Source organism: Ralstonia psammae, from assembly GCF_958405935.1.
GTDB classification, from domain to species: Bacteria; Pseudomonadota; Gammaproteobacteria; order Burkholderiales; family Burkholderiaceae; genus Ralstonia; species Ralstonia psammae.
In genome coordinates this window covers 167,696-223,907 of sequence record NZ_CATZBU010000001.1, presented here as the reverse complement: position 1 = coordinate 223,907, position 56,212 = coordinate 167,696, and the positions used below count along the sequence as shown (strand labels likewise).

The 56,212-nt window shown below is 65.3% G+C and carries 52 protein-coding genes (2 of these 52 cut by a window edge); 27 read left to right on the top strand and 25 right to left on the bottom strand.

What is annotated here, in order from left to right; translation table 11 throughout:
• The 5 genes from R2N16_RS01085 to R2N16_RS01065 form a co-directional block, all read left to right on the top strand.
• Positions 1-491: the 3' portion of a phosphoribosylaminoimidazolesuccinocarboxamide synthase gene (locus R2N16_RS01085; RefSeq protein ID WP_004636116.1), read on the top strand. The gene continues 433 nt to the left of window position 1, outside the view; only the last 491 of its 924 coding nucleotides appear in the window; its start codon lies off the left edge, out of view; its stop codon occupies positions 489-491.
• A 15-nt stretch (positions 492-506) separates the two neighbouring features.
• A complete protein-coding gene (gene purE, locus R2N16_RS01080) occupies positions 507-1,016 on the top strand; it encodes a 5-(carboxyamino)imidazole ribonucleotide mutase (RefSeq protein ID WP_316663665.1) in 510 nt (169 codons plus the stop codon).
• Between the two features lie 19 nt (positions 1,017-1,035).
• A complete protein-coding gene (locus R2N16_RS01075) occupies positions 1,036-2,271 on the top strand; it encodes a 5-(carboxyamino)imidazole ribonucleotide synthase (RefSeq protein ID WP_316663664.1) in 1,236 nt (411 codons plus the stop codon).
• Between the two features lie 13 nt (positions 2,272-2,284).
• Positions 2,285-3,298 carry an L-threonylcarbamoyladenylate synthase gene (locus R2N16_RS01070; RefSeq protein ID WP_316663662.1) on the top strand — a complete coding sequence of 338 codons (1,014 nt, stop codon included), beginning with the start codon at positions 2,285-2,287 and terminating at the stop codon, positions 3,296-3,298.
• Positions 3,299-3,443: 145 nt separating this feature from the next.
• Positions 3,444-4,490, top strand: a complete 1,047-nt coding sequence (locus tag R2N16_RS01065) for an SGNH/GDSL hydrolase family protein (protein WP_316663661.1) — start codon at positions 3,444-3,446, stop codon at positions 4,488-4,490.
• 61 nt (positions 4,491-4,551) lie between these two features.
• Here the strand turns inward: R2N16_RS01065 and R2N16_RS01060 are convergent, their stop codons facing one another.
• The 5 genes from R2N16_RS01060 to ku form a co-directional block, all read right to left on the bottom strand.
• Complete coding sequence (locus R2N16_RS01060; RefSeq protein WP_316663660.1) at positions 4,552-5,670, bottom strand: tetratricopeptide repeat protein; 1,119 nt, start codon at positions 5,668-5,670, stop codon at positions 4,552-4,554.
• 133 nt (positions 5,671-5,803) lie between these two features.
• Entirely contained in the window at positions 5,804-6,331 is a 528-nt protein-coding gene (gene mobB / locus R2N16_RS01055; RefSeq protein WP_316663659.1) for a molybdopterin-guanine dinucleotide biosynthesis protein B, read from the bottom strand.
• The gene (gene dacB, locus R2N16_RS01050; protein ID WP_316663658.1) at positions 6,328-7,866 is read right to left on the bottom strand and encodes a D-alanyl-D-alanine carboxypeptidase/D-alanyl-D-alanine endopeptidase; all 1,539 of its coding nucleotides are present in this window, start codon (positions 7,864-7,866) and stop codon (positions 6,328-6,330) included. Before dacB ends, mobB begins: the two co-directional genes overlap by 4 nt.
• A gap of 139 nt (positions 7,867-8,005) precedes the next feature.
• Complete coding sequence (ligD, locus tag R2N16_RS01045) at positions 8,006-10,597, bottom strand: DNA ligase D (RefSeq protein WP_316663657.1); 2,592 nt, start codon at positions 10,595-10,597, stop codon at positions 8,006-8,008.
• Positions 10,598-10,615: 18 nt separating this feature from the next.
• On the bottom strand, positions 10,616-11,530 hold the full coding sequence (ku, locus tag R2N16_RS01040) for a non-homologous end joining protein Ku (RefSeq protein WP_316663656.1): 915 nt from the start codon (positions 11,528-11,530) through the stop codon (positions 10,616-10,618).
• A 157-nt stretch (positions 11,531-11,687) separates the two neighbouring features.
• Here ku and R2N16_RS01035 point away from each other — a divergent pair, with 157 nt between their 5' ends.
• The 3 genes from R2N16_RS01035 (at position 11,688) to R2N16_RS01025 (ending at position 14,309) form a co-directional block, all read left to right on the top strand.
• The gene (locus tag R2N16_RS01035) at positions 11,688-12,872 is read left to right on the top strand and encodes an MFS transporter (protein ID WP_316663655.1); all 1,185 of its coding nucleotides are present in this window, start codon (positions 11,688-11,690) and stop codon (positions 12,870-12,872) included.
• 212 nt (positions 12,873-13,084) lie between these two features.
• The gene (locus R2N16_RS01030) at positions 13,085-13,474 is read left to right on the top strand and encodes a hypothetical protein (RefSeq protein ID WP_316663654.1); all 390 of its coding nucleotides are present in this window, start codon (positions 13,085-13,087) and stop codon (positions 13,472-13,474) included.
• 19 nt (positions 13,475-13,493) lie between these two features.
• Positions 13,494-14,309: a hypothetical protein gene (locus tag R2N16_RS01025; protein ID WP_316663653.1), complete on the top strand. Its 816-nt coding sequence runs from the start codon at positions 13,494-13,496 to the stop codon at positions 14,307-14,309.
• On the opposite strand, the gene R2N16_RS01020 is transcribed toward R2N16_RS01025, so the two are convergent.
• Complete coding sequence (locus R2N16_RS01020) at positions 14,306-15,088, bottom strand: DUF1045 domain-containing protein (RefSeq protein ID WP_316663652.1); 783 nt, start codon at positions 15,086-15,088, stop codon at positions 14,306-14,308. The two genes, R2N16_RS01025 and R2N16_RS01020, sit on opposite strands and share 4 nt — an antisense overlap.
• A gap of 9 nt (positions 15,089-15,097) precedes the next feature.
• Positions 15,098-16,273, bottom strand: a complete 1,176-nt coding sequence (locus R2N16_RS01015) for an alpha-D-ribose 1-methylphosphonate 5-triphosphate diphosphatase (RefSeq protein ID WP_316663651.1) — start codon at positions 16,271-16,273, stop codon at positions 15,098-15,100.
• A 170-nt stretch (positions 16,274-16,443) separates the two neighbouring features.
• Between R2N16_RS01015 and R2N16_RS01010 the strand changes: the two genes are divergently transcribed.
• Both R2N16_RS01010 and R2N16_RS01005 read left to right on the top strand, forming a co-directional pair.
• On the top strand, positions 16,444-19,167 hold the full coding sequence (locus R2N16_RS01010; RefSeq protein WP_316663650.1) for a sensor domain-containing protein: 2,724 nt from the start codon (positions 16,444-16,446) through the stop codon (positions 19,165-19,167).
• Between the two features lie 147 nt (positions 19,168-19,314).
• Positions 19,315-20,727 (top strand): methyl-accepting chemotaxis protein, encoded by a 1,413-nt coding sequence (locus R2N16_RS01005; protein ID WP_316663649.1) that lies wholly within the window; start codon positions 19,315-19,317, stop codon positions 20,725-20,727.
• A gap of 495 nt (positions 20,728-21,222) precedes the next feature.
• Here R2N16_RS01005 and R2N16_RS01000 read toward each other — a convergent pair whose 3' ends face one another.
• From R2N16_RS01000 to R2N16_RS00985, 4 genes are all read right to left on the bottom strand, one after another.
• Positions 21,223-22,545 carry an MFS transporter gene (locus tag R2N16_RS01000; RefSeq protein ID WP_316663648.1) on the bottom strand — a complete coding sequence of 441 codons (1,323 nt, stop codon included), beginning with the start codon at positions 22,543-22,545 and terminating at the stop codon, positions 21,223-21,225.
• A gap of 163 nt (positions 22,546-22,708) precedes the next feature.
• Entirely contained in the window at positions 22,709-24,070 is a 1,362-nt protein-coding gene (locus R2N16_RS00995; RefSeq protein ID WP_316663647.1) for an amidase, read from the bottom strand.
• A 27-nt stretch (positions 24,071-24,097) separates the two neighbouring features.
• On the bottom strand, positions 24,098-24,775 hold the full coding sequence (locus R2N16_RS00990; RefSeq protein WP_316663646.1) for a DUF2848 domain-containing protein: 678 nt from the start codon (positions 24,773-24,775) through the stop codon (positions 24,098-24,100).
• 55 nt (positions 24,776-24,830) lie between these two features.
• Positions 24,831-25,553, bottom strand: a complete 723-nt coding sequence (locus R2N16_RS00985; protein ID WP_316663645.1) for a GntR family transcriptional regulator — start codon at positions 25,551-25,553, stop codon at positions 24,831-24,833.
• 177 nt (positions 25,554-25,730) lie between these two features.
• On the opposite strand from R2N16_RS00985, the gene R2N16_RS00980 reads away from it, so the two are divergent.
• From R2N16_RS00980 to R2N16_RS00970, 3 genes are all read left to right on the top strand, one after another.
• Positions 25,731-26,996, top strand: coding sequence for a flavin-dependent oxidoreductase (locus tag R2N16_RS00980; RefSeq protein WP_316663644.1), 1,266 nt, complete (start codon positions 25,731-25,733; stop codon positions 26,994-26,996).
• A 40-nt stretch (positions 26,997-27,036) separates the two neighbouring features.
• Positions 27,037-28,170: an ABC transporter substrate-binding protein gene (locus R2N16_RS00975; RefSeq protein WP_316663643.1), complete on the top strand. Its 1,134-nt coding sequence runs from the start codon at positions 27,037-27,039 to the stop codon at positions 28,168-28,170.
• 73 nt (positions 28,171-28,243) lie between these two features.
• Positions 28,244-28,759 carry a MarR family winged helix-turn-helix transcriptional regulator gene (locus R2N16_RS00970; RefSeq protein ID WP_316663642.1) on the top strand — a complete coding sequence of 172 codons (516 nt, stop codon included), beginning with the start codon at positions 28,244-28,246 and terminating at the stop codon, positions 28,757-28,759.
• Between the two features lie 67 nt (positions 28,760-28,826).
• Here the strand turns inward: R2N16_RS00970 and R2N16_RS00965 are convergent, their stop codons facing one another.
• Entirely contained in the window at positions 28,827-29,168 is a 342-nt protein-coding gene (locus R2N16_RS00965; protein ID WP_316663641.1) for a hypothetical protein, read from the bottom strand.
• 343 nt (positions 29,169-29,511) lie between these two features.
• Between R2N16_RS00965 and R2N16_RS00960 the strand changes: the two genes are divergently transcribed.
• Positions 29,512-30,726, top strand: a complete 1,215-nt coding sequence (locus R2N16_RS00960; RefSeq protein WP_316663640.1) for a cyclic di-GMP phosphodiesterase — start codon at positions 29,512-29,514, stop codon at positions 30,724-30,726.
• A 17-nt stretch (positions 30,727-30,743) separates the two neighbouring features.
• On the opposite strand, the gene R2N16_RS00955 is transcribed toward R2N16_RS00960, so the two are convergent.
• Entirely contained in the window at positions 30,744-30,917 is a 174-nt protein-coding gene (locus R2N16_RS00955; protein WP_316663639.1) for a hypothetical protein, read from the bottom strand.
• A gap of 230 nt (positions 30,918-31,147) precedes the next feature.
• Between R2N16_RS00955 and R2N16_RS00950 the strand changes: the two genes are divergently transcribed.
• The 3 genes from R2N16_RS00950 to R2N16_RS00940 all read left to right on the top strand — a co-directional run bounded on the left by R2N16_RS00950 (position 31,148) and on the right by R2N16_RS00940 (position 34,961).
• Entirely contained in the window at positions 31,148-32,134 is a 987-nt protein-coding gene (locus R2N16_RS00950) for a DUF6685 family protein (protein WP_316663638.1), read from the top strand.
• A gap of 155 nt (positions 32,135-32,289) precedes the next feature.
• A complete protein-coding gene (locus tag R2N16_RS00945; protein WP_316663636.1) occupies positions 32,290-32,667 on the top strand; it encodes a hypothetical protein in 378 nt (125 codons plus the stop codon).
• Between the two features lie 86 nt (positions 32,668-32,753).
• The gene (locus R2N16_RS00940) at positions 32,754-34,961 is read left to right on the top strand and encodes a TonB-dependent receptor (protein WP_316663634.1); all 2,208 of its coding nucleotides are present in this window, start codon (positions 32,754-32,756) and stop codon (positions 34,959-34,961) included.
• A 50-nt stretch (positions 34,962-35,011) separates the two neighbouring features.
• On the opposite strand, the gene R2N16_RS00935 is transcribed toward R2N16_RS00940, so the two are convergent.
• Positions 35,012-35,644: a hypothetical protein gene (locus R2N16_RS00935; RefSeq protein ID WP_316663632.1), complete on the bottom strand. Its 633-nt coding sequence runs from the start codon at positions 35,642-35,644 to the stop codon at positions 35,012-35,014.
• 466 nt (positions 35,645-36,110) lie between these two features.
• On the opposite strand from R2N16_RS00935, the gene R2N16_RS00930 reads away from it, so the two are divergent.
• Both R2N16_RS00930 and R2N16_RS00925 read left to right on the top strand, forming a co-directional pair.
• Positions 36,111-36,482: a hypothetical protein gene (locus R2N16_RS00930; RefSeq protein WP_316663630.1), complete on the top strand. Its 372-nt coding sequence runs from the start codon at positions 36,111-36,113 to the stop codon at positions 36,480-36,482.
• Positions 36,479-36,682, top strand: a complete 204-nt coding sequence (locus tag R2N16_RS00925; RefSeq protein WP_316663629.1) for a hypothetical protein — start codon at positions 36,479-36,481, stop codon at positions 36,680-36,682. The genes R2N16_RS00930 and R2N16_RS00925 overlap by 4 nt, the downstream gene beginning before the upstream one ends.
• A 16-nt stretch (positions 36,683-36,698) precedes the next feature.
• On the opposite strand, the gene R2N16_RS00920 is transcribed toward R2N16_RS00925, so the two are convergent.
• Positions 36,699-37,040 (bottom strand): hypothetical protein, encoded by a 342-nt coding sequence (locus tag R2N16_RS00920; protein ID WP_316663628.1) that lies wholly within the window; start codon positions 37,038-37,040, stop codon positions 36,699-36,701.
• Positions 37,041-37,248: 208 nt separating this feature from the next.
• Between R2N16_RS00920 and R2N16_RS00915 the strand changes: the two genes are divergently transcribed.
• Entirely contained in the window at positions 37,249-38,712 is a 1,464-nt protein-coding gene (locus tag R2N16_RS00915) for an aminotransferase-like domain-containing protein (protein ID WP_316663627.1), read from the top strand.
• A gap of 9 nt (positions 38,713-38,721) precedes the next feature.
• On the opposite strand, the gene R2N16_RS00910 is transcribed toward R2N16_RS00915, so the two are convergent.
• The 4 genes from R2N16_RS00910 to R2N16_RS00895 are packed head-to-tail and all read right to left on the bottom strand — an operon-like array spanning position 38,722 to position 42,630.
• Complete coding sequence (locus tag R2N16_RS00910) at positions 38,722-39,390, bottom strand: PqiC family protein (protein ID WP_316663626.1); 669 nt, start codon at positions 39,388-39,390, stop codon at positions 38,722-38,724.
• Entirely contained in the window at positions 39,387-41,030 is a 1,644-nt protein-coding gene (locus R2N16_RS00905; protein ID WP_316663625.1) for a PqiB family protein, read from the bottom strand. Before R2N16_RS00905 ends, R2N16_RS00910 begins: the two co-directional genes overlap by 4 nt.
• Positions 41,027-41,782 (bottom strand): paraquat-inducible protein A, encoded by a 756-nt coding sequence (locus R2N16_RS00900; RefSeq protein WP_316663624.1) that lies wholly within the window; start codon positions 41,780-41,782, stop codon positions 41,027-41,029. The genes R2N16_RS00905 and R2N16_RS00900 overlap by 4 nt, the downstream gene beginning before the upstream one ends.
• Positions 41,779-42,630, bottom strand: coding sequence for a paraquat-inducible protein A (locus R2N16_RS00895; RefSeq protein ID WP_428984080.1), 852 nt, complete (start codon positions 42,628-42,630; stop codon positions 41,779-41,781). The genes R2N16_RS00900 and R2N16_RS00895 overlap by 4 nt, the downstream gene beginning before the upstream one ends.
• 101 nt (positions 42,631-42,731) lie before the next feature.
• On the opposite strand from R2N16_RS00895, the gene R2N16_RS00890 reads away from it, so the two are divergent.
• The gene (locus R2N16_RS00890; protein WP_316663623.1) at positions 42,732-42,986 is read left to right on the top strand and encodes a hypothetical protein; all 255 of its coding nucleotides are present in this window, start codon (positions 42,732-42,734) and stop codon (positions 42,984-42,986) included.
• 18 nt (positions 42,987-43,004) lie between these two features.
• Here the strand turns inward: R2N16_RS00890 and fghA are convergent, their stop codons facing one another.
• Together fghA and R2N16_RS00880 are read right to left on the bottom strand one after the other, a co-directional pair.
• Positions 43,005-43,868, bottom strand: a complete 864-nt coding sequence (fghA, locus tag R2N16_RS00885) for an S-formylglutathione hydrolase (RefSeq protein ID WP_316663622.1) — start codon at positions 43,866-43,868, stop codon at positions 43,005-43,007.
• 22 nt (positions 43,869-43,890) lie between these two features.
• Complete coding sequence (locus tag R2N16_RS00880) at positions 43,891-44,997, bottom strand: S-(hydroxymethyl)glutathione dehydrogenase/class III alcohol dehydrogenase (RefSeq protein WP_316663621.1); 1,107 nt, start codon at positions 44,995-44,997, stop codon at positions 43,891-43,893.
• 228 nt (positions 44,998-45,225) lie between these two features.
• Between R2N16_RS00880 and R2N16_RS00875 the strand changes: the two genes are divergently transcribed.
• The gene (locus tag R2N16_RS00875) at positions 45,226-47,028 is read left to right on the top strand and encodes a methyl-accepting chemotaxis protein (RefSeq protein ID WP_316663619.1); all 1,803 of its coding nucleotides are present in this window, start codon (positions 45,226-45,228) and stop codon (positions 47,026-47,028) included.
• A gap of 7 nt (positions 47,029-47,035) precedes the next feature.
• On the opposite strand, the gene R2N16_RS00870 is transcribed toward R2N16_RS00875, so the two are convergent.
• Positions 47,036-47,701, bottom strand: coding sequence for a glutathione S-transferase family protein (locus R2N16_RS00870; protein WP_316663618.1), 666 nt, complete (start codon positions 47,699-47,701; stop codon positions 47,036-47,038).
• A 131-nt stretch (positions 47,702-47,832) separates the two neighbouring features.
• Here R2N16_RS00870 and R2N16_RS00865 point away from each other — a divergent pair, with 131 nt between their 5' ends.
• On the top strand, positions 47,833-48,645 hold the full coding sequence (locus tag R2N16_RS00865; protein ID WP_316663617.1) for a DUF6597 domain-containing transcriptional factor: 813 nt from the start codon (positions 47,833-47,835) through the stop codon (positions 48,643-48,645).
• A gap of 13 nt (positions 48,646-48,658) precedes the next feature.
• Here R2N16_RS00865 and R2N16_RS00860 read toward each other — a convergent pair whose 3' ends face one another.
• Together R2N16_RS00860 and R2N16_RS00855 are read right to left on the bottom strand one after the other, a co-directional pair.
• The gene (locus R2N16_RS00860) at positions 48,659-50,416 is read right to left on the bottom strand and encodes a GGDEF domain-containing protein (protein ID WP_316664206.1); all 1,758 of its coding nucleotides are present in this window, start codon (positions 50,414-50,416) and stop codon (positions 48,659-48,661) included.
• 357 nt (positions 50,417-50,773) lie between these two features.
• A complete protein-coding gene (locus tag R2N16_RS00855; RefSeq protein WP_316663616.1) occupies positions 50,774-51,055 on the bottom strand; it encodes an antibiotic biosynthesis monooxygenase family protein in 282 nt (93 codons plus the stop codon).
• 252 nt (positions 51,056-51,307) lie between these two features.
• On the opposite strand from R2N16_RS00855, the gene R2N16_RS00850 reads away from it, so the two are divergent.
• Positions 51,308-52,357 carry an AI-2E family transporter gene (locus tag R2N16_RS00850; RefSeq protein ID WP_316663615.1) on the top strand — a complete coding sequence of 350 codons (1,050 nt, stop codon included), beginning with the start codon at positions 51,308-51,310 and terminating at the stop codon, positions 52,355-52,357.
• Positions 52,358-52,387: 30 nt separating this feature from the next.
• On the opposite strand, the gene R2N16_RS00845 is transcribed toward R2N16_RS00850, so the two are convergent.
• Positions 52,388-53,632, bottom strand: a complete 1,245-nt coding sequence (locus R2N16_RS00845) for a saccharopine dehydrogenase family protein (protein ID WP_316663614.1) — start codon at positions 53,630-53,632, stop codon at positions 52,388-52,390.
• A gap of 24 nt (positions 53,633-53,656) precedes the next feature.
• Between R2N16_RS00845 and R2N16_RS00840 the strand changes: the two genes are divergently transcribed.
• The 3 genes from R2N16_RS00840 to tcuC form a co-directional block, all read left to right on the top strand.
• Positions 53,657-53,917, top strand: coding sequence for a hypothetical protein (locus tag R2N16_RS00840; protein WP_316663613.1), 261 nt, complete (start codon positions 53,657-53,659; stop codon positions 53,915-53,917).
• A 147-nt stretch (positions 53,918-54,064) separates the two neighbouring features.
• Positions 54,065-55,651 carry an isocitrate lyase gene (locus R2N16_RS00835; RefSeq protein ID WP_316663612.1) on the top strand — a complete coding sequence of 529 codons (1,587 nt, stop codon included), beginning with the start codon at positions 54,065-54,067 and terminating at the stop codon, positions 55,649-55,651.
• 337 nt (positions 55,652-55,988) lie between these two features.
• On the top strand, positions 55,989-56,212 hold the 5' portion of the coding sequence (tcuC, locus tag R2N16_RS00830) for an MFS transporter (protein ID WP_316663611.1). Its footprint extends 1,072 nt past the window's final position; 224 of the gene's 1,296 nt are visible here — the first part of the coding sequence; the start codon lies at positions 55,989-55,991; its stop codon lies beyond the right edge, outside the window.

Sequence of the window (56,212 nt, the reverse complement as noted above, 5' to 3'; positions counted from 1 at the left end):
TGCAGAACGCGCAGAAGTTGCCCGAGCCGATCTTCACCCCCGCCGCCAAGGCCGAGATGGGTGAGCACGACGAGAACATCTCCTTCGATGAAGTCGAGCGCCGCATCGGCCCGGACCTCGCCGCGCAGATCCGCGACGTGAGCATCCGCCTGTACAAGGAAGCCTCCGACTTTGCCGCCACGCGCGGCATCATCATCGCCGACACCAAGTTCGAGTTTGGTCTGGACGAGAACGGCACGCTCACGCTGATGGACGAGGCGCTCACGGCCGATTCGTCGCGCTTCTGGCCGGCCGATTCGTACCAGGTCGGCACCAACCCGCCGTCCTTCGACAAACAGTTCGTGCGCGACTGGCTTGAAGCTGTGCGCATCGACGGCAAGCCGTGGCCGAAGACCGCACCGGCGCCGCAACTGCCCGCCGACGTGATCGAAAAGACCGCCGACAAGTACCGCGAAGCACTGACCCGCCTGACCGGTGAGTCCCTGCGTTAAACCGGAGCGATGACAATGACTGCACAGCAAACCGCTCCGCTCGTTGGCGTGGTAATGGGCTCCAGTTCCGACTGGGAAGTGATGCGCCACGCCGTCGACATGCTCACGCAGTTCGGCATTCCGTTCGAGGCGCAGGTTGTCTCGGCGCACCGCATGCCGGACGACATGTTCCGCTACGCCGAAGCCGCACGCAGCCGTGGTTTGCGCGCCATCATCGCCGGTGCCGGCGGGGCAGCGCACCTGCCGGGCATGCTTGCCGCCAAGACGATCGTGCCGGTGTTCGGCGTGCCGGTGCCGTCCAAGTACCTGCGCGGCGAAGACTCGCTGCTCTCCATCGTGCAGATGCCCAAGGGCATTCCGGTGTCGACGTTCGCCATCGGCGAAGCGGGTGCGGCCAACGCAGCGCTGGCTGCCATTGCCACCCTCGCCACCACCGATTCGGCCCTCGCTGACAAGCTCGAAGCCTTCCGCGCGCAGCAGACCGAAGTCGCGCGCGGCATGACGCTCCCTGTGCACGGCGCTTAAGTAACCTACGACCTGATTCATGGCCGACGACCTGAACCCGCGCCTGGCGCAAGCTCACACCGCGGAATCCCGCGCGCTGAACGTTCCCAACGCGATCCTGCCCGATGCCTGGCTTGGCATGCTCGGCGGCGGCCAGCTCGGCCGCATGTTCACGCACGCCGCGCAGGCAATGGGCTACAAGGTCTGCGTGCTCGACCCGGATCCGAACAGCCCCGCTGGCACCATCGCCGAGCGCCATCTGTGTGCTGGCTATACCGACGAAGCCGCATTGGCCGAGATGGCTGCGCTGTGCCCGGCCGTCACCACCGAATTCGAGAACGTGCCGGCCATGGCGCTCGACCGCCTGGAGCAACTCGGCGCGTTCGTCGCGCCGCGCGCCAACTGCGTGTCGATCGCGCAGAACCGCATCGCCGAGAAAAAATTTTTCGCGCTGTGCGCCGCACGCACCGGCATCCACCCCGCACCGAGCTGGGTGATCGAACACGATGCCGACATCGAACAACTGCCCGCCGACCTGTTGCCCGGCATCCTGAAGATTGCCCGCATGGGCTACGACGGCAAGGGTCAGGCGCGCGTCTCGACGGTTGAAGAGCTGCGTGCCGCCTGGGGAGCGATGCAGCACGTGCCGTGCGTGCTGGAGAAGATGCTGCCGCTGGCGTACGAGGTGTCCGTGCTGGCAGCCCGCGGCGCCGATGGCACGACCGCCACCTGGCCGCTTGCCGAGAACGCGCACCGTGACGGCATCCTGTTTTCAACGACCATGCCGTCGCGCAGCGTGTCGGACGACATTGCCACGCGCACACGTGCCGCCGCCGCGATGATTGCCGAAGAAATGGGCTACGTCGGCGTGCTGTGCATCGAGTTCTTTGTGTTGCAGGACGGCTCTCTGGTTGCCAACGAAATGGCGCCGCGTCCGCACAACTCCGGCCACATCACCATGGATGTGTGCGAAACCAGCCAGTTCGAGCAGCAGGTGCGCGCCATGGCCCGCCTGCCGCTGGGCAGCACCAGGCAGCACTCGCCGGGGCGCATGCTGAATGTGCTGGGTGACGTGTGGTTCGAATACGGCCTGGAACGCACGCCAGCGTGGCACGAAGTGATGGGCCACAGCGGTGCCAAGGTCCACCTGTACGGCAAGGCAGATGCGCGTCCGGGTCGCAAGATGGGCCACGTGAATTGCGTCGGCACCTCGCCGGAAGTGGTGGACGAGGCTTTCCGCCATGCCGCGCACGTGCTTGGCCTGCGGCCCGACTAAGAACGAGTTGCCCATGCCGCACCGGACCAAAACGCCCTACGCCATGCCTGCGGCCGAACGCCTTGATGAGGCCGCGCGCAGGCTGGAGGCGGGCGAGCTGGTCGCCTTCCCGACCGAGACCGTGTACGGCCTCGGCGCCGATGCCGAAAACCCGCAGGCCATCGCCAAGATCTACGCGGCCAAGGGTCGTCCGTCCAATCACCCCGTGATCGTGCACGTGGTGGATGGCGCCGATATTTCATATTGGTCCGACGATGTGCCCGGCATCGCGCTGCAACTGATCGAAGCCTTCTGGCCGGGGCCGCTCACGCTGATCCTGAAACGCGCTCCGCACATTCCGTCCGCCGTGGCAGGCGGGCAGGACAGCATCGGGCTGCGTTGCCCGTCGCACCCGGTGGCGCAGGCGTTGCTCTCGCGCTTCAAGCGCGGGCGCGGTGGCATTGCAGCGCCGTCGGCCAACAAGTTCGGGCAGGTCAGCCCGACCACCGCGCAGCATGTGCGCGACGAATTCGGCGATGCCGTGTTCGTGCTCGAGGGCGACGGCGTCGATGTGGGCATCGAATCGACCATCATCGATCTGTCTCGGCTGGATCAGGGCATCGGCCCGGTGCTCCTGCGCCCGGGCGCCATCACGCCAGAAGACATCGAGCGCGTGACCGGCGAGCTGCCGGCGCTCCCCGATGCGGCAGCACCGCGTGCTTCCGGCACGTTGAAGGCGCACTACGCGCCGCGCACGCCGTTGTATCTGCTGCCGGCGGCCGATGTGCCCGCGCGCCTGGCCGCGCTGCCCGCGGACAAGCGCATCGTGTGGCTGGGCGCCCCCGTGGCACTGCGGGAGGGTTGCGACCAGCGCGCCGCCCCCGCCACACCCGCCGCCTATGCCAACGCGCTCTACGCGCTCCTGCGCGAACTCGACCGCGGTGGTTATGACGCCATCTGGGTGGAAACCCTAGCCGACACCCCCGCCTGGGCGGCCGTCAACGACCGCCTGCGTCGCGCGGCCGCCGCGTTCGAGACAGGCCTCTAATTCTTACGGGGCACGCCTTCGCCGTGCGCCCGGCAACCTCGCTACACTTGGGCGTTGTGTCGTTCCGCGTGCTTCAAACGCGCACGGCGAGGTTACGCACCGCGGCACCACAGACCATAAAAATTCCACACGGGAGACAGACATCATGAAGTTGCGTCAATGGATGCGTGTCGTCGCATCGGCGACCCTGGCCTTGGGCCTGGCCGCTTGCGGCGGAGGGGAGAGCGATCAGAGCGGTAACAGCAACGTCGCCAAGGTTCAGCGCATGGTGGTGTTCGGCGACAGCCTGAGCGACGCCGGCACCTACACGCCGGCTGCCGCTGCCGTGGGCGGCGGCAAGTTCACCACCAACCCTGGCCCGATCTGGGCGGAAACCGTGGCTGCGCAACTCGGTGTGGCGCTCACGCCGGCCGTGATGGGTTACGCCACCTCGGTGCAGACCTGCCCGAAACCCGGTTGCTTCGACTACGCGCAAGGCGGCTCGCGCGTGACCGACCCGAACGGTATCGGCCACAACGGTGGGGCCGGCGCGCTCACGTATCCGGTCAAACAGCAGCTCGCCAACTTCTACACGGCCAGCAACAACACGTTCAATGGCGACAACGACGTCGTGTTCGTGTTTGGCGGCAACAACGACATCTTCTACTGGGCTGCCGCTGTGGCGACCCCCAACTCGGGTGTGACGCCCGCCATCGCCACCGCACAAGTGCAGCAGGCGGCGACCGATCTGGTTGGGTACATCAAGGACATGATCAGCAAGAACGCGACCCAGGTCTACGTGTTCAACCTGCCCGACAGCAGCCTGACACCGCAGGGTGTGGCGGGCGGCGCGGCAGGCCAGGCACTGCTGCATGCGCTGGTGGGCGCGTTCAACACCACGCTGCAAACCGGTCTGGCCGGTACTAGCGCTCGCGTGATTGATTTCAACGCGCAGCTGACGGCCGTGATCCAGAACGGCGCGATGTTCGGATTCAGCAATACCAGCGTGCCGGCTTGCGATGCGACCAAGATCAACGCACTCGTGCCGAGCGCGGGCGGCAGCTCGCTGTTCTGCTCGGCTAATACGTTGGTGGCCGCGGGCGCCGACACGTCCTACCTGTTCGCAGACGGCGTGCACCCCACCACGGGCGGCCATCGCCTGATCTCCAGCAACGTGCTGCAACGCCTGCTGGCGGACGGTGTGATGCACTGATCGAGCACCACTGAGTAAAACGCCCGCGTGAAGCGGGCGTTTTCGTTTGTGCCGATATTTCTTACTTGGCGTCGGCCGTTGGCAATGTCACCGCCAGGCGGGCCAGCGTGGCCTTCAGTACATCGTTTTGTGGCGAGATGACGAGACCCTGCTTGAAGCAATCGTGCGCTTCGTCAGCGCGACCCAACTTCCACAGCACTTCGCCCTTGTGTGCCAGACCTTCCGCGCGTGCTTCGCGTACCGCCTCGTCGCTCGCTTCGTAGTCGCCGCCGGGCTGCGTGAAGAGGGCGATGGAGCGGTCGAACCATGTGAGTGCTTCCTCGTTGCGGCCGAGCCGGTACAGCGCCCAGCCCTTGCTGTCGAGGGCGAATGGGTCGTCCGGCTGCTTGGCCAGATACGCCTCGATCATCGACAGGCCGCGCTCCACGCGCAGGCCCGCGTCAACCAGTTCGTAGCCGTAGCTGTTGAGGCGGTCTTCCGGCACCGGTTGCAGAGCGAGGGCGAGGTCGATGCGGTCGGCGTCGCGTTCGGCAATTGCCAGTGACATCAGCTTGCGCGCGATGCGGCTCTGCAAGTCTTCGCTGAGTGTCGCCGCGTTGGCGGTGAGCGTGCCGAGATATTGCGAGTAGAGATCAGGCGTGCCCTGCGCGTTGCTGCTGTCGGCGATCGCGCGGCCTTCGCCGGCACACCAGGCGTCGTCGGCCCGCGTGAAGGTCAGGGTGTTTTCAAGGTGCACGGTGCGCGACTCGCGCGATTGCACGTAGGCGGTATAACCGCCGGCGCTGGAGTGGCCGCAGACCAGGTATTCGCCCACCACATCGATCAGATAGGGGTGGCCCTCGATCGGCGCGCCGCCGAGCGCATCGACCAGGCGGAACGATTCGCCAAGCTCACCATTGCCCACCACCGGATTGAGCACCCACCGTGCCGCCGCATAACGCTTGGGCAAGCGGACCTTGGCCGTGCGCCCGGCGCTGTCGGTGGTGCCGAAGATCACGCTGTTGGTTTCACTCGCCTGAGGCGGCTTGCCGGCGATGGTGTGGTCGGGCAGGAACAGGCGGTAGCGCGCGTTGGGCATGGGGCGCCCGGTCGCTGCGTCGACGAGCACGAACTGATGGACCTGTGCGCCGCGCCCGAAGGTGGTATTCGGGGTGACCCAATCGCGGGCAGCCACTGGCATGGCCGAGCAAAAAAATGCCGCGCCAAGTAGCGCGGCTGATAGACGGGAAAGCATGTTGTTGGGAGGGGGGGCTGGCGAAAAACTGGATCGCCCCATCATAGCCAAGCTGCCTTGCCCAGATGTTAAGAGTGCTTCATATGGGCGCCTTAGCCAGTTGTTGGACGGCGAACCGGTACACCGCATCGACGTCGTTCAGGTCCAGCACGGTCAGGCCTTCGGGCGGTTGCACGGCATCGGGCGAATCGGTGGCCACCGCCACCACGCCGCCAATCTCCGGCCACAGCGGCGGGCGGCCCAGCGAAGGGCGGAAGACTTCGATTTTTGGGAAGGTGCTGCGCTTATAGCCCTCTACGATGACGAGGTCGGTGGCGGGCGAGAGCAGCGCCAGCACGTCGTCCAGTTCAGGCTCCAGGGCGTTGGCGTATTCGCGCATCAACACGAGGCGTTCGCCGCCCACGAGCACGACTTCGGCGCTGCCGGCTTCGCGCATGCGGTGCGAATCCTTGCCGGGCGAATCGAGATCGAAGCCGTGATGCGTGTGCTTGATGGCCGCCACGCGGCGCCCGTCGCGCACGAAACGGGTGATGAGCTGCTCGACGAGCGTGGTCTTGCCGCTGCCCGACGTGCCCGTAATGCCCAGTAATGCCTTGCGTGGACTCATCGCGGTGCGCCCTGGTAAATCCATTGCAGCAGCGCGTCGTGTGCGGCCTGGCCGCCGCCGGCATTCGGGTGATTGATCATGCTGACCACCACGAAGCGCTGGCCGTCTTCGCCTTCCACATACCCGGCGATGGCGCGCACGTCGTTGAGCGTGCCGGTCTTGATCTCGGCGTTGCCGGCCACCCCGGCGCGTGTCAGGCGGTTGCGCATGGTGCCGTCCACGCCGACAACGGGCAGCGCATCGCGCAGCACGCCGCCGTTCGGGTTGGCGTCGGCCTGCTGCAGCAGGCGTCCCATGTTGCGCGCGCTGATGCGCTCGATGCGCGACAGGCCGGAGCCGTTCTCCAGCACAAGCTCCGGCATCGTCAGGTTCTGCTTGGCGAGCCAGCGGTTGATGACGTCGGTCGATTGCCGCACCGATGCGGGTTTGCGGCCGATTTCCGCGCCGATGGTCAAGAAGAGCTGGCGCGCCATCACGTTGTTCGAATACTTGTCGATGTCGTGCACAACTTCCGATAGCGGCGGGCCGAAATGCGTGGCCAGCAGAATGGCCTGGCGCGGCACCTTGCCTTCGCGCAGGCCCGGCGTGATGCGCATCGTGCCACCGGCCTGCTGCCACAGCGCCAGGAAGCCGCCCCAGATGAAGTCTGCATGTGTGAGCGCGGCGATGTTGAAGACGCGTTCGCCGCACGCGGCGGCATAGCGGCCGTCGAAGCTGGCAAGGACGTGGCCGTCGGTTTGCGTGGTGATGTTGGCGCCGGAGGTGGTTTTCCAGTCGCCGCAGCCGCCGCGCGTGGTGCGCAACTGGTTGTCGATCTGCAATTGCGCCAGCGGCGGGGATACATCGATGTTGACCGCGCCGTTGCCAGCATCCGGCGACAGCGTGAACGTCAGCGTCTTGAACGAATACAGCAGCGCGTCGGGCGCGACGTTGTAGGCACGTGCGGTGTCGCCGTCCAGCGGTGGTGCTTCCGACAAGCCGCCCTCGAAATAGGTGCGATCCAGCACGATGTTGCCCGCCAGTTCATCCACGCCAGCGCGGCGCACATCGGTCACCAGCTTGACCAGTTCTTCGGGGATCAGCTTTGGATCGCCCTGGCCACGCAGGTACAGGTTGCCGTTGAGCGTGCCGTTGACCGGCTGGCTGTCGGCATAGGCCGAGGTTTTCCAGCGAAAGTCGGGGCCCAGCAGGTCCAGCCCCGCGAAGGTGGTCAGCAGCTTCATGGTCGACGCCGGGTTCATTCCCGCGTCGGCATTCCATTGCAGGATGGGCGTGGCGGTGCCGGTGCGGATCACGAACACGCTCACCGCATCCAGCGGAATATGCGCGCGCGCAAAGGCCAGCGCCACGTTGGCGGGCAACCCCGCGGGATTGTGCGCAGCCTGGCGCGTCTGCGCGGCGGTGGCGCGCGGTGCCGCGTGGGCCTTGGCTTTCTTGGCGTGCGCCAGCGGCGATGCCGCAAGGGTCAGGAGCACGGCGCAGGCAAGCGCGCTGCGCGACAGGTTCAGCAAACGGGTCGGACGAATTCGGGCCATCGGCGGGGGGCAGGGTGGGGCGCACACACGTGCGCCAAGTGCAGACGCAGGCATGTTAACGCAGCGGCCCCGCACTTCGGCCGACAAGCAATGGGCCGTTCACCGCCCAATTCTTCGAGAATCGATCGCGTGTGACGGTTCAGTCATTGGCGCCGATGCGTTTGCGCATGTCGGCCGTGACCGACTGACGCGTGCCGGCGTAGTCGGCCCATGGGTCGCCCTTGCGCTGGTCGAGCCGTTCCGCCAGCGTGCGCAGCGTCCATTGGGCAGACGACTGCAGCCCCTCCAGCTCGTCATGGCGGATCGGCACCGACACTGGCAACCGCGTCCGCGCGCGCACCGAATACGCGGCCACCGTGCTCGCGCCACGGTTGTTGCGCAGATAGTCGATGAAGATTTTCCCCACGCGGTTCTGTGGCCCCATCTTGGCGACAAAGCGGTCAGGGAAGGTCGCAGCCATGTGCTGGACCACGGCTTGCGCGAAGGCTTTGAGCGTGTCCCAACCGGCGGTTTCGCGGCGCGTGAGTGGCACCACCACGTGCATGCCATGGCCGCCGCTGGTTTTGAGGAACGCTTTCAGGCCGAGTTCATTGAGCAGCGCAAGCGTCAGTTGCGTGGCCTCGATCACGCGCGCGAAGGGCAGCGCGGGGTCGGGGTCGATATCGAAGATGATGCGGTCGGGTTGTTCGATGCGGTCGGCCAGCGCATTCCAGGTGTGGAACTCCACCGTGCCCATCTGCACCGCCCCGACCAGGGCTTCGGCCGAGTTGATCGCCAGCAGCGATGGATGCCCAGGGTCGAGCGACGGATCCAGCTGCGTGATGCCCTGCAGCTTGAGTGCCGCGGAATGCTTCTGGAAGAAGCGCTCGCCGTCGATGCCATCGGGCGCACGTACGAGCGACGTCGGCCGGTTGCGCAGATGCGGCAGCATCCATTCCGCCGCGCTTGCGTAATAGCGCGCCAGATCAGCCTTGGTGGTGCCGCTGGCTTTCTCGATCACGCGATCCGGGTGCGTGATGTCCACGCCCGCGATGCGTTCGGCACCGGGGCGCACCTTGTGTTCGGGGGCATGCACGGTGCGGGTCTCCTTACTGGCGGCAGCACTGGGCGACTTGGCGCGTTCACGCACGATGTTGCGCGCGGGTTTGTCATCGCGCAAACCTTGAAACACCGCCTGCCGTACGATGCCTTCGCGCGTCCATTCGGCAAAGGCGATTTCGGCCACGCGCTCGGGCTTGACCCATTGCACGTCGCGCGCATCGCTGCCGGTGGGCGGGTTGATGAACGGCGGCGTGTCGACGGTGAGACCGGTCAACTCGTGATGCAGGGCCTGCAGGCTTGTCTCGTTGAAGCCGGTGCCCACGCGGCCCGCATAGCGCAGCGTGCCCTCGTTGTCATACACGCCGAGCAGCAGGGCGCCAAAGCCGCTGCGGCTGCCCTTTGGCGCGCTGTAGCCGCCAATCACGAATTCCTGCCGCTGCCCGCATTTGAGTTTGATCCAGGCAGGGCTGCGACCGGCGCGGTATGGCGCATCGGCGCGCTTGCCGATCACACCTTCGAGCGACATGCTGCATGCGGAAGCGAGCAAGTCTTCGGGCGCGGCATGGAAGGTGCCCGAGAACAGCACCGCTTCGCGGTCCAGGTCACCCGGCGCTGCATCGAGAATGCGTTTGAGCAGCGCCCGCCGCTCGCGCAATGGCACGCCACGCAAGTCCATGCCGTTGCAGAACGGGATGTCGAACAGGTAGTAGGCAATGCGTTCGGCATGCGCGGTTTCAAAGGCGTTCTGCAGCGCCTGAAAGTCGGGCACGCCGCGATCGCCCATCACCACGACTTCGCCGTCGAGCCAGGCTTCACGCAGGCCCAGTGCATGCAGCGTGCGCGCCTGCCGCGGCAGCTTGGCCGTCCAGTCGCGGCCGTTGCGGCTGAACAGGCGCAGGGTGTTCCCGTCGATGCGCGCGAGGATGCGGTAGCCGTCGAACTTCACTTCGTAGTCCCATTCGCCGTGCGCGGGCGGCGCATCCACCAGCGTGGCGAGTTGCGGCTCCAGCGTTCTGGGCAACGTGCCGGGCACGGCCCCGGCGGGCGGCTGGACTTGCGCCGGCCCGGCACGCTTGGTCGTGCCGCCCTCGGTGCTGGCCTTGGGTCTTGCGCCCACGTTCTCTCCGGTGATCACGCTGGCGGGCAGTGCCTGCGTCACGTCGTAGCTGTTGGAGGGGCGGACCTGATCATCGCGTTCCTTGATCAGCAGCCATTGTTCTTTCGGATGCCTGCCGGTGCCGTGCAAGTGCGTGCGCACCAGCGCCCATGCGCCGTGCAGCTTCTCGCCGTCGAGATCGAATTTGAGCTTGCCGTCGCGATACGCCTTGCGCGGATCGCCATGCGGATGCCACGTGCCGCGGTCCCACACGATCACGTCACCACCGCCGTATTGGCCTTCGGGGATGTGGCCTTCGAAATCCGCGTAGTCCAGCGGGTGGTCTTCAACATGCACGGCGAGGCGCTTGTCGGCAGGGTCCAGGCTCGGGCCTTTCGGGACGGTCCAACTCTTGAGCGTGCCGTCAAGTTCAAGCCGGAAGTCGTAGTGCAGCCGCGTGGCGTCGTGCTTCTGGATCACGAAGTGCAGGGCATCACTGTCACGTCGCTCCTCGGCTTTGCGGCGTGCGCCGGCGGGTTCCTGCGTCTGCGTGAAATCGCGCTTGCGGCGGTAGTCGGCGAGATGGCGTGGCATGGCGTCGGCTCCGTCGTGTTATGCGCGCTTGCGCGTGGTCGTCTTGCGCGCCGTTTTGGCGGCGGCTTTACGTGGTGCCCGCTTGCGCGGGACAGGTCCTCCTTCCGCTTCGTCGTCTGATGCACCTTTGTCCTTGCCGCGCTTGGCCAGGCTCTGGCGCAGCAGGTCGGTCAGGTCGATCACGTTGCCGGTGCGCGGTACCGCGGGTTCGGCTTCCGTCGGCTCGACGGACTCCGTGCGGCCTTCGCGCACCTTGCGATCGACCAACGCGAGGATGTCGTCGCGGAAGGTGTCGTGGTATTCGGCAGGGTCCCACGAGCCGCTCATGTCGTCGATCAGCTTTTCAGCCATGTCGATCTCCTTGGCGGTGAGCTTGGCGGCCTTGGCACCCTCTTGCGGCACGTCGAGTTCGGACCAGTCGCGCACCTCGTTGGACCAGCGCAGCGTATGCAGCACGAGCACTGGCCCCATGGGAATCAGCGCGGCCAGATGCTGCTTGGTGTGCAGCACCACGTTGGCGACCCCGATCTTTTTCGAGCGCGCCAACGCCTCGCGCAGCAGTGCGTAGACTTTTTCACCGCGCCGGTCGGGCGCCAGAAAGTAGGGCGTGTCGAGATAGAGAAACGGAATCTCCGCAGCATCCACGAACGTCAGCAAGTCGACCGTTTGCGTGGAGACCGGGTTGGCGGCGCGGATGTCCTCGTCGGTCAGGATCACGTAGCGATCTTTCTCGTAGGCGTAGCCGCGCACGATCTGCTCGCGCGGCACCTCTTTGCCGGTGGTCTTGTTGATGCGCTTGTAGCCAACGCGATCCATGGTGCGGCGGTCGAGCCAGTCGAAGTCGAGGTCGTCGCTGCGGGTGGCCGGATACAGCGCAACGGGAATGTGGACGAGCCCGAAGCTCACGGCGCCCTTCCAGATCACGCGGGGCATGGCGGGTCTCCCGATGCGGTGGATTCCACCCTGGTGACGCAAGCGGCATACCTGCATGGCGCCGGGCGGCGTCATACGTTCATCAGCAGGGCGCGGTAGCATGGCGCCTTTGCGGTGCGACACGCTTGCGCTGCACGCTTTTTCTCAGCAGTCCTCCATGTCTTCCGAATACGTGCAATCTGCCGGCGCGCTGCAGCCCCGCCGGCTTCCCCTGTCGGCCCGTGCGGCGACGATGGCTCTCTTTTTCGCCAACGGTGCAACGTTTGCGACCTGGGGCATTCACATTCCTACGGTAAAGGCGCGCTTCGGGTTGTCCGAGGCCTCGCTGTCGTTGGCGATGTTCATGGTGGCCGCCGGTGCCATCGTCGCCATGAAGTTTGCGGGCCAGTGGGTGGCGCGCATCGGCACGCGGCGCGCGAGCGTGCAGGGCGGCGTGGCGTTCGGCGTCATGACCGCGCTCATCATGCTGATGCCCAGCTACCCCGCGATGCTGGCGGTGCTGCTGCTCTTCGGCATCACCAACGCGGGTTTCGACGTGGCCATGAATGCGCAGGCCGCCACGGTCGAGGCCAATCACCACAAGCCGATCATCTCGTCGCTGCACGGCATGTTCAGCCTGGGCGGCATGGCGGGCGCGGCAGTGGGTGGGGCGCTGCTGGAATTGGGCGTGCCGCCGGCTGTGCATTGCGGCGGTATGGCGCTCGTCACCATGGCGACTGCGTTGTGTGCCGGCCCGTTCATGCTGCCCGACCATGTTCATGCAGAAGGCGAATCCGCACATCCGACCACGGGGCGCACGCTCTTCCTGCTCGGCGTGCTGGCCTTCTTCGGGCTGGTAGGCGAAGGCGCGATGTACGACTGGACGACCGTGTACATGCGCGAGATCGCGCAATCGCCCGAGGCCATTGCCAGCGCGGGGTACGCGGCGTTTTCCGGCGGGATGGCCCTTGCGCGTTTCGGCGGCGATTTCGCACGCGGGCGCTGGGGCAACATGCATGTGCTCGGCGCCAGTGGTGTGCTGGCAACGGGCGGGATCCTGCTGGCACTGTTGTGGCCCGCGCCGATTGCTGTCCTGACAGGCTTTGCGCTGATGGGCGTGGGCGCCGCCAACATGGTGCCCATCTTCTTCATTACCGCGTCGCGCCTGCCGGGGGTGCCGGCAGCCGAAGGCATTGCCGCCGTGGCGCGCTTTGCCTACGTGGGCTTGCTGATCGGCCCGGTCATCATTGGGTTGATTGCGCATCGCTCCGACCTGCGCTGGGGGCTGTCGGTGGTGGCGCTCACCATGGCGTTGATTGCGGTGGCGGGCCCGGGTTCGATCCGCCAGCCGGAACGTCGTTGATTGACCGGCACTTCTGCGCGCATCTGCCCAAAAAATATGCAGTTCCTGTGCGTTGACTTTCCTGTGCGCTTGCCATAGCTTACGACGAGGAGAGGGGGTTTCCCGTCGCCGTCGCCAACGTACGCGTTGCGCACGACACCGGGATGCGTTCAAAACGAGGCTGCACCATTTGATTTGATCAGCCCAAACGACCCATAGGAAAGGAGCTTCAGATGCCGTACAAACGTCTTACCCTCGTGGCAGCGGTCGCTGTCGTAGCAGCCATCGGCACCGTGGCCCACGCGCAGACTGACCAGAAGAAGTTCGACCCCTATAGCCAAGGCGCAAAAGTCGGCGACAAGTTTGATCCGTACCAACAGGGTGCGAAGGCCGGCGACAAGTTCGACCCGTATTCGCAAGGCGCCAACCAGAACGACAGCACCGCAAGCGCGCTCAACCCCGGCGCCCAGCCGGCCAATGTTGAGAAGGGCAAGTACGACACGTACACCCAAGGCGCCAAGGCCGGCGATAAGTTCGACCCGTATAGCCAGGGTGCCAAGGCTGGCGGCAAGTTTGACGCGTACAGCGAGGGCGCCAACAAGAAGGACGCGCCCAAGCAGTAAGCCCGTGCCGATCGGGTTCATGAAGACGCTGATGCATCGCCCGATGCATCGGCGTTTTTCTTTATGGAACGCCGCCGCAGCCATGGCGGCGATTGCGTTGGCGTTGCCTGCGCATGCAGCGGGACTATGCTCCGCGCCGTGGGTGCACGACGGCAGCCGTGTGCGCCTGGACGGCAACGGCAAGACGCCGATGATCGTCGAGTTCACGCTGCACGATGTCAGTCGCGACATGCAGGACGGCTGCGAGATCGGCCTGCACATCTACGCCAAATCGGGCCTCGTGGCGCTGGGCGGCCGGCCGATCGAGACGGTGCAGGAGCACCAGCTGCTGGTGGACGAAGCCGGCGTGGTCACGCGCATCGTCAGCATCAATGGCCGTGTGTTTGCGCAAAGTGAACATGCCGATCTGGTCGGCACCGTCAGCACCGCCATCTCGGGCATGTTCCTGTACGGCGCGGGCCTGGCACCCGAAGCCCAAATGTTGCCGGGCGATACGTACGAATCGAGCTTCGATTTCGATGTGGTATCGCCGCGGCTGGGGATTTCCGTGGGGCGCATGCGGGCCGAGCGCGCCCAGGTGGAGGTGTCGGAGCGCGAGGTCGGGCCGCCGCAGCCGATGAGCACCGTGGTTGGCCAGTTGCAGTGCCGGCCGATCCGCTACACCCGCACGGCCCGGCTCGGGATGCTGCAGCTGGGCAATGAAACGATCGAGCCCGCCCCGACCGTTGCGCACATCACCGATTGGTATTGCCCCGAAGCGGCCGTGGTGATGCGCCAGGAGGTTGAACAGCACGGCCAGACGGAGGTCATCGACGTGGTCGAACTCAAGCGCTAGGCGCCCTCCTGCGCAGCGTCGAAGTCTTCGATGCGCCCATCAAAGCGGTACACACGCGCCACCGTGAACGGCGCTTCCTGCGCAGGTTGCAAGAACAACGCGATGTTGTCGATGGGCATCGCGGCTGGTAGCACCACGCGCGTGGCTTCCAGTGCGCGATAGCACGCGAGCTGCTCGGCTTGGTCGAGCCGGCCGGTCAGTGTGATGTGGAACGTGAACGTGCCGAACACATAGGGATAGCCCCAGCGCTGCAGATGGCGCTCTTGCACATCCGACAGGCCGGCGCGACGGCGGCGCGCGAGTTCAGTCGGCGGCGGCGGTGCGCGGAAGGCATCGAACTCGCCGACGCATGCATCGGCGAGCTGGTGGAGCCTGTCGCGGGCAGGGTCGCCATGGCGCAGTCGCCAAGCCAGGAAGCCACGCAGCGTCTGCAAGGCCGGCTCGATCGTGAAGGGGTGCTGCAGTTGCGCGAAGCGGCGCAGCGCGGCGTCCAGCTCATCGACGGTGCGCTCGCTTGCCAGGCGAAACGGCGGCTTGAACGTGGCGTGCAGGCCGTACTGACGCGGCGCTTCAGTCCAGCGGTCGAGCGTGGCGAGGTCGACGCCGGCTTCGCGGACAAAGGCCTCGCGCTGATCTGCGGAGATGGCGGTATCGGATCGCGCGCAGCGGCCGAGCCAGCGTATGCCCAGCCCATACCATGGCTCCGGTGGCAGCAGGTAGAGGGCGTATCGCCAGGCTGCCGGTATCGGTGGCAGTAAGGGTGGCAGCGCCTCGTCCATGGTGTTGCTTCAGCCAATCAGCGGCAGTTGCCCGGCGGCATGGCGCAGCCGCCCGCCCACCACGGCCGCCACCACGCGCGGCAGGCCCGGGCGGCGGTCATCCACCACGATGGCGTCGGCGCGCAGGCCAGTCGCGAGCGCACCACGATCCACCAGGCCCGTGGCTTCGGCCGGGTTGGCTGCCACCAGCGCCCAGGCCTCGGCCAGCGTCATCACACCGCGTTCGGCCAGCTTGAATGGCGCGGCCAGCAGTGCAGGGTAGTAATAGTCGGACGCCAGCACGGTGCCCAGCCCCGCCGCCACCATGGCCGCCGCATCGGGCGCGCCGTTGTGGCTGCCGCCGCGCACCACGTTGGGTGCACCGAAGACGATATGTCCGCCATGCGCGCGCGCCGCCTGCGCGACATCTTCGGTCAACGGAAATTCCGTGACAGTGCAGCCGTGCGCGTGGAAGGTGTTGCGCGTGGCAATGTCGGGTTCGTCGTGCGAAGCCATGCAGATGCCGCGTTGCTGCGCGGCCCGAGCGAGCATGCCGGTCACCTCGTCGAGCCTCGCTGTGTTGACCGCGGCGGCAGTCAGGCGCGCGAGGAACGTGTTGATGTCGCACTCGGCACGATCGGCGTATTGTGCGAGCTTGCGCGCGTCGCCCAGCTTGTCGCGCATGCCGGGCAAGTGATCGTTGAACGACAGGAAGTGCACGCGGCCGGCGTCCATCCAGTTCAGCGCGTCGTCAACACCGTCGGCGTGGTGCAACTCGAAGCGCAGGTGCATCAGGTGCTGGGCCCCCAGATGCGGGCGCATGGCATCGAGCGTGTCGAGCATGCGCAAGGCATAGGCGCGGCCGCGCAAGCCGCCTTCCCAGGAATACGTCACGCCGTGGAATTCGGTGGTGATGCCGTTGGCAAGCAATTGGCCGTCAACGTCGGCCAGCGCGGTTTCGTAGGGGAAGGCCACACCGGGGCGGGGCATGACGGCACGTTCGAAGGCATCGCCGTGCAGGTCGACGATGCCGGGCAGGACGAGCAGGTCGCCGCAGTCGATCATGCCGCACGTCGGGGGGGCATCACACGCGACGATATGCCCGTCGCGAAATTGCACGGCAGCCTCAGCCAGACCTGCGGCCAGCAGGGTACGTCGCGAAATCAGGCCGGCCACGTGGCCGACGGAAGACGAAAACGATTGCATAAGGCCAATTTGCGAACAGTTGCGCAGGGACGTCGTGCCGGCATTGTGCCGCAACTCGCGTGCCGCTTATCCGCGCATCAGCCATTTGCCCCACTCTGAAGGGGGGAAGGTAGCCAAACGCCTTAACTTTCCTGACACGTTGGTCGATATCTAAAAAAAACAGCCCAGATATGGACGCCACCTCTGCAGAGCGGCCTGACCGTCCCGAGCCGGATGTGATCGAGCAGGACAAAGCCAGGCCGCTGCCGCTCGCTGACGACCGCTACGAAGCGCTCGTCCGGCAAATGCCGGATGCGCTCTACATCGTGGCCGATGACATCATCGTTTTCATCAACGAGGCGGGCGTTCGGCTGTTTGGCGCGCAGACGGCGCGCGATATCGTCGGCCATGAGCTGGACGAGTTCGTGCACCACAACTCATTGCTCCTCGCCCGCCAGCGCCGCGAGTGGATGGTCATGCACGGCGCGGGCTTGCCGCCCGTCGAGCAGACCTTGCTGCGCTGCGATGGCACACCCGTGGAAGTGGAGGTGCTTTCTGCACCGGTGCAGCTTGGCTGGCGCACCGCCATCCAGGTGGTGGCACGCGACATCTCCCAGCGCAAGCAGGCCGAACAGGCCCTGCGCGACTCCGAAGCCAATTACCGGGCACTGGCCGCCGAGACCGCACGTGCCAAGGAATTGCTGCGCTGCGAAAAAACCGTGCTCGAACTCAGCTCGCGCAACGTGCCGCTCCTCGACTTGCTGGCCGAGGTGTGCCGGCTGGTGGAGGCACTGCTTGATGACGGCGCCATGTGCTCGGTCCTGCTGAGTAGTGACGGCGAACACATCACACAAGCCGTGGCACCGTCGCTGCCTTTCATGCTCTCGCAACTGCTCGTCGGGATCGCGCTCGGTCCGTCGGTCGGTTCGTGCGGCACGGCCATGTTCCTGAACAAGACCGTGGTGGTGGAAGATATCGACGCCGACCCGCTCTGGGACGGCTACCGCGACATCGTTGCGCCGCTCGGCTTGCGCGCGTGCTGGTCCACGCCCATCCGCGGCGACAATGCCCAGATGATCGGCGCGATGGGCATCTACTACGACACCCCGCGTGCGCCCACGCGCGACGCCATGGGGCTGCTCGACGGCATTACCGACATCATCGGCGTGGCGGTACAGAAGGCGCATATTGCGCGTGATCTGCAGGAGAGCGAAGAACGCTACCGTCTGGCCGTCGACAACCTGACCGAAGGCATCGTCGTGCAGGCGGCGGACGGCACCATCCTCGCGTGCAACCCGAGCGCGCGGCGCATTCTTCGGGCGGGCAACGTGTCACCCGTGGGCACCAGCCACCTGGCGCTGATGCGTCGCTCGTTGCGCGAAGACGGCAGCGAGATCCCGCTCAACGAACGTCCCACGCGCGTGGTCTTGACCACCGGCCGGCCGCTGCTCGGCTTGACCGTCGGCCTCGAACTGGTGGACGGCGATGTGGTGTGGGTGCACGAAAACGTGCTGCCCATCGTGCGCCCTGGCGACGATGCACCGTCGGCCGTGCTCATCTCGTTCAACGATATCGGACCGGCGCGCGCGGCACAGCAGCAGCTCACCTTCCTCGCGCAGCGCGATGCGCTCACCGGTTTGTACAACCGCGCGTTTTTCTCGCAACGCATGCAGGCGGTGATGGAGCAGGCTGCCAACCCAGCCAACGAGGCCCGCCAGGTCGCCGTGCTGTTCCTGGATCTGGATGGCTTCAAGAAGGTGAACGACACGGCCGGCCACGAAGCGGGCGACCACCTGCTGCGCATCGTCGCGCAACGCCTGTCGGCCTGCGTGCGCCAGAGCGATACGCTGGCGCGCCTGGGCGGCGACGAGTTCGTCGTGCTGCTCGACAACGTGCGCTCGTTGGGTGAAGCGGAGCGCTTGGCCAAGCGCATCGTCCATTCGATCGCGCAGCCGTTTTCGACGGGCGGTACGGAGTACTACCTCGGAGCGTCGATCGGCATCGCGGTATACCCCGAGCACGGCAATGATGCGGCCACGCTGCTGCGCTGTGCGGATGCCGCCATGTACAACGCCAAGCAGAACGGCCGCAACCAGCATCGCGTGTACACCGCGCGCCTGTCGCAGCGTGCGCAGCGGCGCTTCCAGCTGGAATACCACCTGCGCCGCGCGCTGGCTGCGGGCGAGCTGTCGCTGCGCTTCCAGCCTATCGTCGATGCCACGTCGATGGACATCGTCGGGGCGGAAGTGCTGCTGCGTTGGCACAGCACCGAACTGGGCGAGGTGTCGCCTGCCGAGTTCATTCCCGTGGCCGAAGACGCCGGGCTCATCGGCGACATCGGCGAATGGGTGCTGGCGCAGGCATGCCGCCAGGCCGCACATTGGCGCGCCACCTGCATGCCGGATTTCTTCGTTGCCGTGAACCTGTCGCCGCGCCAGTTTGGGGAGGGACTCGTGCCGACCATCTCCCGTTGCCTGACCGAGGCCGGTTTGCCCGCGAGCGCGCTGGAGATGGAGATTACCGAGGGCTTGCTCATGCGCGACACCGCTGCTGTGATGCCGATGCTCGACGCGCTCACGGCATTGGGCATTCGCATCTCCATCGATGATTTCGGCACGGGGTATTCGTCGCTGTCGTATCTGCAGCGCTTTCCGATCGACAACCTGAAAGTGGATCGCTCGTTTGTCTCGGGCATTCCGCGCCATCGCGATTCGGTCGTGATCTCGCGCGCCATCGTAGCGATGGCCGCGTCACTGGACATGACCGTCACAGCAGAGGGGGTCGAGACGCTGGAGCAGGCCGAGTTCCTGCAATCCGCCGGGTGCGACAAGTTGCAGGGTTTCCTGTTTGGCCCTCCCATGACGGCCGCCGCCTACGAGGCACGTCTGCGCCGCCACCGTCACGCGCAGGCGTAGTGGTGCGCGAGGCGCATGTAATGCCGGCGTAAGTCAGCACAGGTAGCGTGGCTCAAGCGCGCCTTCGCCCGTGCCGATACACCCCATAGAGGGCCGCTTCGCCATTCGCGCGAGAGTGCACACAACAACAATTGGAGACCACTGCACGTGAAGCCATTCGTCTGGGGCCGCGGCCCGAAAGCCTCTCCTGACCTTGTTGCGCGTATTGCCGAAGAGGCCGGCCGCGTGGGCATGGGTATCTGCGAGGTGTCCGGCAATGTGGAGGACGTGGCCGCGCGCCTGCGCCGCCAGGCCGATGTGTTCGACCAGTTGCGCAACGCTGCCGATGTCACCATGCGCGGCAACCACGACATCGCCGTGGCCGCGCGACATGCGCGCGAAGTCGCATCGCATGCCAGCGAAGAGGTGAGCGGCTCGCGCACCACGGTGGATGCATCGCTGCGCGACATTCGCGAGCTGGCCGTTGGCGTGGCGAGCATGGAGCAGCAGATTGCTGCGCTGCGTGAAGCGCTGATCCAGGTGGCGCAGGCGTCCGAGCAGATTTCGCAGATTGCCAAGCAGACCAACCTGCTGGCGATCAACGCCGCCATTGAAGCGGCGCGCGCGGGTGAATCGGGCCGCAGCTTTGCCGTGGTTGCGGGTGCGGTGAAGCAGCTCGCGGGGCAGACCGCCGAAGCGACGCGGCGCATCGAGACCACCCTGGCCGACCTGTCCGGCCAGACCGATAAGTTGATCGGCGACAGCAGCGCGAACGTGGCGCGCGCCCAGCGTGTGGATGCAGGCACGCAGGCGATTGGCGCGGTGATTGGCGTGGCGGGCGAGGCTATCGCACGCTTCGACGCCGAGGCGACGAGCATTGCGGAATCCACTGCCGCCATTGAAGGCGAATGCGCGTCGCTCGCCCGTGAGGTGGATGCGATGGCCGAGGGTGTGAAGCAATCGAGCCACAACATCGACAACGCGCAGCGGCAGCTCTCAGGGTTGCTGGGGGCCTCGGAAACGTTGATCCGGTTGACGGCTTCAACCGGTGTGCAGAGTGCCGATACGCCGTTCATCGAAGCGGTGCAGGCCGCGGCCGGCAAGATCAGTGCGCTGTTTGAATCGGCGCTGGCGCGGGGCGATATCAACGAGGGCGATTTGTTCGATCGCGCCTATGAGCCGGTGCCGAATACCGATCCGCCGCAGCATATGACGCGCTTTACGGCGTTTACCGATCGCGTGCTGCCTGCGGTGCAGGAGCCTTTGCTCAAGCTTGATCCGCGCGTGGTGTTTTGTGCAGCGGTGGACACCAACGGCTATCTGCCGACGCACAACCTGAAGTTCTCGCAGCCGCAAGGGAGCGATCCTGTCTGGAATGCTGCCAATAGCCGTAACCGCCGCCTGTTCACGGATCGCACGGGGCTCGGGGCTGCACGCAATACCGAGGCATTCCTGTTGCAGACGTATCGTCGCGATATGGGGAACGGGACGTTCGCGATGATGAAAGACGTGTCGGCGCCGATTTACGTCAAAGGCCGCCACTGGGGTGGCGTTCGGATGGGATACAAGGTGGCCGGTTAAGGTCCGTAACGCCGGGGTTGGGGTTCCGAACTTCTCTGATGGGGTTCGGGACGTCATTGCTGACGTTCGGAACTGCATCCGAGGGGTTCAGAACTGCATTTGTTGGGTTTGGACCTTGGGCCCTTGGCGTTCGAAACGCCGTGAATGGGGTTTGGAGCCGCTTTGGGCGGGTTCGGAACCTCATCAGTGGGGTTTGGGACCTTGCTGGCGAGTATTTTTTGTTGGTGGTGCATCCCTTGTTTCATCCCCTGCCGGGGCTGACTCATTTTCTTTGTCTTGCCAAAGAAAGTAAGCAAAGAAAGGCGCGCCCGAGATGGCGACTTCCCCTTGAATTTATGTCGCAGAGAGGGAGGGGAGGCAAACTCGCTGCGCTCAGACAGGCCTCCCTTCTTTGTCCTCCCTGCAACAGAAATTCAAGGCGCCATCTAGGGCACTAACGGCCAAACCATCGTGAGGCGTGCGGTTGCGCCACGATGGTTTGTTTGCTGTTGGGCTTTAGTGTTTGCGCGTGCCTAGGATGACCAGCACGGCGGCGCCCAGCTCCAGCACGGCTACGAAGTAGAGGCCGGCGGAGAGGTGGCCTGTGCTCGTCTTCAGCCAACCGATCATGTAAGGCGCGACGAAGCCGGCCAGGTTGCCGATGGAGTTGATGAGGGCGATGCCGCCTGCGGCTGCGGTGCCGGCGAGGAACACGGCCGGGATTGACCAGAACACCGGGAATGCGGCGAGGATGCCGATCGCGGCGACGGTGAGCGAGATCAGCGCCAGCAACGGTGAGCCCAGCGTTGCGCCTGTCGCCACCAGACCGGCGCTGGCAATGAGGGCGGCAATGGCGCAGTGCATGCGGCGCTCGCCCGTGCGGTCGGAATGCGCGCCGTTCCACACCATCGCAATCGTGCCGGCGATGAACGGAATGGCCGAGATCAGCCCGATGTGGAAATTGCCCTGCACGCCCAGCTCTTTGATGATCGACGGCGTCCAGAACGCGATGGTGGCGTTGCCGCTGACCACGCAAAAGTAGATCGCCGCGCAGATCCAGACCCGGGCGTTGGCCAGCGCGGCGCCAAACGACGCGTGCTTGGCAGGGTCGCGGTTTTCCACTTCAACGGCGCGCACGACGGCGTCTTGCTCGGCAGCGGAAAGCCACTTGGCCTGGCGAGGCGTTTCCGGCAGCCACGCAAGCACGACAAAGCCGGCCAGCACGGACGGAATGCCCTCGAGCAGGAACAGCCATTGCCAGTTGGCGAGGTGGCCCACGCCTTCCATGCGGCTCATGATGAAGCCGGCAATCGGGCCGCCCACCACCCCTGCAATCGCAAACGATGTCATGAACAGGCCATTGATGCGCGCGCGGTGTGCGGAGGGGAACCAGTACGTCAGGTACAGCACCACGCCCGGGAAGAAGCCCGCTTCAAAGATGCCCAGCAGAAAGCGCATCACGTAGAACGAGGTCGGCGTCTTTACGTAGATCATCGCCATCGAGGCCAGGCCCCACAGGATGGTGATGCGCGCGAGTGTCTTGCGTGCGCCAATCTTTTCCAGCAGCAGGTTGCTCGGCACTTCAAACAGGAAGTAACCGATGAAGAAGATGCCTGCGCCCAGCCCGTACACCGCTTCGCTGAACTGCAGATCCTGCAGCATCGAGAGCTTGGCGAAGCCGACGTTGACGCGGTCGATCCACGCGAGGATGAACAGCACCACCAGGAACGGCACCAGCCGATACGCAATGCGGCGATAGGTGACTTCCAGTTCGGGACTGTGGAGCGGGCGGCTGGCCGGGTCCGTCGTGTTGGCCGGCAGGGCTGGGGTGTGCGACATGGTTTCCTCCGATAGCGTGTGAGGGCGCCGCGCTTCGTTGTGCTGCTTTTTACGAAACGCAGGCATGAGTTGGGCCCGGCGCGTCTGTAGCGCGCCTTTTGACTTGGCTTAGAGAACCGCCTGCGCGGCCCGGACGCAGGCGGGGAATGTTCTGGCGAGTCGATCAGCGCTGCAGGGCAGCCTCCACCGCCCGGCCCACGCGCAGGATGCGCGCGTCATCGTTGGCAAGACCGCAGAGCGACAGACCGACCGGCAGTTCACCGGCTGCCTGTACGGGCAGCGTCAGCGCGCAGCCGTCCAGGAAATTGATCACGCTCGGATTACGCAGCGTGAGCGCGTTGGTGCGGAAGAACTGTGCGTCATCGGCTTCGAGCGGCGCGACCTCGGGCGGCACGATGGCGACCGTCGGCATCAGCCATGCATCGAAGTTGCTCAGGCGTTTGCGTGCGGCGGCGATCACGCGTGCGCGTGCATCGATCACGTCGATGTACGCGGCCGCACTCATCTGCTCACCACGGCGGATGCGCGTGGCGACGCGCGGGTCGTACTGTGCTTCGGCACGCGCGAGCAGCGCGCGATGCCATGCCCACGATTCCGCAGCCGAGAAGCCCCCACCGCCGTTGATCTCTGGCAGTTGCAGCAGCTCGGGAAATTCGAACCGCACGATGTGCGCGCCGGCACGCTGGAGTTGTTCAACCGCGCGGTTGAATGCAACGGCGACGGTGCTGTCGAGGTCCGCGCCCACAAAGTCCTGCGTGACACCAAAACGCAACCCGGCCAGCGGTACGGCGGTGGTGTCGAACGCGCCGTTGTCAGGCGTGGCGCTCAACACAGCATCGACGATGGCGCAGCAGTCGACCGAGTTGGCTAGGGGGCCGGCCGAATCGAGCGACGTGGACAGCGGCACGCCGCCCGCCATCGGCACACGGCGCGCGGTGGGCTTGAAGCCGGTCAGATTGCAGAACGCCGAGGGAATGCGGATCGAGCCGCCGGTGTCCGTGCCCAGTGCCGCCACGGCCATGCCGCCCGCAACGGTGACGGCACCGCCCGACGTGGAGCCGCCCGCCGCGCGCGCGCCATCCGCCGGTGTGCGCGGTGTGCCGTAGTGTGGGTTCAGGCCCAGACCCGAGAACGCGAATTCGCTCATGTTAGTGCGGCCGAGCAGCACCGCTCCGGCCGTACGCAGGCGTGCCACGGCAGCAGCATCGGCAGTCGCCCGCGGCTGATCGGCCAGTGCGCGCGAACCGGCTGCCGTCACTTGGCCGGCCACGTCAAACAGATCCTTGATCGACACCGGCAACCCTGCCAGCAGCGAGGGCACGTTGCCTGCCGCACGCGCGGCATCGGCGGCGCGCGCCATGGCCAGTGCGGCTTGCATGTCGATGCTCACATAGGCGGCACCGCCGGCGGCGCGGTGCGATTCGGCGCGCTCCAGCGCGGCTTCGGTCAGCGCGACGCTGGTGGTGCGGCCGGCAGCCAGTTCAGCGGCCAGCGAGCGGATCATGTTCGGGCGGGGCGTCATCATGCGGTGGTCTCCGTTGGGTGGGGCGCGTCAGCCTTCAACAGGCAGCGTGTCGACAGCATAGCGATGGCGCAACTCGGTTCCCGACACCGGGTCGATCAGGGCCATGTCGAAGGCTTCGCCAAAGCCAAGCTCGCCGATGATGGGTTGCGTGCCGCAGAACATGGCGGTGCCCACAGGCAGCGTATCGTTGCCGGTGTAGCGGCGGATGAGGTCGCGCGGGTCGAGCATGCGCGTGACGCCGCCTTCCTGGTACAGCGCGGTCTGGCCGTCGCGGGTGCGCCAGGTCTTCATCTGCAGGCTGTCCCAATGATCGGCCAGCGCTTCGAAGCGCCACACGTCACGGCTCACGGGCTTGGCGCACATCTGCTTGGAGACCGTCACGCCATACGCTTCGACCTTGCGGTCCGTGTGGTCGGAACCGATGCCGACCAGCAGGCCCATCGGCGTGGAATACAGCACGAACTCCGCTTCACCCGACGAATCGGCGCCGGGAATCTCAACGCTTGCGTCGGTGGTCAGCAGCGAGGCCGATACGCGATAGAAGCACGGCACGCGCGTCGGACGCGCTACGCCAATGGCTTCCAGTTCGGCAATGTGGTGTTCAACGGCTTGCGCATCGCGGCCGGTCCAGCCGGCAATGACAAGGTGGTCCACGGTCACGTCGATGGGGCCGTGGCCGATCAGGTTCAGGTGCAGCGTGGTCATGCGGAATCCGGTAGAAGCGGTAGAAGCGGGAAAAGCGAACGGAAGGGAATCGGGATCAGAGCGTGCGGATGATCGTGCGGCGGAACTCGTCGATGTGCTCGCGAATAGCCTCGCGCGCAGCGGGCACGTCGCGGCGCTCCAGCGCATCGAGCACGGCGAGGTGCTCGTCGTACACGTTCTGCAGGTGTTGCGGTTCTGACAGCGAGAGGAACCAGAAGCGCGCCTGCTTCTCGTGCAGGCCGCGCAGCAATTCGGCCAGCACGCGGTTGCGCGAGGCAGCGGAAATGGCAAGGTGGAACTTGAGGTCGAGCGCGGCCAGCGCGGCAATGTCGCGGTGCTCGATCAGCGCGGGCGACGCATCGACGATGGCGCGCATGGCTTCAAAGTCCGCCGGGTGGGCGCGCTCGGCGGCCAGCGTCACGCAAAGAATCTCGTTGGTGGCGCGCACCTCGATCATGTCGAGCACATCGTTGAGCGACAGCGGCGTCACCAGCACGCCCTTGCGCGGCAGGATCTGCACCAGCCCCTCCACCTCCAGGCGATGCAGCGCCTGGTGGATGGGCGTGCGGCCCAGCCCCAGAAGCGCGCCGAGCTGCGCTTCGTTGAGCGGCTCGCCGGGGCGGAATTCGCACGCCATGATGCGGCGTTTGATCTCGTTGTAGGCGAGTTCACGCATTGCAGCGCCTTTGGGCGCATGCGCGGCAGGCTCAACGGCAAACGGGGCAGATGCGGGCGCGGGTTTGGCAGAACCGGAAACCAGCTTGATCGGACGCGACATTGGGGGTGGCTTCAAATCTTGTAAAAGTCGAGTGATGGTATTGTGATATCTCACAGAGCGTCAAGCGAGCAACACGTCGCATTTGCCTGTGTTCCGCTAGGTATTTGCCCTGACATGCCGCCAGCGGGATGGCGTTGAAATTCGTTATAGACTGCAACAAATTTCAGGGAGACAGCCATGAAGATCGCCATCATCGGGGCGGGCATCGGCGGCCTGACGCTCGCGTTGATGGCCGAGCGCCAAGGTTTCGAGGTTGAGGTGTGGGAGGCCGTGCAGACGCTGCGGCCGCTGGGCGTGGGTATCAACCTGCTGCCGCACGCGGCACGCCAATTGTGCGAGCTGGGGCTGGAAGACACGCTGAGTGCGCTGGCGATTCGTACATCCGCGCTGGCTTACTACAACCGTTTCGGCCAGCCGATCTGGCACGAGCCGCGCGGGCTGGCCGCGGGCTACGACTGGCCGCAGTTCTCCATCCACCGCGGCGAATTCCAGATGGCCCTGGCCGATGCCGTGGCCGAGCGGCTCGGTGCGGATTGCATCCGCCTTGGCCACAGCTTCGAGGCTGTGCAATCGACGGGCGAGAAGGGCGGCCCCGTGCGTTTCACGCTGCGTGATCGCACTAATGACACCGTGGTCGAATCCTCGGCCGACGTGCTGGTCGGCGCCGACGGCATCCACTCTGCCGTGCGCCGGCACTTCTACCCGACGGGCGATGCGCCGCGGTTTGCGGGCCGCATGCTGTGGCGCGCCGTCACCGAAGCCGAGCCGTACCTCGACGGCCGCACCATGTTCATGGCGGGCCATCAAGACCAGAAGTTCGTCGCCTATCCGATCTCCGAACCGCTACGCCAGCAGGGCCGCTCACGCATCAATTGGATTGCCGAACTGCGCGTGCCCGACGAGGCCCCGCCGCGCAGCGACTGGAACCGCGAGGTCGACCGCGCCATCTTCCGCAGCGCCTTTGCCGACTGGAAATGGAGTTGGATCGACATTCCAGCCTTGATCGACGGTGCGCAAGCCGTGTACGAGTTCCCGCTCGTCGACAAAGACCCGCTACCGCGCTGGACCTTCGGCCGCGTCACGCTGCTGGGCGACGCGGCGCATCCGATGTATCCGATCGGCTCGAACGGCAGCGCGCAGGCGATTCTCGATGCACGCGCGTTGGTCGATTGCCTGCTGGCCACGCGCGACACCGGCGTTGCCCTGCGCGAGTACGAGGCCGATCGCCTGCCACGCACGGCGGGCATCGTGCTGCGCAACCGCCTCAACGGGCCCGAGCAGGTCATGCAGCTCGCGCATGAACGCGCGCCCCAAGGCTTTGCGCGCATCGACGATGTGATCCCGCGCCCCGAGCTGGAGGGGATTGCGATGCGCTATAAAAAACTGGCCGGCTTCGATCCGCAGTCGCTGCGCGATCAGCCGCCCATGCCGGGCCGTGCCTGAAACACCGATACGTTCACACGCCAGAAGAGAAGAGGGGCCTATGACCATCCGCCGCACCATCTGCGCCGCTGCTGCACTGTTGCTTGCCAGCGCTGCCCATGCCGAAATCGTCGTGGGTGTGAGCCTGTCGACCACAGGGCCGTCGGCATCGCTCGGCATCACGCAGAAGAATTCACTGGCGTTCTATCCGGACACCATCGGCGGTGAAAAGCTGCGCCTCGTGGTGGTGGATGACGCCTCCGACCCGAGCACCGGCACGCGCCTGGCGCGCAAGCTGGTGACGGAAGATCACGTCGACATCATCGTTGGCTCATCCGCGGTGGCACCGTCGATCGCGATTGCCGAAGTCGCGACCGAATCGCACACACCGCAACTGGCGTTGGCGCCGGTCGAGCTGAAGCCGGGCAAGGGCGATTGGACCTATCGGCTTGCCCAGCCGATCTCGCTGATGGCCGAGGCGATTGCCGCGCGCATGGCTGCGTCTGGCGTCAAGAACGTCGGCTTCATCGGCTTTGCCGACGCGTACGGCGAGAGCTGGCTGAAGGATTTCACCGCCGCCGCCACGCCGCGCGGCATCAAGATCGTCGACGTGGAACGCTATGCCCGCGCAGATACCAGCGTGACAGGGCAGGTCGCCAAGCTGGTCAGCATCAAGCCTGATGCGATCCTCGTGGCCGGCGCAGGCACTGGCGCTGCGCTGCCGCACACCGCGTTGCGCGATCGCGGTTACGCGGGGCCGATCTACCAGACGCACGGCGCAGCAACAAAAGACCTGATCCGCATTGGAGGCAAGACCGTCGATGGGGCCATCTTGCCGGCAGGCCCGGTGATCGTGGCGGAGCAATTGCCCGACAGCCACCCGAGCAAGAAGACCGCGCTCGACTATGTGACGCGCTATGAGAAGGCCAACGGCCCCGACACGCGCACGCAGTTCGGCGCCCACACGTGGGATGCGCTGCAGGTGCTCCAGCGCATCGTGCCGGTGGCGCTCAAGAAGGCCAAGCCAGGCACGCCCGAGTTCCGCCAGGCGCTGAAGAACGCGCTGGAATCGGAGCGCGACATTGTCGTCTCGCACGGCGTGCTCAACTACACGGCCACGGATCACTTCGGCTTTGACGCGCGCGGCCGCGTGCTGCTGACCATTGACCACGGCAAATGGAAACTGTTGAACTGAAACGCCCGCGCGTGCATGGCCGCCGGACGCATCGCCGACGATAATCTAACGGTCCTTCACCAACGACACCGCCATGCCGCGTACGCCCAAAGCCGACGACCTGTACCCCGCCGTGGCCCCTTCGGGGCACTTCAACCCGCATCTGGCGGACGTGGAGTATGGCGCGCTCGATGGGCTGGTCGGCTATGCGGTGCGCCGCGCGCAACTGCACATCTACGAAGATTTCGTGCGCTCGCTGCAGACGTGGAACATCACGCCGCCGCGCTTCTCGGCCATGACCGTGATCGCGCACAACCCCAACCTCAAGCTGACCGAGCTGGCCAACATCCTGGGCGTGGCGCGCTCCGGTGCGGTGCTGCTGGTCGATACGCTGGAAGACATGGGCATGGTCGAGCGCCAGCCCGCGCCCAAGGACAAGCGCGCGTTCCGGCTCGTGCTGACCGCCAAGGGTGCGACCACCCTCGACGAAATCACCCGGGCCGTCACCGCGCACGACGCCCGCGTGACCGCCCATCTTTCGACGGATGAGCGGCAGACGCTGCTGGCGCTGCTCAACAAGCTGGCATCGGGGCCGAATTCCGCTTCCTGATCTGCAAGCCGTGCCCCCAAATGACAAGCGGCCCGGATGTGGGCCGCTTTGCTTGGGTGCGAGCGCTTCAGCGCTTGTTCGCGTCGATGGCCTTCTGCCAGAGGTCCTTGTCCGGCGGGTACAGCGAATCGAAGTATTCGCGCAGCGCGCAGATTTCCTGGACGATTTCGAACGGAAAGCCCTGGCGGCCACCGCGGTCGTCAATCTGCAGGCTGTTCAGGTAGCGCCGGCAGCCGATGAAATCCGCCCACTTGGCGGCAATTGTATTGATGATGCGCGGAAATTTCCGGCCGAGTTGGATGGGCCGCACCTGGTCGGGCAGGGACGCGAGCCACCGGATGGCGTCGCGGTTGAGCGCGAAGTCATCGGCGTTCTGCTGCTTGCGTTGAGAGGTGGGATCTTGAGTCATATCGGATGCGCATCCTTGAAGTCTAGTGTACCCCTCCCGCGCCGGGCCGCCAGCCCGACAGGCGAGGGTCTTGACGCATCCCCTGTTTGATTCGACCGCCGCCACAGCCAGTGTTCCGGCGTTTGCTTGCCGAGGCTGCGGTATGCCGCGCGCCGCACAATCCACATCCGTCTCAAGTTTTGCTCAGGCTTGCCGATAAGCCAAGCGCGGTTTGGCGCGCTGATGGACCAGAGCATCCACCAGCATAAAGCGCCTAGACTGCGAAACACGAGCCAGTGTCGGCTGGCACGCCGCTCCCCTCATTCAATCAAAAAACCGGACTTCGAGCCGAGGTAGGCAGGGTATGAAGCGAATCGATGCGAGCCAATTGCGGGTCGGCATGTTTGTGATGAAGCTGGGCGGGTCCTGGCTCAAGCATCCGTTCTGGCGAGCGCAATTCCAGTTGTCGCACCAGGGCCAGATTGACGACATCCGCAAGGCGGGTATCACCGAGATCTGGATCGACCCCGAGCGCGGCGAGGACGTCATGGCCGAGACGCTGATGCCCACCCCGGCCCCGGCGCCCGCGCCCGAGCCGCTCACGCGCGAGACCCTGGCCGCGCGGCCGCCGATCACGCCAACGTCGCTCAAGGAAGAGTGGAAGCACGCGCAGCAGCTGATGCAAAACGGCAAGGCGACGCTGGGCCACATGTTTTCCGAAGCCCGCATGGGCCGCGCACTGGAAACCGAAAAGGCGCTGTTGCTGGTGGACGATGTGTCGAACTCGCTGGCACGCAACTCCTACGCGCTGATTGCCCTGGCGCGGCTGAAGAACAAGGACGACTACACCTACCTGCACTCGTTTGCCGTTTGCGCGCTGATGGTGGCGCTGGCCAAGACGCTTGGCCTGCCTGAAGACGAGATTCGCGAATGCGGGCTGGGCGGACTGGTGCACGACATCGGCAAATCCGCCATGCCGCGCACGCTGCTCGACAAGAGTACCGCGCTCACCAAGGACGAACTCGCGCTGCTGCAGACCCACGCCGTGGGCGGCCATCACCTGCTGCAGGGCACCGGCCAGTTCAGCGAGATCGCGCGCGAGATCTGCCTGCACCATCACGAGCGCATTGACGGCAGCGGTTACCCCGACGCCCAGAAGGCCGACAGCATCAGCCTGTGGGCCAAGATGGGCGCTATCTGCGACGTGTACGACACACTCACGTCGAGCAGCCCGTACCACCATGCGTGGTCTCCCGCGCAGGCGCTGAAATACATGATGGCGCGTACCGACACCCAGTTCGATCGGACCGTGTTCCAGGCATTCACGCGTAGCGTGGGCATTTACCCGGTGGGGACGCTCGTCAAACTGCGCACCAACCGGCTGGGCGTGGTGGTCCACCAGAACGAGGCGTCTGCGCTCAAGCCGGATGTGGTCGTTTTCTATTCGGGCAACACCAAGACGCGCGTGCGCCCCGAGCGCATCAGTCTGGGCAAGTCCGACGATTCCATCGTCACCGTGGAAGACGCCACCACCTGGGGTTTGTCGGACGAGGAAGTCTCCGACATGTGCCTGGTCTGAGCCGCCGGCTCACGGGTTCACAGGTCTTCCACGGGCGGCTCTTTCTGCTCGGCTGGGTTCGGACGGGTGTCGCGCGGCACCAGTGGGCCGCCGGGCCTGCGCTTGGGCGGCTCCGGCTGGGCTTTCGGGCTCGCGGGGCGTGCCGGCGGCTGCGTCGTATCGGTTTCGGAACGGCCTGGCTGGGTAGGCATCGCGGTCTCCCGATTGGTGGATGCTTCTCTCCCAGCATGTCTCGCGCCTGACAAGTCCCCACGCTTCATGTGTATTTTTCTTAACACGGACTTCAACAAACTTCATGGCACACCCCTCTAAAGTGGGGTACGTTTGAGTCGTTGGTTTTTACATTGCTGAACAATCGCCACACATTCAGAGCGACGTCGGCAATCCGCCAAACAAACGATTCAGTCTTCCGGGGGGTGACATGAACGTTTCCAATCTGCTGCATGCGGCGTCGCACTGGGTCGTCCAGTCGCGCGCTTTCAATGTCACGCAATCTGTTGCACACCATCGCACGCCCAGCGATGCGCTGTCGCACTGGAAACTCGATATCTGGCACAAGAGCGTGCCGTTCCTGTTGGAGGGCGGCCTTGCCGAACCCGCGCACCAACTGTTTCCCAAGCATCTGGCGCATGCCGAGTGGGTGGACGAGCTGCACCACCACCTGGGCCAGCTGGTGGGCGTGCGCCGCGAGCACTGCAAGATCGACATCCGCGCGGTGACGGGCCTGGCGCAGTCGCCGTGCTCGGTGCATTCGTTTCCGAGCATGCTGGTGTTTGCGCATCAGCATTGCCGTCGCATTCCGCACAGCACGGATGCCGACTTTGCCGCCAACCGGCGCCACGTGTTCCGCTACGCAGATCAGGCCAACGTGTTCCGCGCCTACGACTTTGCCGGCGGCGAGCTGTTCTACATGAACGAATGGGGCGCACACCATTTCGCCGCGCTGGCGTTGCAGGCGCGTACGCAAAACCGCGAGCTGCTGGTCGATGCCGAGGTGCGTCACGCGCGTTCCGCGCTGGGCCTGCGGCGGCTGCTGGATGGCTTTTACGTGATCGGCGCGCGCAGGCAAGGGCAGCAGCGCTACGGCACGCGTTTGTCGGAAGCGCTGGCCAGCCACCAGGTGCCGCATCGCTGGATGCACGGCCGCCGTGAAACCGAAGGCTTTGAGCTGTGCTTTCTGCCCAAGTCCGATCGCTTTGCCAATTGCGTGGGTGAACAACTGGTGCGCGACGGCTGGTTCGACTACGGCGCATGGCTTGCGAGCCTGCACGATGCCACCGAGGTGGGTGCGCCCGCGCAACGCGCCGAGGCCGCCCGCAAGACGCGCTCGAACTGGAAGCGCGTGCCGGTGCCGAACCTGGGCGTGCCGACGGGCCTCATGCCGGGCTTCGCCCACACACGCTTGTAATACAGGGACGCTACGCTCGGGGGTTGTTCTGTCCCTCCGCCTGACGGATTGCTGAATCCGGCGGCTGGTGTCAGAATTCGCAACTTAGTTGCATTGGGGCGTGCGATATCGGGTGATATTGTGCGCCTGTACCTGCGCTGTACCTGCGCCCGACCTTGCGTTCCTTCCGCTCCTCCTTCCTCCATCTGCGTTGGCTGGCTTGCCTGCTGACCGTGTTTCTGCTGTTTGGTCAGCAGGGTGCGCTGCGACACGCGCTTTCGCATTGGAGTGAACTAAGCGAAGGGACTGCGGCCGAGTTCACCGTTGCTGCCACGGCCAAGCCGGCCGGCGCGGAGCGCAGCCAGCCCGCGCAGGAGCACGCCGCCTGCTTGCAGTGTGCCGCCTATGCCGCGCTGGCGGCTGCCTTGCCGATGCTGGTGGCGCTGCGCCTGGCGCATACGCGGCGCTGGCACTTTCCGCGCATCGGTTTTCATGCGGGCGCGCCGGTCTTTCCGGTGGCCGTGTGTTCGCGCGATCCTCCATTCCGCCTTTGATTCCTGCCTTGCCCGTCGGCTCGCGCGTTGTGTTGACGCATACGCGGGCCGCTGTTTAACGCATCCGCTTGATTCAAAGGTTTTTCATGATTCCGTTCCAGCCCCGCAAGCTGGTGATGGCGCTTGCCGCCGTCTTGCCATCCGTCGCCTCCGTGTCCGCGCTGGCCCAGGAAGCCACGGCGCCGGCCTCCACCGCCCCCACGCCCGCTACGACGGCACCCGCCGCACAGCCCAAACCGGCCGCCACCACCAACGTGCGCGACCTCAGCGAAACCCGCGTCAGCGCCAAGCGCCTGGACGCCGCACGCAATGCGCTGTCACCGGACACCGGCAGCTCCGTCTACAAGTTCGACACCGATGACATCGCCCGCCTGCCGCTGGGCGATGCCACGCCGCTGAACCAGGTGCTGCTGCAGGCGCCGGGTGTGGTGCAGGATTCCTACGGTCAACTGCATGTGCGCGGGGATCACTCGAACCTGCAGTACCGCATCAATGGCGTAATCGTCCCCGAGCCGATCAGCGGTTTCGGACAGATGCTCGACACGCGCTTCGCCAACCAGATCAACGTGCTGACCGGCGCATTGCCGGCACAGTACGGCTACCGTACCGCCGGCATTGTCGACATCACCACCAAGGGCGCGTCCACCGACGAGGATGGCGAGCCGAAGGCTTTTGGCGGGGAGATCGGCACCGTGCTGGGCAGCAACGCCACGCACGAGGTCAATGCGCAGATCCAGGGCACGAAAGACCGCTTCAGCTATTACCTCTCGGGCGTGTTTGCCGAGAACAACCTCGGTATTGAAAACCCGACGGGCAACCGCAACGCCACGCACGACCACACCACGCAAAACAAGTCGTTCGGCATGCTGTCGTACCTGCTCGACAACGACAGCCGCGTGAGCTTCATGTTCGGCACGTCCAACGGCCGTTTCCAGATTCCGACGCGCCCAGGGCTGACGCCGCAATTCACGCTGGACGGGGCAGTGCCGCCCGCCTCTGAAGCGCTCAACGCCAATCAGCGCGAGAAGACCGACTTCCAGATCCTGACGTATCAGCAGAAGGTGTCGCCCAAGCTGGACTACCAGGTGTCGGTGTTCCGCCGTGCAAGCCGCATCGACTACATGCCCGATCCGATTGGCGATCTGGTCTACAACGGCGTGGCTGCCGACATCATGCGCCGCAACGAGGCCTACGGTGTGCAGGGCGACGCGAGCTACAAGCTCACCGACAAGCACACGCTGCGTGCCGGCGTGTTCGTGCAGCGCGAGCGCTATGTGGCCAACAACTCCGCCAGCGTGTTCGCTGCCGACGACTCCGGCGCGCAGACCAGCACCACACCGTTCACCATCGTCGACAACCACAGCGGCAGCGGCACGACCATGGGCGTCTACTTGCAGGACGAGTGGAAGCCCACCGACAAGCTCACCGTCAACTACGGCGCGCGCTACGACCGCGTCAACACCATCGTCAGCGAGCAGCAACTGAGCCCGCGCCTGGGCCTGACGTATGACCTGACGCCGCGCACCCGCGTGCATGCCGGCTACGCGCGTTACTTCACGCCGCCGCCCACGGAGAAGTTCGATACCACGTCGGTGCAGGCCTTTGCCGGCACGACCAACGCGCTGCCGTCGGACGCCAACACGGCCGTCAAGTCGGAGCGTTCGAACTACTTTGATCTGGGAATTTCGCACCAGCTCACGCCGCATCTGACGCTGGGTCTGGACGCGTATTACCGCGACGTGCGCCACCTGCAGGACGAAGGGCAGTTCGGCAATGCGCTGCTGTACTCGGCGTTCAACTACGAGCGTGGCCGGATCTACGGGCTGGAAGGCAGCGCGAACTATCGCAACGGCAACTTCGGGGCGTACCTGAATCTGGCCGTGTCGCGTGCGCAGGGCAAGGGCATTGAGACCGGCCAGTTCAACTTCGATGCCGACGAATTGGCCTACATCAACAACCATTGGGTCAACCTCGATCACGACCAGCGCCTGACCGCGTCGGCCGGCATGTCGTATCGGTATTCCGGCACCACTTATACGAGCGACGTGCTGTTCGGTACGGGCTTGCGCAACGGCTTCGCCAATACCGAGCACCTGCCGGCCTACTGGCAGATGAACGTGGGCGCTGCCCGCGACTTCAACCTGCCGATGCTGGGCAAGTTCAAGACCCGCCTGACCGTGCTGAACATCTTCGATCGCAGCTACCAACTGCGTGACGGCACGGGCATCGGCGTGGGTGCGCCGCAGTTTGCGCCGCGCCGTACGTTCCTGTTGTCGCTCAGCAAGCCGTTCTAAGCATATCGGGCCAGCGCATGAGGCTGGCCCGATCTTCCATCACACCACCATCACATCGGTGGGACCATCCCGTCCTTGCCGACCAGCACGCGCTGGGCGACCAGCGTGCCTTGCGCATCAGCGCGCACGAACATGACGACGTGCGCGCCGGCTTTCAGGTCGTCGCGCCGACCCGGTTCGAAGGTCACGATCGGCACTTGCGGCGGCACGACGATGCGCTGCTCCCCATCCTTGTATTTGACCGACAGCGTACGGCCCTGCGCGCTGGTGACGGCGCCTGCCTGTTCGACCGTGCCGTTGGTCATGCTGCTGTCGGGGCCCATGTCGTAGGGGCGGTGGCCGTCGCCGGTGCCGCGCATGGCTTCCGGAAACACGTGGACTTCCAGCGCACGCAACGTGCCGTCCGGCTGCTTGACGGCCGCCGTGCCGATATAGCTGCCAGCACGAATGGCCGACGGTTCAATCGGCGCGACCTGGGTGACGCTGAGGTCCACCGGCAGCGTCACAGTGGCTTTGTTGCCGGAGGCGTCGGTCACATCGACAGCGGTGCTGTGAACGGCATTGATGGTGGCGCGCACGCGCGTGGGCGCAGCGGTACTTTGTGCGGACGCGGCCAGCGGGAAGAGCGCTGTCACAGCGGTGACAACTGCAGCGGCACGAGCAGAAAAACGGAGTCGGGTCATTGGGCAGGGGGCTTTAAGTTCGCCCAGCGTGGGCGCGGCGGGCCAGCGCAGAGCGCATGTGCTCGAGGACTGGTCCGCCGCCAGTCTAGACCGGACCGCGCCGGTGTGCAGGCGCGGTCCGCATGCATCCGGTTCGGCTTAGCCGCGATGCTGGCCCGGCACGCGCTTGCCCTTGTACGTGGGGCGGCTGCGGCGCATGTTGTCAGACCAGTCCGTGCCGCCCCCGGTGAGCGAGTGTACCGGCACATCGCGGCTGCCGGCTTCGGGTCGATTGGCGCTTCATCCAGGTCGACGGCGTCGGGGGCATCGGCGTCATCGTTTTCACCGGCCAGGCCCGTGGCGTGTTCGAAGTTCTCGTCGTCGATCGGTGTGTCGACTTCGGGGTGATGGACGTCGTGTATGGCCTCGGGCATCAGGTCGCCGCCTTCGCGTATGACGGGTTCGTGCCCGTCCGGCGGCACGCTCGTTGCGTCGTGTTGAGGGCGGGCGGATCGTCCGTAACCGAATCAGGAGGCTGATGATGAAGCAACATACACAGCAACCGCACAAGGCCGATGCTCAATCGGGAGGCAAAGCGGGAGGCAAAGCGGAAGAACGACGGAGCGAAAGCAAGAAGAGCGAGCCCAACGCGCAAGCGCAGCAACGGCGTGGTGCAGACAAGGCGCGCGCTGAATCCGACCGCGCCGCGCGCACTTCAATGCAGCACGGCACCGACCCCTCGGCGAAGCGCCCGATGCAAGGCCCCGCCGAGGATGGCCGTGCCGCGGCACAAGAAGGGCAATTGCCGCAAAATCAGCAGCGCCTGGGGCAGCACCAGAACAGTCGGAAGCAGCCATGAGCGCTACCAAGATGCCTCCTGGCGACGACAAAGCCAAGGCACCTTCGGGTGACGCCACCGCCAAGCCCGTCGTGCCGGCCATCCCGAGCGAAAGCAGCGTAGGCGAGGAAGACCCGGGTGACTTCGAGAGTGCGTCCATCCACGCGGACGACGGGAAGCGTCCTGGCGTGACGCAGCCAAAGCCGGGCGAGCGGCGCTAATAGGGGCATCGTCACTTCAGCCGCGCGATGTCTGGCGCGGCTGAATCCAGTTTGCCAACCAACGCCACATGGCTGGCCATGCCGGGCGCGGCGTGCCCAGCACCGGCACGACGACGCGCAAGTGCGCGCCCCTGCGCGCATCGGCATGCAGGTGCCACCATCCGGAGGTTTCCAGCACATGCGCGTGGCCCGCGCTGAGCGTGTGATGTACCGCGGTGCCCCAGCGCGGTGGTGGTTCGAGGCGCAAGCTGCCTTCCAGCGCCACGAGTGTGGTTCCGGCGGCCAGCCAGTGCAGGCCCATCTGGCCGGCACCAAGCGCCAGCCATTCGGGTTCGGATGCAGGTGTCTTTGCGGTCATGTCGATCTCCTGAGCATGGCTCCAGCGTAGGCGCGCGGCCCTACTCCCAACAGACACAGAACCGGCAATGTGCCGCGCAACAGCCGCGCTCTTGTGACAATCTGTTCCGGTACAGTTTGATGTCGTCTGTATCTGTTGCGGTTGCGGTCTTGCCGGCATGATGTGCCGGACACCTCTGCCTGCCGCCTGTCGCCGCCCACCCGTCGCCATGTCCGTCACCGAGTTGACTCCCCCACCTGCGCAGCCGCTGTACCGGACGCTTGCCGATCATTACCTCGGCGCGATCCGCAGCGGCGTGTTGGCGCCCGGCGAGCGCATGCCGTCGGTGCGCACGCTGATGCGAACGCACGCGGTGAGTCTGTCGACCGCGTTGCAGGTGTGCCGCCATCTGGAGGCAGAAGGCTGGCTGGAAGCGCGCGAGCGCTCGGGCTACTTTGTGCGCCAGCCGCGCCGCGCCTTGCTGGCGCCGGTCAAGGAACCCGAAGTCTCCACGCCCGATCCCGCCGCTTACGTGGGCGTGCATGCGCGCGTGTCGGCCATCGTGGCGCGCGGGCAGCAGGCACCGGTACATGTCGATCTGTCGGGGGCGAGCGGAGCAGCCACGCTGTATCCGTCGGCAGCGCTCAACCGGATTGCATCGCAGGTGCTGCGGCGGTATCCGTTGCTGCTGACGCAGGCGGTCATCCCGAATGGCCATCCCGAATTGCAGACTGCCGTGGCGCGCCGTGCGCTCGACATGGGCGTGCAGATCGCGCCGGACGACGTGATCGTCACGCACGGCTGTATCGAGGCGGTGAACCTGGCATTGCGGGCGGTGGCGCAGCCAGGCGACACGGTGGCGGTGGAGTCACCCACCTACTACGGGTTGTTGCAAGTGCTGGAAAGCTTGGGCCTACGTGCGGTGGAAATTCCTACCAGCCCGCGCACCGGTATGTCGCTCGAAGCACTGGAGATGGCGGTGCAGGCGTACGGCAACATCCGCGCCGTGGTCGTGGTGCCGAACCTGCAGAACCCGCTGGGCAGCATCATGCCGGACGCCGCCAAGCGGCGCATGGCGGCCTTTTGCGACGCCAACCGCATCGCCCTGATTGAAGACGATACCTACAGCGCGCTGGGCGACAGCCCCACGCCGCTGAAGGCTCTCAAGGCGTGGGACCGCACGGGCAACGTCATCTATTGCGCGTCATTGAGCAAGGTGCTGGCGCCCGGGCTGCGCCTGGGCTGGATGGCTGCCGGCCGCTGGCAGGGGCGCGTGCAGATGTTGAAGTTTGCGCAGTCGCGGCCGAACGATTCGTGGTCGCAGGTGCTGGCGGGGCGCTTTATTGCCTCAGGTGCGTATGACCGGCACCTGCGCACGCTGCGTCAGACGTTGCGCGAGCAGCGCGAGCGCATGGCCGAATCGATTGCGGGGTGCTTTCCTGCCGGCACGCGGTTGTCGGTGCCGACCGGCGGGTTGGCGATGTGGGTGGAACTGCCACCCAACGTGTCGTCAATGGACTTGTTCGATGCGGCGCTGGCGCAGGGCATCCGCATTGCGCCGGGGACGATGTTTTCGAACCTGAACCGCTTCGATCACTACTTCCGCATCTGCTTCGGGCTGCCGCCTTCGGCCAACCTGGAAGCCGCGCTGGCCACGCTCGGCCAGCTCACACAGGAACTGGCCGAGCGCTGACCGATGGGCTTACCGGCACCACGCCGGCATAGCCGAAGGCGACTCCAGACCCTGCACGCTCTGCGCAATCTGCTGCGACCACTGCTGCACGAGGCGCTGCGTGGACGACACCAACGCGTTCACGCCCGCGTTTGCATCCGTGCCTGCGGGTTGCCCATTCACGGGCAGCACAAGCGTCGTCTGACAAGTAAGCGAGGCGGGGCTTGCCCCCTGCGTTGCCGCATCGCGCGATACGCGCCACGTCACCAGCGCCGTCACACCCTGGTCGGGCCGGGCGTCATAGCTGCGCATTTCGGCGCCGATGCGGTAGAGCGGCACGCCTGCCGGCGCAGCAGCGTTGCCCACATCCACCGCAGACAGCGCCGTCGCCAGGTTCGCAGATAGCGCATCGCGCAGTTCCGAACCAAACGGCGCTGCCCAGCGTTGCTGCTCAAGCGCCACCACTTCGCTATCGGACGTACGCAGCACGATCTGCGGCTTGTCCAGACGATCGGGCACCCGCACGCCCGAGAGGCGGAAGGCGCGCTGGAAGCGGCCGGTGTCCGTTGCTTCGGGGCGCACCGACAGCGTGTGCAATGTCGGCTCGGGCGAGGCGCATGCCGCAACCAGCACAGCCACGGCAGCAGCGCCCGCCAGGCGAAGAGAAGAAGACAGCATCGTCGTTTGCATCGGCATCATTGCGCGTCCTTTGCCTTGCCGCGGATCAGCGCTTCCGGGTGGCGGTCCAGGTAGTCGGTCAGCACGCGCACTGACGCGGCGGCCTTGGCCACCTGTTCGAGTGTGTCGCGCGCGTTGCGTTGCAGTGGTGCATCGTCGGAGAAGACCTGGCGTGCAGAATCAAGCGTGCGGCGCGCCTCGGCCAGCGTTTCCTTCATCTGTGGGGCGAGGTCGCTGTTGACGGTCTTGGCCAGTTGCTCGGTCTGCTTGAGCGTGGCGTCGAGCGTCGTCAGCGTGCGGTGGACGTCCTGACCGATCTGCTCGAACGGCACCTTGTTGAGCTTCTTGGCGATGCCGGCAATCTGGGCCTCGATGTCGTCGGTCGGGTTGTCGGCGGTCGGGAACACATACGCGCCGTCGCGATCGCGCATGCCGAAGCGCGGCGGGGTCTTGTCGCGCTCGGCCGGCTCGATGAAGTCGAGGTTCACGAACTGCTGGCCGGTCAGCAGGCTCGCACTCTTCAACTGCGCGCGCATGCCGTTCTTCACCAGCGCATCGAACTGCGTGCGGACATCTTCCGCGGCGTGCTGCGAATTGTCGTCGCGGATGTCCATGCCGAACCGGGTGGGGTACAGCGTGGCTGTGACGGGCAGCACGAACTCGTGGCGCTTCTTGCTGTAGTGGATGCCGATCGACTTGATCTCGCCCACGTTGATGCCCTTGAACTCCACCGGTGCCCCCACGGTGAGCCCGCGCAGCGAGCGGTGGAAGTACATCACCACGGTCTGCGACAGGTGTTCGGGGTCCTTCAGGGCCATGGTCTCGTTGCGCACGAGCTGGAACTCGGCGTCGGAAGCAGCCGGCTCGTGATCGGCTTCTTCGGGCGTCTGGAACGCGATGCCGCCCAGCGCCACGGTCAGCAGCGATTGCGTATCGACCTTCAGCCCACTGGCGTCGAGCTTGAGGTCGATGCCGCTGGCGTTCCAAAACCGCGTGCCGTGCGCCACAAACGTGTCGAACGGCGCGTTGACGAAGATGCGCAACGTCACGCCCTTGCCGTCGGCGTCGATGTCATAGGCAGTCACCTGGCCCACGCGCACGCGACGGAAATACACCGGCGCGCCGATATCGAGCGAGCCGAGGTCGGGGGCATGCAGGGTGAACTGTTTGCCGGGCGCATCAGCGGAGATGGTCGGCGGTGTGTCGAGCCCCTTGAACGTGGATTGCTTCTCGTGCGAGCGGCCGCCGTCCACGCCGATGTACGCGCCGGAGAGCAGCGTGCCGAGCCCCGAGATGCTGCCGGCCGCCACGCGCGGGCGCACCACCCAGAAGCGCGTGTCGGACGCGGCAAACGCCTTGCCGTCATGCGTGAGTTCGATCAGCACCACGGCGCCAGACCGGTCGTCGGTGAGGCCGACCGCCTTGACCACGCCGATATCGACGCTCTTGAACTTCACGCGCGTCTTGCCCGCTTCGATGCCTTCGGCCGAGCTGAATGTGACGGTCACCTGCGCGCCGCGCGCCAGGATCACGCGCGCCATGAGCGTGGCGCCCACCGCAAGCGCCACGATCGGCACCAGCCAGATCAGCGAGGGCAGCCAGCGCTTGCGCTTCGTGCGGCGCGGCGCGGGGATGTTTTCGTTATCGACGGGGTCGGTCATACATCGGTCTCTTCGGGATCGGGCTCGTCGATGACGTCCCAGATCAGGCGGGGATCAAAACAACGGGCGGCGAACATGGTCAGCACGACCACCGCGGCAAACGGGCCGACACCAGGGCCGGGTTTGATGATGGCAAGCGTCGACAGATGCACAAGACCTGCCAGCAGCGTCACCACAAACACATCGAGCATCGACCACCGGCCGATGATCTCGACCAGCGCATACAGGCGTGTGCGCAGGCGCGGGTTCCAGCGCCAGCGTTGCTGCACCGAAAGACACAACACCGCGAGGATGCCGAGCTTGGCCAGCGGCACCAGAAAGCTGGCGATGAACACGATGATGGCCAAGTGCCACGAGCCCGACGTCCAGAGGTAGACAATCCCGCTCATGATCGTGTCCTGCTGGGTGCCGAGCAGGGTATCGGTAATCATCACGGGCAGCAGGTTGGCGGGCAGGTACATGGCGGCCGCCGCAATCAGCAGCGCCCAGCACCGCGCGAGGCTGTCGGGCTTGCGCACGTGCAGGGGCGACATGCAGCGCGGGCAGACGGGCGCTGCGGCGCTCTCGTCAGGTGCGTTTTCGTGCGTGAGCGCCGCGTGCGCGGCGGCCGTGGCCTGGGGCATGCGTGCCAGCAGACCGCAGCGCTCGCATGTCACCAGGCCGTGTGCGGCGGCCCGCAGCGGGCGGGCCTGTTGACCCGATTGATCCGATTGATCCGGTCGGGCAGGTGCAGGCGTGGTGGTGCCGCTCATGGGCGATCCTCGCCGGGGCGGGCGGCTGCGTTCATACCCGTGGGCGTGTCGACTTCTGAGCCCGGCGGCAGCGTCAACCCGATCTCGCGCCAGAACGGTCGCAGGTCGATCGACAACGCCACCGTCAGGAACACGGTGAGCGCGGCAAATGCCCACAAGCCCGCATCGGCTTCCAGCGACACCATGCGCGCCACCTTGATGAGCGCCACCACCACGCCCAGCATGAAGATCTCGATCATCGCCCAAGGGCGGATCAGCGCGGCGGCGCGCAGCACGAGCGCGGCGGCCGGATGCTGCCGCCCGCGCAATCGCGCAATGAGCAGCGGCGCCAGCACCGACATGTACATCAGCGGGAAGAACACCGTGGTGAGCGCCACCAGCACGGCAGCGAAGAGCATGTCGTAGTCGTACAGCGCCACGATGGCGCCCCACAGCGTGGTGGCGTGCCGGTTGCCGCCGCCGTTCATCTCGGCAATCGGGAAGATGTTGGCGACCATGTAGACGATGAGGCCCGTCAACACCAGCGGCAGCAGTACCGAGAGCCGCTCGCTCTGGTTGCGGTACAGCTTGACGCCGCAGCGTGTGCAATGCGCCTCTTCATCCAGGGCAATGACTTCGTGGCGATGCAGGGTGTCGCAATGCTCGCATGCGATCCAGGCATCGGGATCGCCAGGCAGGGGCTGTGCGACCTGGGCGGCCTTGGCGTCGGGGGTGTCGCCCGCTGCGCGCCATGACTGCGGCAGCGGGAAGGGGAATTTCACGTTAACAGCTCCATCGTCGGACTGAAGGCGCGGTTGCAGCGTTGGAGACGCGCGCGACGGAGCGCCGACAGTCGGGCACGTGATTATACATACACGGTTGAATGTATAGCTGAGTGCGGACCTCCTCATTTCGATGCACGGTCACAAGCAAATATCCCGCCATTGACCGGGCTCGACGATGGCGCGGCGTGACGGCAGAACGAGCCTTGCTGCCCCCGACGCAACTGCAACGAGCCACGGCCAACGGCAGTTCGGCCAACAGCGGCCGGGACGCCACGCGCAACCGCAATGCCACCGACCGGCAAGGGCGCGCCGGTAATACATCGCGCTCGGGTTCGACCGACGGCTATGGCGGCAGTGCGAACGATTCGACCGGCAGCACGACCGGCGGCTCGACAGGAGTGGGTGTGGGCGCCCCTGGTACCGGCGGGCGCCGCCGCTAGCCGCGCACTGACCTGCTGCTAACGCAGTTGTGCCGCGTGATGCAGCAGGTGGTCTTCGATGAAGGTTTCGATGAAGTAGTAGCCGTGGTCATAGCCCGGGTGGCGGCGTAGTTGCAGCGGTTGCCCGGCTGCGGCGCACGCGGCGGCAAAGTCATCCGGGTACAACTGCTCGGCGAGGAATTTGTCGGCCTCACCCTGATCGATCAGGATGCCGCCCGGGAACGGGCACGACGCCTGCCGCATCAACTGCGTGGCGTCGTGCGCTGCCCAAGCGGTGCGGTCGTCACCCAGATACCCCGTGAACGCTTTGATGCCCCACGGGCACACAGACGGATGCGCGATGGGCGCAAACGCAGACACCGAGGCGAAGCGTTCCCGATGGCGCAACGCCAGCGTCAACGCGCCGTGGCCGCCCATCGAATGCCCAAAGATGCCGATGCGCCCCGCTGCCACCGGAAAGGCCACGCGCGCGATGTGGTGCAACTCGTCGGCGATGTAGCTTTCCATGCGGTAGTGCTCGCGCCACGGCGCCTGCGTGGCGTCCAGGTAGAAACCGGCGGCGATGCCGAAATCCCAGCTGTCGGTTTCGCCGGGGACTTGGGCATCGCGCGGGCTGGTGTCGGGCGCGATGAGGATGAGGCCCTCGCGTGCGGCGATGCGTTGCGCGCCCGCCTTGATGGCAAACGTCTCTTCCGAGCACGTCAGGCCCGCCAGATAGAACAGCGCTGGGCAGCGTGTGCCTGCCAACGCCTGCGGCGGCAGGTAGACCGAGAAGCGCATCGGCAGCCCGATTGCGCTCGAGGCATGTCGATAGAAGCGCTGCACGCCGCCAAAACAGGCGTGCTCGGAAAGCAGTTCAAGTGCAGGTGCCGGGATCGTCATCGCGTGGCTCTATCCTCAAGGTTCAATACAGCACGACCGAACGGATCGACTCGCCGCGCTTCATGAGGTCGAACCCCTCGTTGATGCGCTCCAGCGGCAGCGTGTGCGTGATGAGGTCGTCGATGTTGAGCTTGCCTTCCATGTACCAGTCGACGATTTTCGGCACGTCCGTGCGGCCGCGTGCGCCGCCGAAGGCCGAGCCCTTCCATTCGCGACCCGTAACGAGCTGGAACGGCCGCGTGCTGATTTCCGCGCCGGCTTCTGCCACGCCGATGATGATCGACTGGCCCCAGCCCTTGTGGCAGCACTCCAGTGCCTGGCGCATGACCTTCGTGTTGCCGATGCATTCGAACGAGTAATCGGCACCGCCATCGGTGAGCTGGATGATGTGGTCGACCACGTTTTCCACCTCATTCGGGTTGATGAAATGCGTCATGCCGAATTTGCGCGCCATGGCTTCGCGCGCGGGATTCAGGTCTACGCCGATGATCTTGTCGGCACCGACCATCTTGGCGCCCTGGATCACGTTCAGCCCGATGCCGCCGAGCCCGAACACGACCACGTTGGCGCCGGCTTCTACCTTGGCCGTGTAGACCACCGCGCCCACGCCCGTGGTGACGCCGCAGCCGATGTAGCAGACCTTGTCGAACGGTGCGTCCGGGCGGATCTTGGCCAGCGCAATCTCCGGCACCACGATGTGATTCGCAAACGTGGAGGTGCCCATGTAGTGGAACAGCGGCTTGCCGTCGAGCGAGAAGCGCGACGTGCCGTCCGGCATCAGGCCCTTGCCCTGCGTGGCGCGAATCGCCTGACACAGGTTGGTCTTGCGTGACAGGCAGAACTTGCACTGGCGGCATTCCGGCGTGTAGAGCGGGATCACGTGATCGCCCGCCTTCAACGAAGTGACGCCCGCGCCCACCTCCAGCACGACGCCCGCGCCTTCATGGCCGAGGATCGCCGGGAAGATGCCTTCCGGGTCGGCACCCGAGAGCGTGTAGTAATCGGTATGGCAGATGCCCGTCGCCTTGATCTCGACGAGCACCTCGCCGGCACGCGGGCCTTGCAGGTCGACTTCTTCCACGGAGAGCGGAGCACCGGCTTTCCAGGCGATGGCGGCTTTGGTTTTCATGCGCAGTCCTTTTTTTTAGTGAAGCGGGCCCGGCGTGGGCAGCGTAGGGAGGGCGATTGTAGAACGTTGCCTGCTCCGGCAACGTGATGGCTTAGTCATGTCATGCACATCAGACTTCAGATTTCCTTATGACAGCCGTTTCTTGTGCCCACGGCAGGCCGAAAGGGCCATGTGCCGCGTGCCTTACATGGCGGAACCACCGCCGTGGACTTCGTAGGAAACGATACTGTGCTTGCTTCCATCCGTACTCGCATTTTGCTGACCTGCGTTGCCATCGTGGTCGGCGCATTGACCTTCGCTGGCGGTCTCAACTATCTCGTGACGCGTTCGTACAACGACGAGTCCATCCGCCAGAACCTGCAGTCCGTCGCGCGCGGCCACATCGCCGGCATTGACGACTGGGTGGCATCCAAGACGCAGATGATGGTGTCGCTGCAAGACGTGGCGGTGTCTGCCGACCCGATTCCGGTCTTCAAGGCCGTGCACAAGGCGGGCGGCTTCATCAACGTCTATGTCGGCTATCCCGACAAGACGTACAAGTTCTCGAACCCCGAAGGCATTCCGCCCTCGTACGATCCGACTGCGCGCCCCTGGTACAAGCAGGCCGTGGAGGCGGGCAAGCCCGTGGTGACACCGCCCTACGTGAGCGCCAGCACCGGCCAGCTCGTGGTGACCTTCGCGGTGCCCATTCTGGAAGGCGGTACGCTCAAGGGCGTGATTGGCGGCGACGTGGCGATGGACAGCGTGATCGCCAACGTCAAGGCCATTCATCCGACGCAGGCGAGCTTCGGCTTCCTCGTCAACGCAGCCGGCAAGATCGTCGCACACCCGAATGACAAGCTCACACTCAAACCGGTGACCGATCTGTCGGCAGGGTTGAACGAAGCCACGCTGGCATCGCTGGCGCAGGCGGAGAAGCCTGTGGAAGTGTCGGTCGATGGGGCGTCCAAGCTGCTCTACCGCCAGGGTGTGAAGGGCACCGACTGGGGCCTCGTCGTGGCGCTGGACAAGTCCGATGCCACCGCGGGCATGCGCTCGCTGGTGATGACGTCGATCGGCGCGCTGGTGGGCGTGGCCATCGTTGCAGCACTCATCGTCGGTGCCATGACCTCGCGCGCATTCCGCCGCCTGTCGATGATCCGCGATGCGATGGACGACATCGGCTCGGGCAGCGGGGATCTCACCAAGCGCCTGCCGTCGGATGGCGAAGACGAAGTCGCGCAGATCGCACGTTCGTTCAACACGTTTGCCGACAAGCTCACGGCGGTGATGCAGCAGATTCGTCTGGGCAGCGATTCGGTGCGCTCGGCCGCACAGGAAATTGCCGCCGGCAATGCCGACCTCTCGCAGCGCACGGAAGAGCAGGCCAGCTCGCTGGAAGAAACGGCGTCGAGCATGGAAGAACTGACGAGCATCGTGAAGCAGAACGCCGACAACGCGCGTCAGGCCAGCCAGCTTGCCGTGACGGCATCTGACGTTGCCACGCGCGGCGGCGATGTGGTCGGCCAGGTCGTGCAGACCATGGGCGGCATCAACGAGAGCAGCAAGAAGATTGCCGACATCATCGGCGTGATCGAGAGCATTGCGTTCCAGACCAACATCCTGGCGCTGAACGCTGCGGTGGAAGCCGCGCGTGCAGGCGAACAAGGGCGCGGGTTTGCGGTGGTGGCCAGCGAAGTGCGCAGCCTGGCGCAGCGCTCGGCCGGTGCCGCGAAGGAAATCAAGGCGCTCATCAGTGACTCGGTGGATCGCGTGTCCAACGGTACGGCGCTGGTGGATCAGGCCGGCGTGACGATGGCAGAGATCGTCGATGCAGTGAAGCGCGTGACCGACATCATGGGCGAGATCTCGTCAGCGTCGGAAGAGCAAAGCAGCGGCATCGAGCAGGTCAATCAGGCCGTCAACCAGATGGACCAGGTGACGCAGCAGAACGCCGCGCTGGTGGAGCAGGCGGCTGCCGCTGCGGAGTCGCTGGAGGAACAGGCCCACAACCTGAACGAGGCCGTGGGGCAGTTCCGCCTGTCGCACTGAACCGGGCTCAGGCATGCGGGGCGGCTGCGCTGGCAGCCTTGGCCTCGTCCTGTGCTTGCGCCAGGGCGAGGTCTGCGGTTTGCGCGCGCTTGATTGCCGGGCGTGCCAGGATGCGGTCGATATACGCGCGCACCACGGGTGTCTCGGGCATCAGCTTGAACATCGTGATCCAGTCCAGTGCGGCGCCCCAGAGCACGTCTGCCGCTGTAAAGCGGTCGCCCAGCAGATACGGCCCTTTGGCCAACTGTGCATTGATCGCCGCGATGACGGTATCGAAATCCCCATAGGGCGAGGTCGAATACGCCGCCGGGGGGCGGCCCATCGAGTGGTCGACGACGGCAGGCTCAAAGCAGGAGCCGTAAAACGCCATCCAGCGCAGGTACGGCCCCCGCAGGGGATCGCCCACGGCGGGTGAAAGGCCTGCTTCCGGATACAACTCTGCTGCGTACAGATACACGGCCACCTGCTCGGTGACGATCACATCGCCATGCCGCAGCGTCGGCACTTTGCCAAGCGGGTTCATGGCCAGGAATTCCGGCACGCGGTGCTCGCCCGTGGTCAGGTCGAAGGCATGCACTGCGTAGTCAGCGCCGAGTTCTTCGAGCAGCATGCGCGCGCCACGCGAGCGGCTGCGTGGCGAGTGGTAGAGGGTCAGGTGGCGGTCTTGCGGCATCGTCGGCTCCGGTGTGCGGTGGGATGTGTGGATGACAGCTTGCCACTCTAGGCTGTGGATCCGGCTGCGTCTTGGAAAAATCCGCTGCGGCGGTGCATCATCGCGGCATTGTTTCCGCTGCCGCCGCTTTCATGACTGATCTACGTGACGTTGCCGACAAGCCAAAGGGCGTGGTCGATCCGCTGGCGTTTCGCCAGCGTTTCCGACTGAACCGTTACCAGCCGTGTGCCGCGCTGGCTGGCGTGCTCGATCACCACTGGATTGTCGAATGGGACCTGCGCGGCCAGCCGCCCTATACGCAGCGCACGCTGCCGTATCCGTGCGTGAACGCCGTGTTCGACCGTCGGAAGACCGCCGTCTTTGGCGTGGTGTCGGGCGCGTTCGAAACCACATTGGCTGAGACAGGCCGCGTGATCGGCATGCGCTTTCGGCCCGGTGCATTTCGCGCGTTCTTCGGCAAGCCGGTGCGTTTGCTGACCGACAAGACCGTGCCGGTTTCCGATGTGCTTGGCATTGGCGATGCGCACGCCGAAGAGATCGTGCTCGGCGCGAGCGACGACGCTGGCATGGTGTCCGCCGCAGAAGCGGTGCTGCTACGCGTGCTGCCGCCACCCGATCCGCAGGTTGAGCGTATCCATGCCATCCTGCAGTCGTTGCGACGGGACGCAGGCCTGACCCAGGTGCGCGACCTGGCCGAGCGCGCTGGCATGAGCGAACGCACGCTGCAGCAATTGTTCTCGGAGTATGTCGGTGTGACACCCAAGTGGGTGATCCGCAGATACCGCCTGCATGAGGCGGCGGACCAGCTTGCCAACGGCGCAGACGTGGATCTGGCTGAACTTGCGCACGGGCTTGGCTATTTTGACCAGGCGCACTTCACGCGTGACTTCCGCCGCCTTGTCGGCAGGGCGCCTGCGGAATATCGGCGTGCCAATCAGGCTTAGCGCGCCCGGTGCATCAATCCGCCGCGACCGCCACGTCTGGCGACGCAGGAGGGCGGTCCGACATCACGCAGTTGCGCCCCGCCAGTTTGGCGGCATAGAGCAGATGGTCTGCCCGCTGCAGCAGCGACTCCAGTTCGGGGCCATCTGCCGCGCGCGCCACCGCCACGCCAAAGCTGGCCGTCATGCGGCAGGGCAGACCGGTGCCGGTGGGCACCGTCACTTCGGCAATGCGATGGCGCAGATGATCGGCCACCGCGCGCGCCTGCGCGAGGCTATCCGCCCACACCATCACCGCGAATTCCTCGCCGCCGATGCGCGCCACCATGTCGGTGGACGGGCCTTGGGCGCGGCACAGGCCGGCAACCGTGCGCAACGCTTCATCGCCCACAGCGTGGCCGTACGTATCGTTGATGCGCTTGAAGTGGTCGATGTCGAACATGATGAGTGCGACGAGCCGCGCCTGCGGCTGCGCGGATTTGCACATCGCGCCGGCGCGGTTTTCAAAGGCGCGGCGGTTAAGCAACTGGGTGAGCGGGTCGGTCTCGGCCATGCGCGCGAGTTCCTGCATGAGGTGCGCGCGTTCCAGCTCCAGGCGGCGGCGCTCGATGCTATTGATGCGCAGCACACGGATCGCCTCGAACATCGCGCGGATCTCTCGCCGCGCAAAGCCGGTCGGGATGTGTACGCTCAAGTTGCCGCGCGCAATCCCGTCGATGAGCCGCGTGGCGTTGACAAACGGCCCCACCACGTCGCGTCGGAACGAAATCGTCATCCACGCCAGCGCGCCCAGCGCTGACAGCACCGCGCCTGCCGAGCCGACGAGCACCAGCAACATCGCGCGCCGATGTTCGCGGACGTCGTCATCGGCCACGCGCAGCACGATGTCGCGGAAATCCGTGATGGCGCGCATGGTGGGCACGTAGCGCTCGGCGAACGCGGCGGGGGTGATGTCGACGCCGCCGGGCTGGCTGGCCTTGGCGCGCACGGTGGCCACGTAGCGCAGCCCGTCGCCGAAGTACTGTGCGCCAAGCGTGGCCAAGGCATGCTGGTTCAATGCCGACCGCGCGCCCACGCGGGTCTCGATCATGCTGCGCAACTGGTCGATGCGGCCCTGCGTGCGTTCGATGGCAAGCTGTTCTTCAAACGTGAGCATGCGGTGCATGGCCAGCGCACCGGTAAAGCGCGAACCGAGCTGGCCCGCGTATTCACGCAGATCGGCCGACAGCCGCGCCAGCGTCAGGCAATTGAGCACGTCGGGATCGCCGCGCGTGATGTTGGCTGTGCGCGCGTTGACGATGGGCAGGAATTCGGGGATCACCGCGATCATGCGGTTTACGCCCTCTGCCAGGTCGTCGCTGCTGCGTGAGCGCAGGGGCAGGGCGGTCAGCCGGTCGATGTTGGCGCGGGCAGCGGCCAGTTGCGTTTGGGCCCGGCGCGCGGCGTTGATGTCGGCTTCACAGCCGGGGCAATGTTCAGGGTGCAGGGCGTCGAGCAGTCGGGCGACGTGTTCGTCGCTGACGGCGCGCACGCGTCGCAGGGCCGCGCTGCGCTCGGCCGGCACCGGCAGGTCTTCGCCGAGCACGCCGTTGGTCGGGCCGCGTTCGGCTGACACCTTCTCCATGGCCAGCAACGCCATGCGCAGCGCCTGGACGCTGCGAGCGGCATCGTCGGCGCGGCCGTAGGCCAGCCATGCGTAGCCCAGCAGCCAGCACGACAACGACAACACCGGAACGAGGACGATGGCGACGCTGGCGCCAAAGCGCCTGTCCATCGACGTTTCAGAAGGCATGAACGGAGGGGTGGAGCGTCTTGGCGGGCGGTCGGGCAGGAGCCGCGAGGTAGTTGCGAACGGGTTGCACAGGTGCCAGCACGTTGCCGCATGCAGTGCACATCTCTGGCTAACGGCAGCATCGGGAGCATCTTTACCGTGCCATTGGACCCGGCCCGCGAGGCCGCACTGCAAACAAATGCAAAAGGATTCTTACGGGGTGTTCAGGCTGGAGCCCTGAAAGGGGCCGGGCGGTCAGCTTGTTGTCTCGGCATGGCACGAGAGGGGACGCGCTTCGGTCGCCCCGCGCGTCTCGTGTCTCGTGCCTGGTTGAAGCATCGAATGAATTGGGCGGGCCGATTACTTCACCGCCACCTCGGAGTGCACGACCTCCGGCGCCTTCGCGAAGAACGGCCCCACCAGCTTGCGCCATGCCTGGAAATCGTCGGACTCGCGAAAATCGACCATATGGTCTTCGACGGTGTTCCAGCGCACCAGCAGCACGTAGCTGGTGTCGCGCTCGACGATGTGGTGCAGCTCGGCGCCGTGGCAGCCCTTGGCGCGAGCAAACAGCGGCAGGGCTTCCTGGACAGCGGCTTCAAACTCGCGCTGCTTGCCGGCAAGAATTTCGATGTGGGCCATTTCAAATACCACGCTGTGCTCCGTTCGGTTGGATGGGGTGAGAACTATAGCCGGCAATCCGCGTCGCCGTAGCCCGGCAGCCAGCGGGGTTGTTTGACCGAGGGGCGCCGACTTTGGGTTGGCTTCGGAAGCCATGTCCACCTGTCGGCCGCCCCTATGACAACCGCGGCTGCGCGGGCATACTCGGATTCCATTGTCTGGCCCGGATCCTGCTGGGCCCCCTCAGACGTCACCTTCAAACAAAAGCAACCCATGGATCGCGGAAACGACCACCAGAAATTTTTCTACCTCCTGCTGTTCGTCGTCACGCTCGGGCTCTGCTGGATCCTCTCGCCGTTCTTTGGCGCGGTGTTCTGGGGCGTCATCCTGGCGATCCTGTTTCAGCCCGTGCAGCGCGCGCTGGTCGCCCGGATGGGTAAGCGGCGCAACCTCGCCGCGCTTGCCACGCTCGCCCTGATCATCTTGATCGTGATCCTGCCCGTCATCTTTGTGACGGCGACCATCGTGCAGGAAATCGGCGTTGCCTATCAGGAGATCCAGAGCGCGCAGCCGAATTACTCCCGGTACCTTTCGGAAGCGGTTCACGCACTGCCCACATGGGTGCAGCAACTGCTTGCCAAAGCCGGCCTGACCAACATTGCCGGCATCCAGAAAAAGCTGGCCGACGGCGCCGCGCAGATCAGCCAGTTTGCCGCGACGCAGGCGCTGAGCATCGGGCAGAACACGTTCCAGTTCGTCGTCGGCTTTGGCGTGATGCTGTACATGGTCTTCTTCCTGCTGCGCGATGGCGCCGAAATCGGCCGCCGCGTGCGCCGCGCGCTGCCGATGGATGAAGAGCACAAGCGCCTGCTGCTGACCAAGTTCACCACTGTCGTGCGCGCCACCGTGAAGGGCAACATCGCCGTTGCGCTGGTGCAGGGCGCGCTCGGCGGACTGATCTTCTGGTTCCTCGGCATTGACGGCGTGGTGCTGTGGGGCGCCCTGATGGCGTTCCTGTCGCTGCTGCCCGCGATTGGCGCGAGCCTGGTGTGGATTCCGGTCGCGCTCTATTTCCTGATGGTGGGCGCGATCTGGAAATGCGTGATCCTCGTCGCGTTTTGCGGTGGCGTGATCGGCCTGGTGGACAACCTGCTTCGCCCGCTGCTGGTCGGCAAGGACACCAAGATGCCCGACTGGGTCGTGCTGATCTCAACCCTGGGCGGTATGGAGCTGCTCGGCATTACCGGCTTCGTGATCGGGCCGCTGGTTGCCGCGCTGTTCATGGCCAGCTGGGATATTTTTGCGCGCGGGCAGAACGATTGACGTATCGGCCAAGGGGGCGTTTCGTCGCGCTCATATCCGCTCGAAACGCAGACCTGCATGGCGGGTCAGCCGCTCGATGAAGCGTTCATCGAACATCGTGGCCGGCGTCCAGAAGCCGCCCGGGCGCCCGGTCTTGGCGCCGTTTTTCACGTGGTCCAGCGCCAGGCTGGCGGCGGCCTGACCCAGCATCTTGCTGGTGGAACCATAGCCGGGGTCGCGATCCCCGGTCACCCTTACCCGCAAGGTGTTTCCTTGATCGGTGCGGCCAAAGAGCCGGAGGTCGTAGCGGCCGGCCAATTGCGCCGCTGGCGTGGGGCCTTCGCCGGGTTTGGGCAACAGAAAGCGCTCCATGACGATGCGGATGGGCTTGATGACAATGCCCAGCATGAATGCACCCAGGCCGGCCACCATCGTCACGGCTTTCAAACGGCCGCCCAGGCCGGTACCGGTGATCACCGCTTCGTCATAGGTGAATGGATTGCCATAGGCGTTGCCGGACAAGGCGTTGGAGCGATGCACCACGCGCTCGTTGATGGCCGCCATGACGAACGGCGCAATCCACGCATTGAAATCGGCATCGAACGCCGCGCCTCGGATCGAGCGCTGGCGTGCCGTGAAACCATGGCCCTTGGGGCAGAGAGAGTAAGGATCGGCCAGTTCCCTGCGCAAGGCGGGGTCGGCGGCAGCTTCCTGCACGACGTTGATCAGGCTGGCCACGGTGCCGCCAGACGCACCGCCCTTGAGCGTTTTGACGCGCAACTTCACCTGCGTGGCCGGCGTACCCCATTGCCGCATGGCTTGTTGCTGCAGAAAGTAGACGCCCATGTCCGATGGCACCGAGTCGAAGCCGCAACAGTGCACGATGCGTGCCCCTGACTGCTGCGCCGCCGCTTCATATTTGTCGACCATGCGCCTGATCCACTGGGTTTCACCGGTGAGGTCGCAGTAGTCGGTCCCGCTTTCGGCGCAGACCTTGATCAACGGCTCGCCGTACAGCGCGTAGGGGCCAACCGTAGACACCACCACCCGCGTCTGGGCGCACAGCGCGCGCAACTGGGCTTCGTTGGCAGCGTCCGCCACGATGATGGGGACGGACTCGCCCGCCGCGCCCAGTGACCGCCTGACGTCCAGGAGCTTCGCTTCGGACCGGCCGGCGATGGCCCAGCGCAGCGTTTGCGCATCGCCCGAAAAGTGTTCGGCCAGGTAGCGGGTCAGGATCTGGCCGACAAAGCTGGTGGCGCCAAACACAACAACGTCATAGTCCGGAGCGGGCATGGAGTCTTCCTTTTCGATGGGCGGATGCAGGTGCCGGTATGGCCGTCTTCCATCGTTCGGCGGCAAACAATGGTGAAGGCGCCCAGCCCGTCACGCAACCGGCATCGCATGACCCATGCAGGCACGCGTCCACCCGTCCTCGGCACCGAAGTTTCCCCGCCTCCGGCACCTGAAAGCCCGTTTTACATTATGGAATTTGCCCCGAATTTCTCCGGTGCTGCCTTCCCGTTTGCTGAAAACACGTCCCGCATCGCAAAATTTGTCTTCTATCTCATTGAAAAATAAAGAAAAACTAACTCTTATGTCTTATATAAGACCTTGCTGCGACGCGTCAAAGGCGCCCTACAATGAATCCATGCTGCTCGCTTCGATATCCGTAGCTGCACACGCAACCGATTCTTCTCAAACGCGCTTTATTTCCAGGAAATTGACATGGCCCAGTATCAAGACGACATCAAGGCAGTTGCCGGTTTGAAAGAAACCCACGGCAGCGCATGGAACGCGATCAACCCCGAGTACGCTGCCCGCATGCGTGCCCAGAACAAGTTCAAGACGGGTCTGGACATCGCCAAGTACACCGCCAAGATCATGCGCGCGGACATGGCCGCCTACGACGCCGATCCGTCCAAGTACACGCAGTCGCTCGGTTGCTGGCACGGCTTCATCGGCCAGCAGAAGATGATCTCCATCAAGAAGCACTTCAACAGCACCGAGCGCCGCTACCTGTACCTGTCGGGTTGGATGGTCGCTGCGCTGCGCTCTGAGTTCGGCCCGCTGCCCGACCAGTCGATGCACGAGAAGACTTCCGTCAGCGCGCTGATCCGCGAGCTGTACACGTTCCTGCGCCAGGCCGATGCCCGTGAGCTGGGCGGCCTGTTCCGTGAACTGGACGCAGCCAAAGACGCTACCGCCAAGGCCGCCATCCAGGCAAAGATCGACAACCACGTCACCCACGTCGTGCCCATCATTGCCGACATCGACGCTGGTTTCGGCAACGCCGAGGCAACGTACCTGCTGGCCAAGCAGTTCATCGAGGCAGGTGCATGCTGCATCCAGATCGAAAACCAGGTGTCGGATGAGAAGCAGTGCGGCCACCAGGACGGCAAGGTCACCGTGCCGCACGAAGACTTCCTCGCCAAGATCCGCGCGATCCGCTACGCGTTCCTGGAACTGGGTGTGGACGACGGCATCATCGTGGCCCGTACCGATTCGCTGGGCGCCGGCTTGACCAAGCAGATCGCCGTGACCAACACGCCGGGCGACCTGGGCGACCAGTACAACTCGTTCCTCGATTGCGAAGAACTGACGGCAGACCAACTGGGCAACGGTGACGTCATCATCAAGCGCGACGGTAAGCTGTTGCGTCCGAAGCGCCTGCCGAGCAACCTGTTCCAGTTCCGCGCCGGCACGGGCGAAGCGCGCTGCGTGCTCGATTGCATCACCTCGCTGCAGAACGGCGCCGACCTGCTGTGGATCGAAACCGAAAAGCCGCACATCGCTCAGATCGGCGGCATGGTGAACGAAATCCGCAAGGTCATCCCGAACGCCAAGCTGGTGTACAACAACAGCCCATCGTTCAACTGGACGCTGAACTTCCGTCAGCAGGTGTACGACGCGATGAAGGAAGCCGGCAAGGATGTGTCGGCCTACGAGCGCGGCCAACTGATGAGCCCGGAATACGACGACAGCGAACTGGCAAAGCTCGCCGACGAAAAAATCCGCACGTTCCAGGCCGATGCGTCGCGTGAGGCCGGTATCTTCCACCACCTCATCACGCTGCCGACGTACCACACCGCCGCGCTGTCGACCGACAACCTGGCCAAGGAATACTTCGGCGACCAGGGCATGCTCGGCTACGTGGCTGGCGTGCAGCGCAAGGAAATCCGTCAGGGCATCGCCTGCGTCAAGCACCAGAACATGTCGGGCTCGGACATCGGCGACGACCACAAGGAATACTTCAGCGGCGAAGCGGCGCTGAAGGCTGCGGGTAAAGACAACACCATGAACCAGTTCCACTGATTCACGGATACGGGTCATACCCAAGCAGAACGCCAACCCATCGCGGGTTGGCGTTTTTTTTGGGGAGGAGCGAAGGGCCGGTGAGATGCCCGTCGCGTGTAGGGCGCTGATCAGGAGCGGTCTGCCAGGTGGAGGGGTGGCCCGTGATCCGCCTCCACGGCTCACCCCGTTGCGCGAGGGGAACGCGGTGAGGTGGGGCAAAAGCGATTGATAACCCAGGAACATCAATCCTTCCGAAAATTGCACTTCTCGTTTGACGGTCTCCCGGCGAACATTGCCAAAACGACAAACGCCGCTCCACGGCATGTTCTTTTTTTGGCTTCCAGGAGACACCTCGATGCACCCCCCGTCCAGCCTTTCGACCGGGCATTCAAAGGCCGCTGCGGTCTTCCGCGTCACCGCCGGGAATTTCCTGGAACAGTTCGACTTCTTCCTGTTCGGCTTCTACGCCACGCAGATCGCCAACGTCTTCTTTCCCACCGAGAGCGAGTTCGCCTCGCTGATGATGACGTTCGCCGTTTTTGGCGCCGGCTTCCTGATGCGGCCGCTGGGCGCGGTCGT

What these genes read in the sequence shown, in the direction of transcription:
- purE (WP_316663665.1), top strand. Translation starts at nt 507, where the DNA reads ATGACTGCACAGCAAACCGCTCCGCTCGTTGGCGTGGTAATGGGCTCC.
- R2N16_RS01075 (WP_316663664.1), top strand. Translation starts at nt 1,036, where the DNA reads ATGGCCGACGACCTGAACCCGCGCCTGGCGCAAGCTCACACCGCGGAA.
- R2N16_RS01070 (WP_316663662.1), top strand. Translation starts at nt 2,285, where the DNA reads ATGCCGCACCGGACCAAAACGCCCTACGCCATGCCTGCGGCCGAACGC.
- R2N16_RS01065 (WP_316663661.1), top strand. Translation starts at nt 3,444, where the DNA reads ATGAAGTTGCGTCAATGGATGCGTGTCGTCGCATCGGCGACCCTGGCC.
- R2N16_RS01060 (WP_316663660.1), bottom strand. Translation starts at nt 5,670, where the DNA reads ATGCCAGTGGCTGCCCGCGATTGGGTCACCCCGAATACCACCTTCGGG.
- mobB (WP_316663659.1), bottom strand. Translation starts at nt 6,331, where the DNA reads ATGAGTCCACGCAAGGCATTACTGGGCATTACGGGCACGTCGGGCAGC.
- dacB (WP_316663658.1), bottom strand. Translation starts at nt 7,866, where the DNA reads ATGGCCCGAATTCGTCCGACCCGTTTGCTGAACCTGTCGCGCAGCGCG.
- ligD (WP_316663657.1), bottom strand. Translation starts at nt 10,597, where the DNA reads ATGCCACGCCATCTCGCCGACTACCGCCGCAAGCGCGATTTCACGCAG.
- ku (WP_316663656.1), bottom strand. Translation starts at nt 11,530, where the DNA reads ATGCCCCGCGTGATCTGGAAGGGCGCCGTGAGCTTCGGGCTCGTCCAC.
- R2N16_RS01035 (WP_316663655.1), top strand. Translation starts at nt 11,688, where the DNA reads ATGTCTTCCGAATACGTGCAATCTGCCGGCGCGCTGCAGCCCCGCCGG.
- R2N16_RS01030 (WP_316663654.1), top strand. Translation starts at nt 13,085, where the DNA reads ATGCCGTACAAACGTCTTACCCTCGTGGCAGCGGTCGCTGTCGTAGCA.
- R2N16_RS01025 (WP_316663653.1), top strand. Translation starts at nt 13,494, where the DNA reads ATGAAGACGCTGATGCATCGCCCGATGCATCGGCGTTTTTCTTTATGG.
- R2N16_RS01020 (WP_316663652.1), bottom strand. Translation starts at nt 15,088, where the DNA reads ATGGACGAGGCGCTGCCACCCTTACTGCCACCGATACCGGCAGCCTGG.
- R2N16_RS01015 (WP_316663651.1), bottom strand. Translation starts at nt 16,273, where the DNA reads ATGCAATCGTTTTCGTCTTCCGTCGGCCACGTGGCCGGCCTGATTTCG.
- R2N16_RS01010 (WP_316663650.1), top strand. Translation starts at nt 16,444, where the DNA reads ATGGACGCCACCTCTGCAGAGCGGCCTGACCGTCCCGAGCCGGATGTG.
- R2N16_RS01000 (WP_316663648.1), bottom strand. Translation starts at nt 22,545, where the DNA reads ATGTCGCACACCCCAGCCCTGCCGGCCAACACGACGGACCCGGCCAGC.
- R2N16_RS00995 (WP_316663647.1), bottom strand. Translation starts at nt 24,070, where the DNA reads ATGATGACGCCCCGCCCGAACATGATCCGCTCGCTGGCCGCTGAACTG.
- R2N16_RS00990 (WP_316663646.1), bottom strand. Translation starts at nt 24,775, where the DNA reads ATGACCACGCTGCACCTGAACCTGATCGGCCACGGCCCCATCGACGTG.
- R2N16_RS00985 (WP_316663645.1), bottom strand. Translation starts at nt 25,553, where the DNA reads ATGTCGCGTCCGATCAAGCTGGTTTCCGGTTCTGCCAAACCCGCGCCC.
- R2N16_RS00980 (WP_316663644.1), top strand. Translation starts at nt 25,731, where the DNA reads ATGAAGATCGCCATCATCGGGGCGGGCATCGGCGGCCTGACGCTCGCG.
- R2N16_RS00975 (WP_316663643.1), top strand. Translation starts at nt 27,037, where the DNA reads ATGACCATCCGCCGCACCATCTGCGCCGCTGCTGCACTGTTGCTTGCC.
- R2N16_RS00970 (WP_316663642.1), top strand. Translation starts at nt 28,244, where the DNA reads ATGCCGCGTACGCCCAAAGCCGACGACCTGTACCCCGCCGTGGCCCCT.
- R2N16_RS00965 (WP_316663641.1), bottom strand. Translation starts at nt 29,168, where the DNA reads ATGACTCAAGATCCCACCTCTCAACGCAAGCAGCAGAACGCCGATGAC.
- R2N16_RS00960 (WP_316663640.1), top strand. Translation starts at nt 29,512, where the DNA reads ATGAAGCGAATCGATGCGAGCCAATTGCGGGTCGGCATGTTTGTGATG.
- R2N16_RS00955 (WP_316663639.1), bottom strand. Translation starts at nt 30,917, where the DNA reads ATGCCTACCCAGCCAGGCCGTTCCGAAACCGATACGACGCAGCCGCCG.
- R2N16_RS00950 (WP_316663638.1), top strand. Translation starts at nt 31,148, where the DNA reads ATGAACGTTTCCAATCTGCTGCATGCGGCGTCGCACTGGGTCGTCCAG.
- R2N16_RS00940 (WP_316663634.1), top strand. Translation starts at nt 32,754, where the DNA reads ATGATTCCGTTCCAGCCCCGCAAGCTGGTGATGGCGCTTGCCGCCGTC.
- R2N16_RS00935 (WP_316663632.1), bottom strand. Translation starts at nt 35,644, where the DNA reads ATGACCCGACTCCGTTTTTCTGCTCGTGCCGCTGCAGTTGTCACCGCT.
- R2N16_RS00925 (WP_316663629.1), top strand. Translation starts at nt 36,479, where the DNA reads ATGAGCGCTACCAAGATGCCTCCTGGCGACGACAAAGCCAAGGCACCT.
- R2N16_RS00920 (WP_316663628.1), bottom strand. Translation starts at nt 37,040, where the DNA reads ATGACCGCAAAGACACCTGCATCCGAACCCGAATGGCTGGCGCTTGGT.
- R2N16_RS00915 (WP_316663627.1), top strand. Translation starts at nt 37,249, where the DNA reads ATGTCCGTCACCGAGTTGACTCCCCCACCTGCGCAGCCGCTGTACCGG.
- R2N16_RS00910 (WP_316663626.1), bottom strand. Translation starts at nt 39,390, where the DNA reads ATGATGCCGATGCAAACGACGATGCTGTCTTCTTCTCTTCGCCTGGCG.
- R2N16_RS00905 (WP_316663625.1), bottom strand. Translation starts at nt 41,030, where the DNA reads ATGACCGACCCCGTCGATAACGAAAACATCCCCGCGCCGCGCCGCACG.
- R2N16_RS00900 (WP_316663624.1), bottom strand. Translation starts at nt 41,782, where the DNA reads ATGAGCGGCACCACCACGCCTGCACCTGCCCGACCGGATCAATCGGAT.
- fghA (WP_316663622.1), bottom strand. Translation starts at nt 43,868, where the DNA reads ATGACGATCCCGGCACCTGCACTTGAACTGCTTTCCGAGCACGCCTGT.
- R2N16_RS00880 (WP_316663621.1), bottom strand. Translation starts at nt 44,997, where the DNA reads ATGAAAACCAAAGCCGCCATCGCCTGGAAAGCCGGTGCTCCGCTCTCC.
- R2N16_RS00870 (WP_316663618.1), bottom strand. Translation starts at nt 47,701, where the DNA reads ATGCCGCAAGACCGCCACCTGACCCTCTACCACTCGCCACGCAGCCGC.
- R2N16_RS00865 (WP_316663617.1), top strand. Translation starts at nt 47,833, where the DNA reads ATGACTGATCTACGTGACGTTGCCGACAAGCCAAAGGGCGTGGTCGAT.
- R2N16_RS00860 (WP_316664206.1), bottom strand. Translation starts at nt 50,416, where the DNA reads ATGGACAGGCGCTTTGGCGCCAGCGTCGCCATCGTCCTCGTTCCGGTG.
- R2N16_RS00855 (WP_316663616.1), bottom strand. Translation starts at nt 51,055, where the DNA reads ATGGCCCACATCGAAATTCTTGCCGGCAAGCAGCGCGAGTTTGAAGCC.
- R2N16_RS00850 (WP_316663615.1), top strand. Translation starts at nt 51,308, where the DNA reads ATGGATCGCGGAAACGACCACCAGAAATTTTTCTACCTCCTGCTGTTC.
- R2N16_RS00845 (WP_316663614.1), bottom strand. Translation starts at nt 53,632, where the DNA reads ATGCCCGCTCCGGACTATGACGTTGTTGTGTTTGGCGCCACCAGCTTT.
- R2N16_RS00840 (WP_316663613.1), top strand. Translation starts at nt 53,657, where the DNA reads ATGCAGGTGCCGGTATGGCCGTCTTCCATCGTTCGGCGGCAAACAATG.
- R2N16_RS00835 (WP_316663612.1), top strand. Translation starts at nt 54,065, where the DNA reads ATGGCCCAGTATCAAGACGACATCAAGGCAGTTGCCGGTTTGAAAGAA.